The organism is Sulfidibacter corallicola (assembly GCF_017498545.1).
Classification (GTDB): Bacteria; Acidobacteriota; Holophagae; order Acanthopleuribacterales; family Acanthopleuribacteraceae; genus Sulfidibacter; species Sulfidibacter corallicola.
Window position 1 is genome coordinate 3852843 of the sequence record NZ_CP071793.1, and the last position, 57671, is coordinate 3910513.

41 protein-coding genes and 1 riboswitch (1 of these 42 only partly in view) are annotated in these 57671 nt (G+C 60.2%); of the genes, 19 read left to right on the forward strand and 22 right to left on the reverse strand.

Annotation, left to right across the window (positions count from 1 at the left end; genetic code table 11):
* Nucleotides 1-264 precede the first annotated feature (264 nt).
* The 4 genes from cyoE to typA all read left to right on the forward strand — a co-directional run bounded on the left by cyoE (nucleotide 265) and on the right by typA (nucleotide 4888).
* On the forward strand, nucleotides 265-1122 hold the full coding sequence (gene cyoE, locus J3U87_RS11255; RefSeq protein WP_237383134.1) for a heme o synthase: 858 nt from the start codon (nucleotides 265-267) through the stop codon (nucleotides 1120-1122).
* Between the two features lie 36 nt (nucleotides 1123-1158).
* Complete coding sequence (locus tag J3U87_RS11260) at nucleotides 1159-2112, forward strand: hypothetical protein (protein ID WP_237383135.1); 954 nt, start codon at nucleotides 1159-1161, stop codon at nucleotides 2110-2112.
* Nucleotides 2113-2206: 94 nt separating this feature from the next.
* Nucleotides 2207-2833 carry an elongation factor P hydroxylase gene (locus tag J3U87_RS11265; RefSeq protein WP_237383136.1) on the forward strand — a complete coding sequence of 209 codons (627 nt, stop codon included), beginning with the start codon at nucleotides 2207-2209 and terminating at the stop codon, nucleotides 2831-2833.
* Nucleotides 2834-3037: 204 nt separating this feature from the next.
* Entirely contained in the window at nucleotides 3038-4888 is a 1851-nt protein-coding gene (typA, locus tag J3U87_RS11270; protein WP_237383137.1) for a translational GTPase TypA, read from the forward strand.
* A gap of 119 nt (nucleotides 4889-5007) precedes the next feature.
* On the opposite strand, the gene J3U87_RS11275 is transcribed toward typA, so the two are convergent.
* The gene (locus J3U87_RS11275) at nucleotides 5008-5316 is read right to left on the reverse strand and encodes an MTH1187 family thiamine-binding protein (RefSeq protein ID WP_237383138.1); all 309 of its coding nucleotides are present in this window, start codon (nucleotides 5314-5316) and stop codon (nucleotides 5008-5010) included.
* Between the two features lie 155 nt (nucleotides 5317-5471).
* Here J3U87_RS11275 and nfi point away from each other — a divergent pair, with 155 nt between their 5' ends.
* Nucleotides 5472-6176 (forward strand): deoxyribonuclease V, encoded by a 705-nt coding sequence (gene nfi, locus J3U87_RS11280; RefSeq protein WP_237383139.1) that lies wholly within the window; start codon nucleotides 5472-5474, stop codon nucleotides 6174-6176.
* A gap of 16 nt (nucleotides 6177-6192) precedes the next feature.
* Nucleotides 6193-8106, forward strand: coding sequence for a beta-N-acetylhexosaminidase (locus J3U87_RS11285; RefSeq protein WP_237383140.1), 1914 nt, complete (start codon nucleotides 6193-6195; stop codon nucleotides 8104-8106).
* A 52-nt stretch (nucleotides 8107-8158) separates the two neighbouring features.
* Here the strand turns inward: J3U87_RS11285 and J3U87_RS11290 are convergent, their stop codons facing one another.
* Nucleotides 8159-8713, reverse strand: a complete 555-nt coding sequence (locus tag J3U87_RS11290; RefSeq protein WP_237383141.1) for a 2'-5' RNA ligase family protein — start codon at nucleotides 8711-8713, stop codon at nucleotides 8159-8161.
* Nucleotides 8714-9066: 353 nt separating this feature from the next.
* Between J3U87_RS11290 and J3U87_RS11295 the strand changes: the two genes are divergently transcribed.
* Nucleotides 9067-10317 carry a serine/threonine protein kinase gene (locus tag J3U87_RS11295; RefSeq protein WP_237383142.1) on the forward strand — a complete coding sequence of 417 codons (1251 nt, stop codon included), beginning with the start codon at nucleotides 9067-9069 and terminating at the stop codon, nucleotides 10315-10317.
* Between the two features lie 10 nt (nucleotides 10318-10327).
* Here the strand turns inward: J3U87_RS11295 and J3U87_RS11300 are convergent, their stop codons facing one another.
* From J3U87_RS11300 to J3U87_RS11335, 8 genes are all read right to left on the reverse strand, one after another.
* Complete coding sequence (locus J3U87_RS11300) at nucleotides 10328-12847, reverse strand: serine/threonine-protein kinase (protein ID WP_237383143.1); 2520 nt, start codon at nucleotides 12845-12847, stop codon at nucleotides 10328-10330.
* A 659-nt stretch (nucleotides 12848-13506) separates the two neighbouring features.
* On the reverse strand, nucleotides 13507-14064 hold the full coding sequence (gene frr / locus J3U87_RS11305) for a ribosome recycling factor (protein ID WP_237383144.1): 558 nt from the start codon (nucleotides 14062-14064) through the stop codon (nucleotides 13507-13509).
* The gene (pyrH, locus tag J3U87_RS11310) at nucleotides 14058-14786 is read right to left on the reverse strand and encodes a UMP kinase (protein WP_237383145.1); all 729 of its coding nucleotides are present in this window, start codon (nucleotides 14784-14786) and stop codon (nucleotides 14058-14060) included. The genes frr and pyrH overlap by 7 nt, the downstream gene beginning before the upstream one ends.
* Before the next feature lie 205 nt (nucleotides 14787-14991).
* The gene (gene ychF, locus J3U87_RS11315; RefSeq protein ID WP_237383146.1) at nucleotides 14992-16077 is read right to left on the reverse strand and encodes a redox-regulated ATPase YchF; all 1086 of its coding nucleotides are present in this window, start codon (nucleotides 16075-16077) and stop codon (nucleotides 14992-14994) included.
* Between the two features lie 131 nt (nucleotides 16078-16208).
* Nucleotides 16209-16673 (reverse strand): Crp/Fnr family transcriptional regulator, encoded by a 465-nt coding sequence (locus tag J3U87_RS11320; RefSeq protein WP_237383147.1) that lies wholly within the window; start codon nucleotides 16671-16673, stop codon nucleotides 16209-16211.
* Nucleotides 16674-16738: 65 nt separating this feature from the next.
* The gene (locus tag J3U87_RS11325) at nucleotides 16739-17011 is read right to left on the reverse strand and encodes a hypothetical protein (RefSeq protein ID WP_237383148.1); all 273 of its coding nucleotides are present in this window, start codon (nucleotides 17009-17011) and stop codon (nucleotides 16739-16741) included.
* A 186-nt stretch (nucleotides 17012-17197) separates the two neighbouring features.
* Complete coding sequence (locus J3U87_RS11330) at nucleotides 17198-17560, reverse strand: response regulator (RefSeq protein ID WP_237383149.1); 363 nt, start codon at nucleotides 17558-17560, stop codon at nucleotides 17198-17200.
* A gap of 174 nt (nucleotides 17561-17734) precedes the next feature.
* Complete coding sequence (locus J3U87_RS11335) at nucleotides 17735-18991, reverse strand: molybdopterin molybdotransferase MoeA (RefSeq protein ID WP_237383150.1); 1257 nt, start codon at nucleotides 18989-18991, stop codon at nucleotides 17735-17737.
* 633 nt (nucleotides 18992-19624) lie between these two features.
* Between J3U87_RS11335 and J3U87_RS11340 the strand changes: the two genes are divergently transcribed.
* Together J3U87_RS11340 and J3U87_RS11345 are read left to right on the forward strand one after the other, a co-directional pair.
* Nucleotides 19625-21451, forward strand: coding sequence for a zinc-ribbon domain-containing protein (locus tag J3U87_RS11340; RefSeq protein ID WP_237383151.1), 1827 nt, complete (start codon nucleotides 19625-19627; stop codon nucleotides 21449-21451).
* A gap of 109 nt (nucleotides 21452-21560) precedes the next feature.
* Nucleotides 21561-22151, forward strand: a complete 591-nt coding sequence (locus J3U87_RS11345; RefSeq protein WP_237383152.1) for a hypothetical protein — start codon at nucleotides 21561-21563, stop codon at nucleotides 22149-22151.
* Nucleotides 22152-22156: 5 nt separating this feature from the next.
* Here the strand turns inward: J3U87_RS11345 and J3U87_RS11350 are convergent, their stop codons facing one another.
* The 3 genes from J3U87_RS11350 to J3U87_RS11360 all read right to left on the reverse strand — a co-directional run bounded on the left by J3U87_RS11350 (nucleotide 22157) and on the right by J3U87_RS11360 (nucleotide 24825).
* Nucleotides 22157-22903 (reverse strand): helical backbone metal receptor, encoded by a 747-nt coding sequence (locus J3U87_RS11350; protein ID WP_237383153.1) that lies wholly within the window; start codon nucleotides 22901-22903, stop codon nucleotides 22157-22159.
* Nucleotides 22904-23038: 135 nt separating this feature from the next.
* A complete protein-coding gene (locus tag J3U87_RS11355; protein WP_237383154.1) occupies nucleotides 23039-23515 on the reverse strand; it encodes a c-type cytochrome in 477 nt (158 codons plus the stop codon).
* A 101-nt stretch (nucleotides 23516-23616) separates the two neighbouring features.
* Complete coding sequence (locus J3U87_RS11360; protein ID WP_237383155.1) at nucleotides 23617-24825, reverse strand: MFS transporter; 1209 nt, start codon at nucleotides 24823-24825, stop codon at nucleotides 23617-23619.
* 214 nt (nucleotides 24826-25039) lie between these two features.
* Here J3U87_RS11360 and ettA point away from each other — a divergent pair, with 214 nt between their 5' ends.
* Nucleotides 25040-26716 carry an energy-dependent translational throttle protein EttA gene (gene ettA / locus J3U87_RS11365; protein ID WP_237383156.1) on the forward strand — a complete coding sequence of 559 codons (1677 nt, stop codon included), beginning with the start codon at nucleotides 25040-25042 and terminating at the stop codon, nucleotides 26714-26716.
* A 148-nt stretch (nucleotides 26717-26864) separates the two neighbouring features.
* Here ettA and J3U87_RS11370 read toward each other — a convergent pair whose 3' ends face one another.
* Nucleotides 26865-27926, reverse strand: coding sequence for an IS110 family RNA-guided transposase (locus J3U87_RS11370; RefSeq protein WP_237377302.1), 1062 nt, complete (start codon nucleotides 27924-27926; stop codon nucleotides 26865-26867).
* 770 nt (nucleotides 27927-28696) lie between these two features.
* On the opposite strand from J3U87_RS11370, the gene J3U87_RS11375 reads away from it, so the two are divergent.
* A complete protein-coding gene (locus J3U87_RS11375) occupies nucleotides 28697-30115 on the forward strand; it encodes an IS1182 family transposase (protein ID WP_237377403.1) in 1419 nt (472 codons plus the stop codon).
* Nucleotides 30116-30834: 719 nt separating this feature from the next.
* Here the strand turns inward: J3U87_RS11375 and J3U87_RS11380 are convergent.
* The 3 genes from J3U87_RS11380 to J3U87_RS11390 form a co-directional block, all read right to left on the reverse strand.
* Entirely contained in the window at nucleotides 30835-32226 is a 1392-nt protein-coding gene (locus J3U87_RS11380) for an L-serine ammonia-lyase (RefSeq protein WP_237383157.1), read from the reverse strand.
* Nucleotides 32227-32472: 246 nt separating this feature from the next.
* Complete coding sequence (gene metE, locus J3U87_RS11385; RefSeq protein WP_237383158.1) at nucleotides 32473-34755, reverse strand: 5-methyltetrahydropteroyltriglutamate--homocysteine S-methyltransferase; 2283 nt, start codon at nucleotides 34753-34755, stop codon at nucleotides 32473-32475.
* A gap of 218 nt (nucleotides 34756-34973) precedes the next feature.
* Nucleotides 34974-35160, reverse strand: a riboswitch (cobalamin riboswitch).
* A gap of 84 nt (nucleotides 35161-35244) precedes the next feature.
* On the reverse strand, nucleotides 35245-36249 hold the full coding sequence (locus tag J3U87_RS11390) for an isocitrate/isopropylmalate dehydrogenase family protein (protein WP_237383159.1): 1005 nt from the start codon (nucleotides 36247-36249) through the stop codon (nucleotides 35245-35247).
* Nucleotides 36250-36423: 174 nt separating this feature from the next.
* Between J3U87_RS11390 and J3U87_RS11395 the strand changes: the two genes are divergently transcribed.
* Together J3U87_RS11395 and J3U87_RS11400 are read left to right on the forward strand one after the other, a co-directional pair.
* Nucleotides 36424-37560: a vWA domain-containing protein gene (locus tag J3U87_RS11395; RefSeq protein WP_237383160.1), complete on the forward strand. Its 1137-nt coding sequence runs from the start codon at nucleotides 36424-36426 to the stop codon at nucleotides 37558-37560.
* A 303-nt stretch (nucleotides 37561-37863) separates the two neighbouring features.
* Nucleotides 37864-40176 (forward strand): VIT domain-containing protein, encoded by a 2313-nt coding sequence (locus J3U87_RS11400; RefSeq protein WP_237383161.1) that lies wholly within the window; start codon nucleotides 37864-37866, stop codon nucleotides 40174-40176.
* Between the two features lie 159 nt (nucleotides 40177-40335).
* Here J3U87_RS11400 and J3U87_RS11405 read toward each other — a convergent pair whose 3' ends face one another.
* The 4 genes from J3U87_RS11405 to J3U87_RS11420 all read right to left on the reverse strand — a co-directional run bounded on the left by J3U87_RS11405 (nucleotide 40336) and on the right by J3U87_RS11420 (nucleotide 46564).
* Entirely contained in the window at nucleotides 40336-40593 is a 258-nt protein-coding gene (locus J3U87_RS11405; RefSeq protein ID WP_237383162.1) for a hypothetical protein, read from the reverse strand.
* A complete protein-coding gene (locus J3U87_RS11410; RefSeq protein ID WP_237383163.1) occupies nucleotides 40590-40856 on the reverse strand; it encodes a hypothetical protein in 267 nt (88 codons plus the stop codon). The genes J3U87_RS11405 and J3U87_RS11410 overlap by 4 nt, the downstream gene beginning before the upstream one ends.
* 33 nt (nucleotides 40857-40889) lie before the next feature.
* Complete coding sequence (locus tag J3U87_RS11415) at nucleotides 40890-41411, reverse strand: hypothetical protein (RefSeq protein WP_237383164.1); 522 nt, start codon at nucleotides 41409-41411, stop codon at nucleotides 40890-40892.
* Between the two features lie 1124 nt (nucleotides 41412-42535).
* Nucleotides 42536-46564, reverse strand: coding sequence for a protein kinase domain-containing protein (locus J3U87_RS11420; protein WP_237383165.1), 4029 nt, complete (start codon nucleotides 46562-46564; stop codon nucleotides 42536-42538).
* 251 nt (nucleotides 46565-46815) lie between these two features.
* Between J3U87_RS11420 and J3U87_RS11425 the strand changes: the two genes are divergently transcribed.
* The 6 genes from J3U87_RS11425 to J3U87_RS11450 all read left to right on the forward strand — a co-directional run bounded on the left by J3U87_RS11425 (nucleotide 46816) and on the right by J3U87_RS11450 (nucleotide 54543).
* Entirely contained in the window at nucleotides 46816-47250 is a 435-nt protein-coding gene (locus tag J3U87_RS11425) for a hypothetical protein (RefSeq protein WP_237383166.1), read from the forward strand.
* A 276-nt stretch (nucleotides 47251-47526) separates the two neighbouring features.
* On the forward strand, nucleotides 47527-48792 hold the full coding sequence (locus J3U87_RS11430) for an argininosuccinate synthase (protein ID WP_237383167.1): 1266 nt from the start codon (nucleotides 47527-47529) through the stop codon (nucleotides 48790-48792).
* A 130-nt stretch (nucleotides 48793-48922) separates the two neighbouring features.
* Complete coding sequence (argH, locus tag J3U87_RS11435; RefSeq protein ID WP_237383168.1) at nucleotides 48923-50305, forward strand: argininosuccinate lyase; 1383 nt, start codon at nucleotides 48923-48925, stop codon at nucleotides 50303-50305.
* A 158-nt stretch (nucleotides 50306-50463) separates the two neighbouring features.
* Entirely contained in the window at nucleotides 50464-50811 is a 348-nt protein-coding gene (locus tag J3U87_RS11440) for a PilZ domain-containing protein (RefSeq protein ID WP_237383169.1), read from the forward strand.
* Nucleotides 50812-50913: 102 nt separating this feature from the next.
* Nucleotides 50914-53562: a response regulator gene (locus J3U87_RS11445; protein ID WP_237383170.1), complete on the forward strand. Its 2649-nt coding sequence runs from the start codon at nucleotides 50914-50916 to the stop codon at nucleotides 53560-53562.
* A gap of 327 nt (nucleotides 53563-53889) precedes the next feature.
* Nucleotides 53890-54543, forward strand: coding sequence for a lipase family protein (locus J3U87_RS11450; protein ID WP_237383171.1), 654 nt, complete (start codon nucleotides 53890-53892; stop codon nucleotides 54541-54543).
* A 49-nt stretch (nucleotides 54544-54592) separates the two neighbouring features.
* Here the strand turns inward: J3U87_RS11450 and J3U87_RS11455 are convergent, their stop codons facing one another.
* Nucleotides 54593-57671, reverse strand: the 3' portion of a protein-coding gene (locus J3U87_RS11455; RefSeq protein ID WP_237383172.1) for a DUF6079 family protein. It continues 1235 nt past the right edge of the window; the window shows 3079 of its 4314 coding nt (coding positions 1236-4314); the start codon falls outside the window, past its right edge — the gene reads right to left on this strand; it ends in the stop codon at nucleotides 54593-54595.

Below are 57671 nucleotides of genomic sequence, written 5' to 3' on the forward strand. Positions count from 1 at the left end.
GTTTCGGGCGCCCCTTTGCCATGGGCGCCAACCAAACGGAACAGCATTTCATGATGGGGACGATCGCGGGACGGCCCCCCCACGATCTCGAAACACCCAGGCCATCGGTCCCGGTCGTCCGCGGAGGATGCTCGCATGCCGGAGCGCGCGATGCCCCATCGTCCGAAATCCAACCGAGTGACGCCCTCACCGGATCGTCACCCGCATCGCAATCGCCTGCCCCGATTTCCCTTCCCAACATTTCTGCGGCCCGGAACGACGCTTTTGCAACACAAATCACTGGTATACCTGGAACTCACCAAACCGCGCGCCCTGGCGATGATCGTCTTCACCACCGGTTTGAGCTACCTCATCGCCGCCACCCGCACCGTCGATACCTATCACCTGTTGCTGACCTGTTTCGGCGTGACCCTGTCGGCCGGCGGCTCCCTGGCCCTGAACCAATACATGGAGCGTGAGTTGGACAGCCGCATGGCGCGCACCCGCAGCCGACCGATCCCTTCGGGCCGTGTCGACCCTCGCGCCGCCGCCATCTTCGGCTGGAGCACCATGCTCGCCGGCTATGCGTTCCTCTGGCTGGTCATCAACCCCGCCTGCAGCATCGCCACCATGGTTTGCGGGATTTCGTACAACTTTCTGTACACCCCCCTCAAGCTTCGCTCCAGCTTCAGTAGCTGGGTCGGCGCCATTCCGGGCGGCATGCTGCCCATCATGGGCTGGGTCGCCGCACGCGGAAAATTGGAAATCGGTGCATGGATTTTGTTCTCCATACTGTTTCTCTGGCAAATACCGCATGCGCTCATCATCAGCATTCGCCATCAAAAGGACTACGAATCCGCCGGTATGAAACAACTGCCGATCATTTCCCACCACCTCACCAGTCGCCGCCAGATGGTCCTCAACGTCCTGGTGCTCGTGCCCGTCAGTGTCATGCCCTTCTACATGAACATGACCGAAATCCTCTATCCCATCACGGCCCTGATCCTCGGATTCTGGCTGTACGTGGCGGTGGTCCGTTACGCCCTCAACGTCACGGAGGGAACCGCTCGTTTCGTATTCATTTCGCTGACGGCCTACCTGCCGCTGCTGTTGCTCGCCATGTTCTTCGACAAACCCTCTTGACCCGAAATCGGGTACCCGCCTTCCAGGGAGGTATCGATGACGTTCCGTTTGCCCCCATTCCCCACGCTTTCCGCCGCGCGACGACCCGCCACCGCGCTTCTGACCCTGCTCTGGTTGACCGCCACGGTGGTCGCGGCAGAAGTTCCCGCCACCGACCACCAGACTTTCAGCGACTATTGGTACGGCGGTAAGGCCGAACTCAATCGCTACAAACTGGAGCAGGCACGCTACGGCCAGATCCACCAGGGCGACTCGGTCCTGATCTTCGTGACGGAGGACTTCCTCAAGAAGGAACAAGTCAAGCGGGACCGCGGCAAAGCGCCCGCCGACACGGTGCTCAAACTCAACGCCATGCACCACTTCAACACGGGGATCTACACCTATTCGCTGATGACCTCGAGCTTCACGACCGTCGATTACCGGAACCCCTTCACCCACAAGGTCGCCTTTACCGGCCAGGACTGGTGCGGCCACACCTTCATGCAGCTCAATCAACGCGACGAGAAATACCGGGTCCAGGTCCGCTCCTATTTCCAGGGCGAGGGCGACAAGGATTTCGCATTGCCAACCTCGGCCCTGCTGGAAGATCGCGTGTGGACCCAAATCCGCATCGCACCCGCATCGCTGCCCACGGGGCGCGCGAACATGGTGCCCAGCCTGCAGTTCTCGCGACTGCGCCACGTTCCCGCCAAAGCCCAACCGGTGGATCTGAGCTTGGAAAAGGTCCGCGAAGCGGCGTTCGGCACGAACGAGCTGTACCGCTACCGCATCGACTATCCCGAGCTGAAACGAACGGTGGAGATCTACTTCCAAACCAAGGCGCCCTACCGCATCGAGGGCTGGCGAGACACGCGCACCAGCGGTTTCGGCAGCGATGCCAAACCGCTGACCACCACCGCCATCCGCACCCACACGGTTCAAGAACCCTACTGGCGATTGAACCGGGTGTCGGATCTCCCGCGCCGCGAATCGCTAGGCCTGACCCCGTGACCCGACCGCCAACGCGCCGGTGGGTTCCGCCCCATCGGCCCGCCCCGTGAAAGCCTCGCGAACCATACACCAATGAGACGAGACCAGCACCACCATGACCGCCACCTCTCCCCTTTCCACGCATCATCCAGCCGAAATCGCCCCTCCCGCCCCCTCCACGAACCCCAACGAAGCCGCCGAACACCGCAACGAAGACCTGATCCGAATCTTCAACGACCTGTTCGTGGATAGGTTCGCCACCGAACTGGTGCGCGGCGACGAAGAGCCGATCTACCTGCCGGCCAACGAAAACCGCGCCCTGGCCCAGGTGGTGTTCGCCCACGGTTATTTCGCCAGCGCCCTCCACGAGATCGCGCACTGGTGCGTGGCCGGGCGCGCGCGGCGCCGGCTCGAGGATTTCGGCTATTGGTACCAGCCGGACGGACGTACCCTGGAACAGCAACGGGCCTTCGAGCGGGTGGAAGTCAAACCCCAGGCCCTGGAATGGATTTTTTCCGTGTCCTGCGGCTTTCGTTTCCGGTTCAGCGCCGACAATCTCAGCGGCGCAAACACCGACATGAAGGACTTCAAAAGGGCCGTGTGGCGCCAGGTCCACACCTATCTGGAACGGGGATTGCCGAAGCGGGCCCGCATCTTCAGCCGCGCCTGTCGCAGTTTCTACGGCACCGAATCCCAATTCGGCCCGGCCGCCTTTCCCGATCCCCTGACCGCGGTCCCGTGACGGATAAGGCTTGTGCCGTTCGAGTGTGCGTGGTAGAAAGCGAGGGTTTGTGCCGTAGCGACGGCTGACTCACCCTGGGCGGACGCGACCGACTCGAGCGATTCACACGGCATGGAGGTCCCTCGACCTCGCCACATGCCTGCCCTGCCATTACCACTTTCCTCGGGCCTTCGGGTTCGAGCGATCTTCTTCGGAGAACATCTTATGAGTGCGCGCCCCATGCAAACCAACGATCGTTTGCGCAACATTGCCATCATTGCCCACGTCGACCACGGCAAGACCACGCTGTTGGATTCCATGTTCCACCAAAGCGGCCTGTACCGCCGCGGCCAAGACGTGGAGGACCGCGTGATGGACAGCATGGACCTCGAACGGGAGCGCGGCATCACGATTGCCGCCAAAAACTGCTCGGTCCTGTACAACGACATTAAGATCAACATTTTGGATACGCCCGGCCACGCCGACTTCGGCGGCGAGGTGGAACGGGCCCTGATGATGGTGGACGGCGTCATTTTGCTGGTGGACTCCTCGGAAGGCCCCCTGCCCCAGACCCGCTTCGTCCTGAAAAAAGCGCTCGAATCCCACAAAAAGATCATCGTGGTCATCAACAAGATCGACCGCAAGGACGCGCGCATCGCCGAGGTGATGGACGAGATCTACGAACTGTTCTTCGACCTGGATGCCGCCGAAGACCAGATCGAGTTTCCGGTACTCTACGCCATCGGCCGCGACGGCATCGCCCAGACCGATCCCGAAAAACCGGGCAAGGACCTGCGCGTCCTGTTCGACGCCATCGTCGAGGAAGTGCCCGGTCCCAGCTACGACCCGGAAGCGCCCTTCCAGATGCTGGTCTCGGACCTGAGCTATTCGGACTACCTGGGCGGCCTGGCGATCGGCCGCATCGCCAATGGCGCGGTGCGCAGGAACAGCGAACTGGTGGCGCTTCAGGAAGGCAACAAGATTCTGAACCTGCGCTCCACCAAACTCCAAGTCTACGAAGGCCTGAAACTGGCGGAAGTGGACGAAGCCCAACCGGGTGAAATCGTGGTGCTGGCCGGGATCGAGAACGTCCACATCGGCGACACGATCTGCGCCAAGGACACGCCGCTGGCCATGCCGCGCATTTCCATCGACGAGCCCACGGTGGCCATGGCCTTCACCGTCAACTCGTCGCCCTTCTCCGGCACCGAAGGCGAGCACGTTCAGTCCAACAAGCTGCGCGAGCGACTGCACAAGGAAACCCTGCGCAACATCGCCATCCAGATCGAGGAAGGCGAGGGCGTCGACGAGCTGTTGGTCAAGGGCCGTGGCGAATTCCAGTTGGCGATCCTGATCGAGACCATGCGGCGCGAGGGCTTCGAGCTTTCGGTCGGCCGTCCGCGCGTCATCATGCGCCAGGAAAACGGTAAACTGATGGAGCCCATCGAGCACCTGTTCATCGACTGCGCCGAAGAGCACGTGGGTGTGATTTCGGAGAAGCTGAGCCAGCGTAAAGGCCGCATGGTGAACCTGGTCAACCACGGCACGGGTCGGGTCCGCCTGGAATTCTCCATCCCGGCGCGAGGCCTCATCGGGTACCGCAACGAGTTCCTGACCGACACCAAGGGTATGGGCATCATGAACGGTTACCTGGAAGGATACGAGCCCTATCGCGGCGATTTCCCCAGCCGACTGACCGGCTCTCTGGTGGCCGATCGCTCGGGCGAAGCGCTCTCCTACGCCTTGGGCAACCTGGAACCGCGCGGCGTGCTGCTGATCGAGCCGGGCGAAAAGGTCTACGAGGGCATGATCATCGGCATCCACAACCGTGCCAACGACCTCAACGTCAACGTGTGCAAGGGCAAGAAGCTCACCAACATGCGCGCCTCGGGCCGCGACGATGCGGTGGTCCTGAGCCCGGTCCAGCCGATGTCGCTGGAACGCGCCATCGAATTGATTCGCGACGATGAACTGGTGGAGGTCACGCCCAAGAACATCCGTTTGCGCAAGAACATCCTCAACATCACGGAGCGCGAAAAAGCGGAGAAAAAAGCGCGACTGGCGAAGGGCGAATAGAGCCCGCCCACCGCGAACCCATATCGAGCCGGCCCCCATGGCCGGCTTTTTTATTGCTCGAAATCAAACGAACCGCACGCCGTGGATGTACGGCGCACTGGTGGAATCCATCGATGGCGCTATTCCGCGGCCTGGAGTTTCTCGCGCACCGAATCGATCTTGTCCTCCATACTCTGGGACTTGTCGGTCCGGGTGAACGCCTTGATCGTGCTGCCGATGCGTACGGCACCCATCTCGTGCAGCTTCTCGTGGCAGACCTTGATGGCGCCGAACACCTGGTCCCACTCCCCTTCCAGGTTGGTTCCGTTGGCGTGCAACTGGGCCTTCAGGCCGTGTGCGGCAAAGATCCGCTCACACTCGGCGATGTAGGGCGAAAGCGACAATCCCACGCCCATGGGGATGATACACACGTCCACGATGACTTTCACGGTCCTACCTCCTCGGAAATGTCAAAGGGTCTCTTGGAATCGAACCACTCCATTGTAAACTGGGAACGCCGTCGTGGCGGCAGCCGATGCCGCATTCCGTCAATTGACGTGGTATCGGCCTCGCCAAACCGGGATTCTGCCCAGAAGGAGGCCCGATGCACATTCGCAAGTTGCACCCGTGGGACCTGGACACCAAGCAAGCCGCGGACGTTCAGAGGGAATTGGCCGCGGAAGTGATCCTGACCGACCGATTGGATCCGATCGAGTACGTCGCGGGCATCGACGTGGGCTACGAAGACGGCAACACCGTGACCCGAGCGGCTGTCGCGGTGCTCAATTTCCCCTCACTGACCCTGGCGGATTGGATCCTGGTCAAGCGACCCACCACCTTCCCCTACATCCCCGGATACCTTTCCTTTCGCGAAGTGCCGGCCATCATCGACGCGCTGGAGCAGTTGAAGGTCACGCCGAACATCCTGTTCTGCGACGGACACGGCACCATTCATCCGCGCCGCTTCGGGATCGCCTGCCATTTGGGCATTCTCACGGGGCTGCCGGCCGTGGGTGTGGGAAAAACCCCCTACGTGGGCAAACACGACCCCTTGGCCGACACCAAAGGGTCCTGGCAACCGATTCGCCACAAAGAGGAAGTCATCGGCGCCGCGGTACGCACGCGCGTCGGCGTCAAGCCGATCTACGTATCGCCCGGACACCGCATCTGCCTGGAAACGGCGATCTCGCTGGTCCTGAAATGCACCCTCGGCTACAAACAGCCCGAGACCACACGCTGGTCTCACCGCCTGGCCTCCGGTCCGCCGATTCCCGAGGAGAAGCTCGCCGGCGGGCTGACCTTGAGCTGACCGTGCGGGGGCCCTCATGACGTCACGCTCCTTCGCGCGCGCACTCGAGACGCGACTGTGGCCCAAACCCCTCCGGTTGCAGACGCTCGAATCGTCTTGGGTGTTACCTGCGGTGGCATTCCACCCCACGGCGGTTTCAAGTCGGCTCACCGCTACGCTCGCACGCTTGCACACCTGCCTGGAGAAACGGGGCGCGCGGGGCGCGCGGCGCGATGGGACCGATACCTGGCTGCGACTGGACCTCGTGCCCGATTGGCGGCCCGATGTGCGCGAACGCGCCGAGCTTGCGCAGGGCTATCGCCTCGTGCTCGACGCATCCGGCGCCCACATTCAGGCGCCATCCGAAACGGGTCTGCACCACGGGCTGAACACGCTGATTCGCATCATCGACCTTCTCGAACCGGTCCCGGAGGCCGATACGCGCATCCCCGGCCTGGTCGTGGACGATGCGCCCCACTTCGCCGTGCGCGGCGTTTGCCTGGACATCAGTCGCTGTAAAGTCCCCACGTTGACGACGCTGGAATCGCTGACCGATCTCCTCGCCTCCCTCGACATCAACCACCTCCAGCTCTATACCGAGCACACCTTCGCCTATCGCGGCCACGAAACCGTATGGCGCGACGCCTCGCCGCTGACACCAGCCGATGTCCGCCACCTGGCGACCCATTGCCAGGCGCGATTCATCGAGCTCGTGCCCAACCAAAATAGTCTCGGCCATTTTCACCGCTGGCTGGTGCACGAGCCCTATCGCAAGCTCGCCGAGGTTCCGGAAGGGTTCGAACATCCATTCAGCCCGACACCCGAGCCGTTCAGCCTCTGTCCCACCGATCCGGCGTCGCTCACCCTCTTGGAAGATCTCTACAGCCAGTTACTGCCCTTGTTTTCGAGTACCGGCTTCAACGCCGGCTTGGACGAGACCATGGATCTCGGCAAGGGCCGCTCGGCCGAAGCCTGTGCCGCACGGGGAACGACCGAGGTCTATCTCGAGTTCCTGAACCAGGTGGCCGATCGGGTCCGGCCCTACGGCAAACGCTTGATGTTCTGGTCCGACATCGTGATCGCCCGCCCGGACCTGTTGGAACGGCTTCCCGAGGACGCCATCGCGCTCGAGTGGGGGTACGAGGCGGACCACCCGTTCAACGAACACACCAAAACGCTCTTGGAAAGCGGACGGGAGCTGTATCTCTGCCCCGGCACCAGTTCGTGGAACAGCATCGGCGGCCGCTTCACCAACGCGCGGGAGAATCTGTCGCGCGCCGCGCGCCACGGATACGAGGCAGGCGTACCCGGCTACCTGATCACCGACTGGGGCGATCACGGACACTGGCAACCGCTGCCCGTCAGTTATCCCGGCCTCGTGATCGGCGCGGGTCTGGCCTGGAACAGCGGGGCCGACGTAACGAACGACCGAGGGCACTGGTCCCACGTTCTGGCCCGCCTGGTGCCGGACCTGGCCAGTCGGGAGCAGGCTCGCTACCTACTGGAACTGGGAGACATGTACCGCCTGACCGGGGCCCGGACGATCAACGGTTCGGCCCTGTTCTTCCTGCTGCACTTCGCCCATGGCGACCTTCGCCACGAGCGGCTGGGCGGAATCGATCGCCAGGGCCTCGAACGGGTTCGCGACGCCCTGGCCGATTTGGGACAACGCGACGACACCCACGTGACGAACGAAGACCAGACCCAGGCGGAACTGCGCTGGGTGCGCGAGTTGATGTGGTTCGCCGCCGACTTCGGCTTGGCCAGGTTCGATGCGGGCGAAACGCGTCTCGTCGGCGAGCTTCCGCCCGCGCGGCGCCGCGAGTTGCGACAGCGCGTGCGGCACGCGAGCGAGCGATTCGCCGAACTCTGGCCGGCACGATTCCGCGAAGGCGGCTTGGCCGAGAGCCGCAGGCGCTTCAAACGGCTGATCGACCTACTGGGAGATTGACGCCAGGCTTGGCGGCGGGGAACCTACCGGGTGTGCACTTCGAAAGGGAGGCTCAGACGCCGAATAGGTGCTCGACCACGGTTCGAAACTGACAAAACCGGCGATCCTCGGCCCAGGTGTACAGGGCCACGCGGTCGAGGCGCAGCGTCAACACCGGCGGCTGGGTGGAAGCGACCCAAGCCAGGGCGGCTTCCCGGCCGGCCTTTTTGTACTTGCGGATGGGGCGCGCCACCGTGACGTGCGGCAAAGGATCTCGGCTTTCGGGCGCCAGGCCGGCGGCCTCCCGCAGGGGATCGCGCCAGCGGGCCATGAGGTCGGCCACCTCGTCCCGACCCTCGTCCAGCTCGAAGGAAAGCGCCGAAATGCGCTTGGGGCTAGGCAACGCGCGTAACGGACCCAAGCTGGCGGTGTAGATCGGTTCGTTGATCTGACGCATGACCGAGGCCACCGCATCGACCTTCTCCTCGCCCATGGCACCGAGGAACGCGAGCGTTATGTGGGTGTCGGTGGCATCGAAGCCGCGACATTCTTCCGGAAGATCCACCAAAACCTGGGGTAACCAGATCGTCGATTCTACAGGAATGGCGACAAACCAATTTGGTCTCATGGTCCGCTCCCCTCTAGATGTAAGGAGCATACAAGGTACGGACCCTTTTGGCCAGATCCTTTGCCGGTCGATTCTCCCTGAATGGAGGCGCTCGTGACGAGCCATTCCCGGTGGGGTTTCTCAAAAAACGAACCACATCTTCGACGGGATCCAGCCGGGCCGATCGCGCTTTTGTCCAGGTCAACCCGAACCCCAGGCTCCTGGTAACTTGCCAGCAATGACACCCTGTGCCAAAATACCCACTCAGGAAGTGACAAGGACTGAAAAGGTGCCCACCGGGGCCGCCGAAAAGCCGAATGCCTCCCTTGGGTCGGAAGGCTCAAGTATCCCGGACAGGAGCCATGAGTAGCTCAATGACGAAGTCTCTTGGCAAATACGAGCTGCTCGAAGTTTTGGGCCGCGGCTCCATGGGCGTGGTCTACAAGGCACTCGACCCACGCATCGGCAAACTGGCCGCCATCAAGACCATGAACCAGAAGATCCTGGGGAATCCCGATCTCCAGGAACGCTTTTTCCGGGAAGGCGCCATCCTGGGCCAACTCCAACACCGCAACATCATCAACGTCTACAACGTGGGTGCGGACGGCGACAATTACTACATCGCCATGGAGTACCTGGAAGGAATCAGCCTCGACAAGCTGGTGAAGAAAGAGGGGCGCCTGAAACCGGTGCGTGCCCTGGAGCTGGTGAAGCAGGTCTGCGACGGGGTCTACGCCGCCCACAAACAATCCATCATTCACCGCGACATCAAACCCGCCAACATCTTCATCACCGGGGACGACTACGTCAAGGTCCTGGACTTCGGCGTCGCCAGCTTCCAAAACAGCCAGTTGACCAATTCCGGCGTGCTGCTGGGCACGATCAATTACATGGCCCCCGAACAGATCACCGGGGTCAAGGTGGATTACCGTTCGGATATCTTCAGTATCGGCGTGATCCTCTACGAATTACTGAGCGGGACCAATCCCTTTTTGGGCCGCAACATCAGCCAGACCATGGTGCGCCTGGTCAACGAAAACCCCAAACCCATCCCCGCCATTCCCCGGCGCCTGCAACACATTTTGGACCAGGCTCTGGAAAAGGAGCGGGAACGCCGATATCGGAGCTGCAAACTGATGGCCTCCGATATCGAAATGGTGCTGCGCTCCGAAGAATTGGACGAGATTCCCTACGAACTGGAAGACGAGGAATCACGGGAAAACCTGCTGCAGAAAATGATCGGCCTGCGCATCGATGTCATCAAGAGCGCGATCAAGAACGAGGACTTCGAACAGGCCGAAGAGCTGATCGGCCAATTGAAACGGGTCGATCGAGGCAAGGAAAACGCACGCGAGTTGACCCACATGCTGGAGCGTGCACGCCGCGCGCACCAGGAAAAGGCGCTCTTCGTGGAGCAACTGACCCAGGAAACCCTGGCCAAAGCCAACGAGCACATGTCTTCGCGTCATTACGTGGCCGCCATCGAATTGTGCGACAAGGTCCTGAAAATGAAACCGGGTCACCTGGACGCGCGGGTAATTCGCGCCACCTCCCTGACCAAGCTCGAGCGGTTCGTGGAGGAAGCGCGCAAACGCATGCCTCGCAACGAGAAACCGTCGGTCTGATCCGCCGCGATCAAATACCGGCGTTGTTCAGCCGCTCCTGGAGTCGTTCCTTCATCTGAACGCGACCGGTCGTTTCGAACAGGGACATCAGGAGTTGGGCCGCCTGGCGGGTGTAGGGATGCTTTGGACCCAATTCCTCGAGCAATGCATCGGCCGCGGAAATCAACAGGGGCTCGGCGGCGAGCGGCTGATCCTGATCGAGATAGACCTGTGCGCGCAGGTAGTTGAGTCGCGCCGGGAACCAGTGCCGCGGTCCGTAACGGCGGGCGGAGGCCTGAATGAGTTGTTCCAGCAAATTGGCGGACTCCTCGAAGCGTTGTTCGGCACGCAGCCATTCCGCCCAGCCCGCGTGCAAGTACAGCGAGCGTACCAGGTAAAAACCGCCGAATTGGTTGTGCCGGGTCAGGGCCTCGTGCAGAAAGCCATCCGCCTGGGTGGCGTTTCCGAGTTGCAGGGCACACTGGCCGCGTAGGAAAACCAGCCAATTGCGTTCGTAAGCCAGTGCCGAGCTCGGTTCCGCGAGATCCGCCAGCGTCGCCACGAGATGGGCGTCCGCTTCTTCCACCCTGCGAGTCTGCATCATGATGCGGGCTCGCTGACCGGCAGCCCGTACCTTCAGAATCTCGTCCAGGGGCGAAGCGGTGTTCGCGGCACGCTCGACCTCGGCCAGGCCGTTCAAGGCCACATCGAAACGGCCCAGTTGGGCCTGAACCTCGGCCCGCCACAGAAGAAGCGAAAGGTGTGTCGTCGAAGGCCCGTCGCCTCGATCGGTCCCGAGCAGATCGAAGTCCTTCGACACCTTTTCCAGGTTCCCGCTCAGCCCTTGAAACGCAATGCGATTGCAGAGGATCTCTCGAAAGAATTCGTCGTGAAGCGGGGGCTCGTCGGCGGACCCGCCATCCGCCAGGGCCTGGTATCGGTCGCGCGCGGCCACGAAGCGACCGGCCTCCATCTCACCGCAAACGAAGCCGGGGAAATCCGGTTTGGCCGCGCCCGCCAACACCTTTTTGGCGAGCCGGTCCCACTGGGGATGTGCGTCGCGAATCTGTTTGAACCTCAAAAAGATCCAGAGATCCCGTACCGCGATGGTCAAATGATCGGCCTCGCCCAAGACGACCCGGCATTCCTCCAGCAGCCCGCGGGAGACCTCGCCGGCGGGACCCATCTGAAAATCGCGAGCCAGTGCATGGGCAAGGTCGAAGCGCGCCTGGAGCACCCGGGGGTGCAGGGGACCGAAGGTGCGCGCCATCACTTCTGAGCCGCGTTCGAGATAGACGGCGGCATCGCGTGCGTGACCCGTCGCCAGCCGCTTGCGGCCCAGGATGACGTAGAGCATGGCCTGGATTTCCGGTTGGCGCTCGAACTCGCGGTCGATGCGCACACTGATCTGGCGGAAGGTCTGACCCCGAGAGGAAATGGCGTCCGCCAACAGCAGGTCGGCCTCCTTCCTACTCGAGGAATCAATTCCCGACTCACGCATCAAATCTTCGACGAAGTTCAGCAATGCCATGGCCTTATCCGATTCCTCCCGCACCTGGGCCGCCGAAAGTGCCGCCGCCTCGCGGGCCTGGTCGGCGCGCAACATCGCCATGGTGGTTCCCACGAGACCCGCCACCAAGGAGAGCAGGACCAGCACCGTCGCCATCACCGGATATTTGTGCTTCTGAATGAACTTGTAGACCAAATAGGCCGGCGTCGCGGGTGTCGCGCTGACCGGTTCGTCGGCGAGATAGCGACGCAGGTCGTTGGCCAGCGCCAGGGCACTCTGGTAGCGCAGCTCCGGCGAACGCTGAATGCACTTCATCGTGATGTTTTGAAGGTCCTGAGGCAGGTCCGGGGCGATCTTGCGAATCGGATCGGGTTCCTGCTCCATCACGTCCAACAGGATCTCGACCGTGTTTTCGCCGCTGTAGGGAGCCCGTCCCGCCAGTAAAAAATAAAGGGTGGCGCCCAGGTTGTAGATATCGGAACGGTGATCCAGGTCCACCCGGCCCTCGGCCTGCTCCGGCGACATATACGCCGGCGATCCCTTGACCTCGCCTTCCACCGTATTGCTGGGCGCGGTCTTCTGTTTGGCCACCCCGAAATCCATCAAATAGACCTGTGCGATCTTGCCGCGCTCGATCATCACGTTTTGCGGTTTGATGTCGCGGTGAATCAGGCCGCACTCGTGGGCCTTGTGAAGGCCCTCCGCGATTTTTTGAATGATCAGGACCTTTTCACGCAAAGGCGTGAAGCGGTGGGCCTTGTCGAGGGTCACACCGTCGATGTATTGCATGACGATGTAGGGCAGGCCGCGGAATTCGCCCGTTTCGTAGACCTTGCAGATGTTTTCGTGGTCGACGGTCGCCTGATTGCGTGCCTCGACCATCATCTTGTGGGTTCGTTCCGGATCTGCAGCGCTGCTCAGGATCTTGAGTGCGACCCAACGATTCAAGTTCTTGTCGAATGCCTGGTAAACCCGACCCATGGCCCCCTTGCCGAGGAACTTCCAAATCTGGTACTGGCCGACAAGTTCACCAGGCTGCAAAGGAAAATGATCCTCCATGCGACCCCCGCCAAAGCATTGCGGCTGCCCGCCGCCTTTCTCTCCCATTACTTCGCCATGCGCATCTTGGCGCGGCACCAATCCATCGGAATCCACTTCCACCGCCACGCCGTGGTACGCGCCTCATCGATACGCTCGTACCAAGGGAAACCACGCAATTCATGTATCGGAAGAAACGCCGTGAGCGCTTACCGTCCATCGGTGATTCCAAGGCGTCGACCCTCAATAGACGCCACCCCCGGTTTGCGGGTAGATTTGGAGACATCCACCTGAGTAAAAAGTCATGACCAATGGCGTCACATGTCGGGAAGCTATCCCGAAAAATCACGCAGGACAGCCTGCTCCCGGCTAGCACCGAGACGCCATAGGAAAAGAATTCAGGCGCAATCGAATAAATCGAAATGGGTCCGCCTCGCCGAACACGCGCGAACCACAAAATCAACCCTTTTTTTTCAAACAACTTGCATCAAGCACCATGAGTTCTTCAGATCTCATGGACAGGAGACCGCCCGTGCTGTCACCCACTCCCGTAGAAGCGGTCAGGCCCGGGCCGGTCGCAAAAAAGCTGAGAATCGGCGCCGCTCCCCGCACAGAAATTCACCAGAAGCGGGTGCCACGGCGCCAGGAAGACGGGGCCGAAGTCACACGGCCATGATTTCGTCTTCTTTCCCCTTGACCATTTTGTCGATCTCGCCGACACGGGCATCGGTGATCTTCTGCACCTCGTCGAGCCCGCGGTGCATGTCGTCCTGGGAGATTTCCTTTTCCTTCTCCAGGGCCTTGATCTGATCGTTGACGTCGCGGCGCACGTTGCGGACCGCGGTCTTGGCGGCCTCGCCCAGCTTGTGAACCTGCTTCACGTACTCCTTGCGGCGTTCTTCGGTCAACGGCGGCACCGAAATGCGGATGATGGAGCCGTCGTTGTTGGGAGTCAGGCCGATGTTGGCGGCCAGGATGGATTTCTCGACCGCGCCCAACATGCTGGGCTCCCAGGGCTGGATGGTGATCAGGTTGGGCTCCGGATTTGCCAAGGCGGCCACCTGGTTGATCGGCGTGGGGGCACCGTAGTAATCCACCTTGATACCGTCGAAGATCGCGAGCGAGGCGCGTCCGGTGCGAACCTTGGACAGCTCGCCACTGAATTTTTGAACCGCTTGGGCCATTCTAGATTTCGCATCTTTATACTGCTGGTCTAACATTGATCCTCCACTAGGGTCCCAATTTCTTCACCGAGCACGGCTTTGATGATGTTGCCGGGCTCGGTGAGGTTGAATACCAGAATCGGCATTTTGTTGTCCATGCACAGCGAAATCGCCGTGGCATCCATGACTTTCAACTGTTTCTCGAGCACGTTCATGTGAGTGGTGTGCCTGATTTGGCGAGCGGTCGAGTCCGTTACCGGGTCGGCGGTGTAGATCCCGTCCACCTTGGTGGCCTTCATGATGATGTCGGCCCCGATTTCCACCGAACGAAGTGCGGCGGCGGTATCGGTCGTGAAAAAGGGATTTCCGGTACCTGCACCGAAAATCACGATGCGACCCGACTTCAAGTGATGCATCGCCCGGGGGCGGGTATAGGTCTCGGCCACCTGGCGCATGTCGAACGCCGACATGACGCGCGCCGGCAGTTCCTGCTTCTCGAGCGCGTCCTGCAGCGAGAGGCTGTTCATGACCGTCGCCAACATGCCCATGTAGTCGGCAGTGGCGCGGACCATGCCGGCGGCCGCGACGGAGACGCCGCGAAAAATATTTCCGCCGCCAACCACAACCGCGACCTGAACACCCATTTCGTGAACTTGTTTGATCTGAACAGCGATACCGCGAACCGTATCCGGATCGACCCCGTAATCGCGGGGCCCCATCAAAGCTTCTCCGGAGAGCTTCAAGAGAATACGGTTGTACTTCGGCTTGGGGTCGTCCACGGAATATTCCTCCTCTGATAAGCTTTCACATTCTAACCCAAAACCCACCGTTCCAAAGGTGGAATTCCGCGGGCGAAAGCGCTGCGCGACAAGGCCGCGCTCGCGAGCTATCGCCCTGGCGAAAGGACGGGTTCGAAGCCGTCGAACAGACGTATGGAGGGCACCGCGGCGGGGTCCGCAACGACCGTGCGGCCCCTCACCGAAATCACACGTTGAACTTGAAGTGCATGATATCACCGTCTTTGACGACGTACTCCTTGCCTTCCTGCCGCATCAGTCCCTGGTTGCGGATTTCGGCCTCCGACTCGTGGGTTTCCAGCTCGTCGAGCGTGAAGACCTCGGCGCGAATGAAGCCGCGCTCAAAATCGGAGTGAATGACGCCGGCGGCTTCGGGCGCCTTGGCACCGACCCGCACCGTCCAGGCGCGAATTTCCTTTTTGCCGGCGGTGAAATAACTATGGAGCCCCAACAGCCGGTAGGTCTCCCGCGTCAACGCATCCAGGCCCGGCTCCTCCATGCCCAAATCGTGCAGGAACTCGCGCGCTTCCTCGGCGTCCATGTCGGCCAGTTCCGACTCGATCTTGCCGGAGATCAGGACCACCCCGGCCTGGGCCTCGCTCGCATGGGCGCGCAGCTTCGCCACCTGCTCGTTTTCGCCACCCAGATCGTCCTCGTGGACGTTGGCGATGTAGAGAATTTCTTTCATCGACAGCAGGAACAGCGGCATCAGTGCTTCCCGTTCGCGCTCGGTGAAATCGGCGTGGGCCAACCACTGGCTTTCGTTCAACATGCCCATGGCCTTGTTCATGGCCGCCATCTGCGTTTTGGACTCGGCATCGGTCATCTTTCCGATGCGTTTCATGCGCTTTTCGAGGGTATCCATGTCGGCCAGCATCAGCTCGGTCTCGATCGTTTCCACATCGCGCATGGCATCGACGCCGCCGTCCACGTGCACCACGTCCTCGTCCTGAAAACAACGAACGACGTGCAGGATCGCATCCACCTGACGGATGTTGGCGAGAAACTGGTTGCCGAGACCCTCGCCCTTGCTGGCGCCCCGCACCAGTCCCGCGATGTCGACGATTTCCAGCGCGGCCGGAATGACCTTTTCGGTCGGAATGAAACGCTGAATGCGTCCGAGTCGTGGGTCCGGTACCGGCACCACGCCCACGTTGGGATCGATGGTGCAGAAAGGGTAGTTGGCGCTCTGCGCCTTACCGGATGTCAACGCATTGAAAATGGTTGATTTGCCTACATTGGGCAGTCCCACGATGCCCGCGGATAGTCCCATGGTTCGCCTCCAAAACTAATGGTCCGCTGACGGGCGTGGGCACCAGGGGCGTCCTCACGAGGGATCCGCGCGGCGCGGGCATTGTAGCACGACCGGCAAACAAAAAAACCGCGAGTTGGCGGCGGGTGAAATCAGAACCCGCTGTTGGCCAAACTCATGATCACCTGGAACTTCTCGTTGGTGGTGCGCAGTCGCTCGGTCAGCGTTCGGCAGAAGGCCCAAAGGAATTTGTAGGCGATGTTCTGGTTCTTGTTGAACAGCTTGACGAGATCCGACACGCTGATCGCGAACAGGGAGGTCGGCTGGTGGGCGATCGCGTAGGCCGAACGCGACTGGTTGTCGAACAGGGTCATTTCCCCGAAAAAGGAGCGTCGCTCCAACACCGCCAACGCCTCCTCGGCGCCGCCGTGCATCTTGGAGATCCGCACCGCACCCGAGACCACCAGGTAAAGGGTGTCGCCGGGATCGCCCTCCTTGAAAATCACCGTGTCGGTCGCGTAATTCTTGACCCTGCCGATCAACACGACCTCGAGGAGTTCGTCCTCGGTCAAGTCGCTGAACAAAATGGTCTGTTTGAGGAACTCTTGACTCAGCAAAGCGGAAAATCCTGTAGCGGGAGGGAACGGCAGGACGGCACTCTGGGGCCGACATCATTTTGGGGTCAAAGGTTGTCGTGAATGGTCTTGAGTTGACGACCCACGTCTTGGTTGACGCGCTCGATTTTGGCCAGATTTTCGTTTTTCGAATCGTTGATCAGGCTCTCGACCTTCTTCTCGAAATTCACCAGGTGTTTGGTCAACTCGGTGATGCGTTCCTGCAATTCGTGCATCTCCGCCATTTGGCGGCCCCGCCCGGGATCGGGCTGCTTGAGGATGAAGATCACAACGGCAATCAGAATGGCGTTGAGAATCCCCATGATGAGACCTAAAAACACGAATGTCTGCATAAACGAAGGCCTTTATCCGGGATTGGCGGATAGGTGACGCGTCGCGGTAGGGACGCTCGTCGGCAATGGGCGCCAGAGAAGAGAATGTCGCCTGGCGAATCGGGATGGTCGCGAGTCTCGCGTGATTCCCAACCTGTGAAACAACGAGACTCCGCAAACGACAAGGACAGGGTTTCAGGAATTGATGAGCAACTCGATCTTCTCTTTCAGGGTTTCCGGCGTAAACGGCTTGACGACGTAATTGTTTACACCGGCTTGCAGTGCTTCGACGATATCCTCTTTGGCCGCGTTGGTGGTGACCATCAGGATGGGAACTTCTTTATAGGGACCGGACCGCACGCGCTTCACAAATTCCAAGCCGTCCATCTCGGGCATGTTCCAGTCGGTGATAATGACGTCGACGCCACCTTCATCCAACTTTTGCAACCCGGTCTTCCCGTTGTCGGCCTGGACCACGTCCTTATAACCGATGCGGGAGAGCGTGTTGATAATGATGCGACGCATGGTGGTTGAATCATCAATCGTCAGGATTTTCAAAATCAACCTCCTAAGGTTAGCTCAAGGATAAATGGTAACTTATTGAAGACGCTTTATCCTATCGGTCAAATCGCGAGAAGATCAATACCGGACGCTTCTTTTTGCGCAGAATTCCCGGTTCCCCCTAGGCGATTGGCATGTGAACAGGTTAAAGCAGGCCCATTCTAACCGAATTCATTTGGGGAACGGAAGCAAAACTTGGACGGGGGTATCCGATTCGAATTCAGCGGAGGGCGGCAACCTGATCAGGGTTTCCCAGTGCGAGAAACGGATGACATCGCCGGAACCGGAGGTGGGCAATGGCGTGACGCACAGGCCGGTCGGCGTGGGTGTAAAGGAGCCACCGGCGAAAAAGGGAAAGCGGGCGCGGTTGGCACATGCGGTGGCGAGGGGCATCGTCGTCCAGAGGGGTTCTCGAAAGGAACCGGTGGCGAGCGCGCGCACCAGCGGCGTCACGTACAACAGGGTGCCCACCATGGCGGACACGGGATTGCCCGGCAACCCGAACAGAAAGGTGCCCTCCGGATGGCGCCCGAACCAGACGGGCTTGCCCGGTTTCATGCGCACCTTGTGGAACTGGGGCACGAAACCGGCGCGCTCGGCGGCCTCGGGCACGAAATCGAAACGTCCCATGGAGACGCCGCCGGTCAGGACCAACACATCGAGATCGGTATTGACTTCGAGGCAGGCCCGAGTCTGGGCCAGGTCGTCGGGAAACACCCCCAGTTGGACGATCTCGACGCTGGGCGCTTCCAGTAGCCCGGCCAGCGCCAAGGCGTTCGTGTTGTAGATCTGGCCGGGCGCGAGGGGACGATGGTAGGGCACCACTTCGTCCCCGGTCGTGGCGATCCCGATGCGGATCTTGCGCCGCACCCGCACCCGCCGAACCCCCTGCGACAGGAGACCGCCCAGCTCGCCGGCCCGCACGAGCGTGCCCTCCGGGTACAGCGGCTCCCCGGCACGCGCGTTTTCGCCCTGGCGCCGGATGTGACGGCCACCGTGAATCTCGCCCTCCAGCACCGCGATCTCGTATGGGTTTCCGGCTTCGTCGGTTTCGGTTTCGAAGCGCACCTGCTCGACCATCTCCACCGTATCGGTCGAGCTGGGCACCGGGGCGCCGGTCATGATGCGCACGCATTCGCCCGGGCCCGGCATCAATTGGTCCGGCGGATCACCGGCGGCCACGGTGCCGACCACGCGCAATCGGCCGCCCGAGGCGCCGAGGAACGCGATACCGTCCATCGCGGACTGGTCGAATCCGGGATGATCCAGGCGACAATCGACCGGTGCGCCCAAGACTCTGCCTAGGGCCGCTTCCAGCGCCATGTCTTCGCTGCCGACGAGCGCGCCTGAATGCTCGAAGGCTTGACCGATCAACCGCAACGCTTCTTCCACTTCGATCATGTACCGCTCCTGTCCCGAAGACTCCATGGCGACCTCCTCAGTGGACCCTGATTCCCGTCCTGTCATTATGAACTCCAGGTTTTAGCAGAGCCTCGAAGCCTTCCGCAAGCCCGATGCGCCGTTCGTCGCGCGACAGGCACCCTCCGGCATGACGAGGAAAGGGTGTCGGGCACCCCCAGGCTCTCCGTTTTCCAAACGAAAGTGGGTCGAAGCCGCGATCGGTCCGGGCGGACCTCTGCAGTTCCACCCGCGAAAAACAGCGCTTCCCAGAAAAAGCAACCGTATAACACAAGCCAAAATGCAGCGCAAAGCCACCCCGTCACGAGCACGGAAGATAGTATCAGGGTCGACCACATACAGCGATGACGCCACACTGGGACCGGCTCGCGCGACGGGTTCCAGCCGCCCGAAATCGGCCGTGCGTGATCCAGGTCATCCGGGTCGGGGATCGGGTGAACACGGCCGTCACGGTCGGGTCCCGACCGAACGGCGGGGCGGCACCGAGCCCGGTTTTTCGAGGGTTTGCCACAACCCCAATCGCGAGTTTGGGTTGCGAAGGAGTTCGTGGTAAAGTTGATTGTTTAATCATGTGCTCTGATTACAGAATCAAGCTTACTCAATTGTGCTATGTTTTGGCCATGAAACAATCAAGGAGCCTGTATGATTATCACCTGTCCTTCATGTGGTGCGCGCTACAAAGTCAAAGACGAGTTGATCACCGAAAAAGGCAAAAAGGTCAAATGCAAGAAGTGCACATCCATCTTCAAAGCATTTCCCGGTGATAAATCCGTCTTGGTCTCGTCCCCAAAGACGCCTGTCGCCAAACCACAAGCCGCGCCTTCGACCGCCGCCCCGGCCAGCGCCGGTGCCGGTATCAAGGTCAAGGTCGGCGGACAACAACCCGCTACTCAACCCGCGGCCCCGCCCCCTACGGAGACGGACGCGCCGGCGACCGTGAGCGCACAAGCCACGGTTCGGGTCGATCGCAGCATGTTGCAGGATTACCTCAAGCAGGCCCAGAACCAATCACTGTCCGACAAGGACGCCGCGACACCGGCCCCCTCGATCAGCGCCTTCGCCCAGGAAGAAGACGATTTCACGCCGCCCGAGCCGCCGAAAGACGAGTCGGCCACCGTCCAGATCGATCCCAACCAGATCGCCCCGTCACACGGCCTCGACGCCGGCTCAACCGTCGCGGTCGATCGCGACAAGCTCAACAGCCTGCTGCAACAGTCGGACCTGGACACCGGTCGCGATACGGGCATTGACGCCGGCTCCACCGTCGCCGTCGACCGCTCCCAACTGGACCACATGCTTCAGAAGAACGAACCGCCCGCCGCACCGGAACCTCCGGCGGAGAACCAGGACGCCGGGGCCACCCTGGCCGTCGACCGTTCGCAACTGGATGCCTTCCTCAAGGAAAAAGGTCCGGAAGACCTGGTGCAACCACCCACCGACGATGCCGGTTCGACGGTCGCCGTCGACCGCTCGCAGTTGGACGCCTTCCTCAGCGAAAGCGGTTCGGATCCCGACTTCGGCGAAGTGGGTTTCGACGAGAGTGAAGACGAGGAACCCTTCGGCGCGCCGGCCCAAGACAACGGCGATGCCGGTGCCACCGTCGCCGTCGATCGTTCGCAACTGGACCAATTCCTGAAAAAAGCCGCGGCCGAAGAAGCGGACACGCCGGCCCCGCCGTCGTTCGACGATTTCAAGGAAGAAGAAGACCCGCTGGGCGATTCGTTCGGCGGCTTCGGCGACGTAAAAAACCCGGTACAGCCGTCACCCGCGGACACGCTCCTGCCCAGCGACGACTCCCAGGATCGGCACGAGGACGGGGAAATCCCCGAGGACGATACCGCGACCCTGGCGATGGAACCCACCAAACGACCTCACGAACAGACCCAGGACCCCCTCGATCAAGCGGTCAATTTCTCGCTCGACGAAGAGAACGAAGGCGAAGAGGCCTGGAAGCAGCCGACACCGAGCCCCGATTTCCCCACCGACGAAGAACTCGGCATTCAGGAAGACGACCCGTTCAAGACGGTGCACGCCGACGAACCGCCCAACTTCAAGGATGTGGACGCCTCGGATTTCGGTTTGGATCAGCCGGAACCGGAACTGTCACCCACCGAGCGGGCCGCTCATCTGGACGAAGCCCCGCCACCGCCGCCGGCCGATCAGCCCAGCATTCCGCTGGACGACGCGGGTGCCGGCGCCTCCCAGGGCCCGACCTTCCAAGCCTGGATCGACGACCAAGTCTATCCGGACCTGACGCTGGAATCGCTGGAGCGCTGGGTCATCGAAGACCGCCTCCTGGAAACCGACCTCCTGGCCCCCAACGGCTCCGAAGACTACACCCGTGCGGACGAAGTGCCCGAGGTGGCCGCCTTCTTCCAGAAGCACGGCAAATCCGGCACGCCGCCAGAACCCGCGCCCCCTGAGAAGAAAGGCTTCTTTGGGTGGCTCAAGTCACTGTTCAAAAAGTAGTCCTTTGCCCACCTCGTTCACCCGCTTATGCTGAAGCTCGGCGGGTGAACGGTCACGGTCCTCACGACCGAAGCCGTCGGAAACGACACTCCTCTCAGGCAGGTAAACCATGTCGGTTGGAATGGACTTGATCCTCAAAATCGAGCGGGATTTCATGGTGCTCCGCAAGGAGTACACCCTCTTTTTCAACGACGTCAACAAAATCGAACCCTACGAGCTACGCGATTCGCTGTCCGCCGACATCAAACGCCTGCGCAACATGAGCAACCTGCGCACGGAAGAACAGTTCCGCGCCACCAACTTAATCGCCAAGTGCCAGTCCCACCTGCAGTTGTGGGCACGCCAGACGGACCGCAAATTCAACGGGGACCCGTTGCTGGCCGCACGCAAGAAGCGCCTGCTCAGCCAGGACAAGCTCGCCAAAAAAGAAAAACAGGCCACCAAGAAGAAATCGAACGTCAAGAAGGTGGTCCTCGACGATCCCAACAATCAACGCGAGCGCGTGGTGGAGCTCTACGACGAGTACATGCGCCTCAACCTGATGCTGGGCTCGCGCAAAATGGCGAACTTCGCCAAGTTCCAATCGTTCATCAGCAACCAGACCACCAAGATCAAGCAAACGAAGCGCGTCGAGAAGGTGGCCTACGAGGTGCTGGTTCAGGACGACAAGGTCGTCATCCGCTCGCGTTCGTCCAAATAACGGCGTCAGTCCGCGAACACCTCGACCAAATAATCCAATCCAGCGGCCGTCAAAGCCCCGTGCCAGCTCAACAGCTCACCGTCGACCAGGCGAAAGCGTTCGCGCGTCATTCCCGTGGCCTGGGCCAGCTCGTCGATGTGCTTGGCCTTGAACGGGAAAGGTTCGGAACTCAACAGGACGAGATCCGGATCGACCGAAGCCAACTCTTCGGCACTGACGGCCGGGTAGATGGTCGGGTGGTCGCCAAACACATTCCTGGCCCCGGCCTCCGCGATCAGGCTACTGATATAGGTGCTGCCGTTGATGGTCATCCAGGGTTTTCGCCAGATCAGGTAGGCGAACGAGCGCTCGCCGGCTCCGGTTCGGGCGACCCGCAATCGCGTCCGGGCCCGTTTCATCTCCTCGATCAGTGCCGCCGCGGCGGCGGCCCGGCCCAGCCGGTGACCCAGGTCGGCGACAAACGCCATGGAGGCGTCGACGGAGCAGGGATGCGAGATATGGCAGTCCAGTCCGGCCTCGGTCAAGGCCTCCCAATCCTCGCGCCGATTCTCCTCGCGGTTCATCAATATCAAGTCCGGTTTCAGCTCGCGAATGCGATCGAGCTTGGGATCCTTGGTCCCACCCACCTTTTCCAACGAGGCGACTTCCGCGGCGGGATGAATGCAGAATTTGGTCACGGCCAACAGCCGATCGCCGGCACCGAGATCGAAAACCAGCTTGGTGATACTGGGGCAAAGGGAAACGAGCTTCAAGACATCCTCCAAAGGGTCACCGACAGGCAGACCGGAATCGGGTGAAAACCAGGCCTCTCACCCGAACGCCGACGATCTCATCCCTGCCCGGAAGCAGCGCGCGGTTTCGAGAATCGAACCACCGCGCCCACCACTTCACTTCTCGGCGGCACCCGGATCGGCGGGTGTCTCGCTCCCGGGGGCGGGTTCGGTCCCGGGGGTGGGTTCGGTCCCGGCGGCAGGCTCGGTCCCATAAGTCTTGCGAATATATGCCAGTACCGCCCGAATCTCGTTTGGATCGAGAATCGGTTTGAAGGCCGGCATACGACCGGTCGGGCCCGATTTGCCGTTCCAAACCGAGTCGTACAGGACTTCGTCGGATTGCCGGAGTGGACCGCCCGGCTGGGTGAGATCGGCGGCGAGCACGCCACCGCGCACAACGCCCGTCCCATCGCGTTGGTGACAACTGAGACAGTAACGGATGTAGATCTTTCTGCCCTCCACCATCGGGTCGAGGGGTTTCGCCTCCGTTTTCTCGGCCGAAGAAAAACAACCCATTAATAATGGTAACAGGCACATCGTCACCGCGAATCGAAACGATCGTTCGAGCTTCGTAAGTACCGCCTTGCCCACGTGGCCTCCCGCGCGTCGGCTGACGCCGACGGAATCATCGGCTCGGGATCCTGCCGATCGACGCCCCTACCCTAACCCATCGTTCGGGAATCCGCCAACCCTCATTCGCCGGCGACGGGTCCGTCGGTCGCCAGGCCGCGAGAGACGCGGTAGCGGAACCCGACCATGGCCACGGCGGCCAGAAGCCCTCCCAGCGCAAATGCCCAAGATCGGCCCAGGTAGTGCCAAACCACACCGAACCACAAACTGGCGGGAAGCGCCGTCATGCCCACGACGAAGTGATAGTACCCAAAGGCCGTACCCCGCGATTCGGCACCGGCGAAATCGGCCACCAGGGCCTTTTCCACCGGTTCGGTCAGTCCGAAGACCACGCCGTAGGCCACGAACAGCACGACCGACAACCAGAGGTCGCCGCTCCACCCGAACCCCAGGTAGATGATCGCGTATAAAAACCACCCCAGCATCACGAACCGCGCACGACCGAAGCGATCGGACCAGCCGCCGGCCAGCCAGGTCACCAGCATCTTCAATCCGTTGTGGGCGGCCCACAGAAGGGCGATCCAATGGGCGGGCACACCGGCATCGGACAGGGCCAACAGGAGAAAGGCATCGCTGGCATTGCCCAAGGAGAAGATCGCCAGCACGATCAGGAACCAGTGGAAGCGGCGATCGAAGCGCGACCATTCGCGGCGAAGCTCCGGCGGTCGTTTTCCGCCGACGCGGCCGCCCTGGTCCTTGACACCGAACGCGATCAGGAACATCACCGCGATGCCGGGCAACAGCGCGAACAGGAACACCTGGCGCAGCGACCACTCGGCACCGTAGAGCAGGGCGGCGGCACAAAGGGGGCCCGCGACCGCACCGGCGTGGTCCATGGCACGATGCACCCCGTAGGCCGCACCCCGGCGCTCCGGCGGAGTGACATCGGCGATCAACGCATCGCGCGGCGAGGAGCGAAATCCCTTGCCGATGCGATCGGCGAAACGAAGAAAGAGCACCACCGTCCAGGAACCCGCCAACCCGATCAAGGGCCGCACGGCACCGGCGAGGCCGTACCCGAAAAAAATGAATGGCTTGCGCTTGCCGGTGCGATCGGTCAGATAGCCGGAATACAGTTTCAACAGGGCCGCCGTCGATTCGGCCACGCCCTCCACGACCCCCAAGGCGACCGCACCCGTGCCCAGGACCGTGGTGAGGAACAGCGGCAGCAAGGGGTAGATCATTTCACTGGATAGATCGGTAAAAAAACTGACCAGTCCCAGAGCGATCACGGTTCCCGGCAGCCCGCGCCAGGACGCCGATCCTTTCACGGCGGTACCTCTCGATGATTCGTCGTTGGGAGACGCCACATCTTACCGCGCGAAGGGGTCCCACGTGAAACCGGAAGTGGGTGAGGCGAACGAAGGATGGCGGTTCGGGCTGTCGATCGAACCCGCCATTTGCACGAGGCTCAGACTTTACGGAGAGGCTCCGTCGATGTAGGATGAGCCATTATTTCGCACTTCACATCACGAGGAACCACCCATGTCATATCAATACATCTACACGATGAAAGCCCTGGGCAAGCTTTACCCGCCAAACTCCCAAGTTCTGAAAAATATCTGGCTGAGTTTCTTTCCGGGCGCCAAGATCGGGGTGCTCGGCCTCAACGGCTCCGGTAAATCGACCCTGCTGAAAATCATGGCCGGCATCGACGGCGAATTCCAGGGCGAGGCCTGGCCCGCGGAAGGCATCAAAATCGGCTACCTGCCTCAAGAACCGGAACTCGACCCCAACAAGACGATTCAAGAGAACGTGGAAGAAGGCGTCGCCGAGATCATGGACCTTCTGACCCGCTACGACGAAATCAACATGAAGTTCGGCGAAGAGATGAGCCCCGAGGAGATGGACGAACTCTTGGCCGAACAGGGCCGCCTCCAGGACAAAATCGATTCCACCGACGCCTGGGACATTCAATCCAAACTGGATATGGCCATGGATGCCTTGCGTTGCCCGCCCGGCGACTGGCCGGTCACCAACCTCTCCGGTGGTGAGAAACGTCGTGTCGCCCTGTGCCGCCTGTTGTTGCAATCACCCGACCTGCTGTTGCTGGACGAGCCCACCAACCATCTCGACGCCGAGACGGTCGGCTGGTTGGAGCGCTATCTCCACGATTATCCCGGCACGATCGTGGCCATCACCCACGATCGCTATTTCCTGGACAACGTCGCCGGTTGGATCCTCGAGCTGGATCGCGGCGAGGGCATCCCCTTCGAGGGCAATTACTCTTCCTGGTTGGAACAGAAGCAGAAACGCCTGATGCAGGAGGCCAAACAAGAGGAAAGCCGGCGCAAGGTCCTGGAACAGGAACTCGAATGGATCCGCATGTCGCCCAAGGCCCGGCAGAAAAAGAGCAAGGCTCGCATCAGCGCATACGAGGAGATGGCAGCCCAGTCCGGCAAGGAGCAACAGAAAATCGGCTCAATCTACATTCCTTCCGGGCCCCGTCTGGGCGATGTGGTGCTGGAAGCGGACAACATCACCAAGAGCTTCGGCGAGAAGCTGCTGTTCGAAAACCTGAGCTTCAAGCTGCCCCCGGGCGGCATCGTGGGCGTCATCGGCCCCAACGGCGCCGGTAAGACCACCCTGTTCCGCATGATCACGGGCCACGAGACTCCGGATGCAGGCACTTTCAAGATCGGCTCTACCGTCAAAACCGCCTACGTGGACCAAAACCGCGCCGGATTGGACGGAGACAGCAGCGTGTGGCAGGCCATCTCGGGCGGCAACGACCTGATCGAGCTGGGCAACCGTTCCATGAATTCGCGAGCCTACGTGGGCAGCTTCAACATTCGCGGCGGGGACCAACAGAAAAAAGTAGGCAGCCTGTCGGGCGGTGAGCGCAACCGAGTGAACCTGGCCATGACCGTCAAGGAATGCGGCAACCTGTTGCTGCTGGACGAGCCCACCAACGACCTCGACGTGGAAACGCTGCGCGCCTTGGAAGAGGCACTGCTGCAATTCGCCGGCTGCGCCGTGGTGATCAGCCACGATCGCTGGTTCCTGGACCGCATCGCGACCCACATCCTGGCCTTCGAGGGCAACAGTGAGGTGGTCTGGTTCGAGGGCAACTACCAGGATTACGAGAAGGATCGACGTCGCCGACTGGGCCCGGAGGCGGATCAGCCCCACCGCATCAAGTACCGCAAGTTCACGAGGTGAGAAAAAGGCGACCCCCGGGTCGCCTTTTTTATGCGCCCTTCGAAGCGATCCAACACAGGAGTTCCCGCATGCCGAGAGAGACGTCGTCGCTGTAGGATAGTCTGTTGTGTGTCAACCCTAAAATTGGGGGAGGAATGCGGAAATCTTGTCAGGTTTTGCACATCTTTTCCGCAGACGCACACTTTTGAAAATCCTCCTGGTACGGAACTCCTGTTTTTAGAATTGCCCGCATGAGCACCAACAATTTGCGCATGACCGCCACGACAGCGGCCTTTTTCGACTTTCCTTTGCGTATCAACCGCTCGTAGAATGTTTTCATTTGTTCGTTAAAACGGCAGGCTGTCAGCGCAGGCATGTAAAGCCCCGCTCGCAGTACCGCTGAGCCTTTGCGACTTATAATCGTCGTTTTTTTCACCGAGGTCCCCGATTCGAACTTTGACGGGTTTAACCCTGCAAATGCACCGACTTGGCGGCTTCGCGCAAATCTTCGGAGATCTCCCATTTCAGCGATGACCATTACAGCAGTGAGGAAACCGATCCCTTTTATCGTGCATAACAAGTCCACATCCTTCTTGAGTTTTGGGGTCCGGTTGAGAAGCTTTTTGATTTCCTTCTCGACCCGATCGATATGGTCTTGTAGCTCCTTGAGATGTTTTTTTCGAATCTTCTGAACCGCTTCGATTTGCAGCGGCTGACCTGCCCGATTCCCCTCGGCTACCTGGAGTTCGACATACTCCTGCCTGCATCGCCACAAGTCCTTGAGAATCTGATAGGTCCGACTCGGAATCGTTTGAATTTTAGGTTTGCGTTCTTGACCGAAAAGGGCAAGCAATCGAGCATCCACCCGATCGGTTTTATTTCGAAGACCTCGGCTTTTTGCGTAAGCGGCCGTGAGCGAGGGGGTGATCATACAGATGGATGGCCCCTTGTTCATCGACAGCCACAAACGTAATTCCTCGGCGTATCTTCCACAGTCCTCCATCACGACCCAGACATGCTCTTTGAAAGGTTCGGGAAACCCAAGAGCCTCATCAAGCCAGGTCAAGGCATCTTCTGCCCCTGTGAGAGTCCTTGGGAATTTACGAGCGGGAATGCGGTGAAATGGGATGTCTTTCTCGAATGGGACGCCTTTCTCGGTGGAAACATAAGCGATATCGAAGGTGTTTTTGCTAACGTCAATGCCGGTCCAGGCGGTTAGGGTCTTGGTCATGAAGAGCCTCCACAATGCCGAAGAGGTGAAGGACGGTACACACCGCAAAAGCCAAACCTGCAAAAACACGGACTTGAAGAATCCCAGATAGTCTGCGGTTTTCAACGGTGTGGAAAGGGTGAGATGAGCAAAATCCTACAGACGAGCTACCCACCAGGGCGCTCAGGTTGGTCGAAGGCTTCATCTCACCCGGCGACTCTGGTCGGCCGGCCGGAGTCGCCTAACCGTCTACCTAAAAAGTTTTCCACAAGATTCACAGTTTCCACAAAAAGAAAAAAAGAAGCAAAAAAAGAAAAAGGCTACGGCTGTGACGAACTGAATATTAACCATAGAGCTTGAACTCTATGGTACAGGTTGGCCCGCTGGGCCGACTTTTCGAAGTTACCCAAGCGCGATACCAGCGAATATTTGAATGGCGAAACACAAATGCTCACTTTGCAGACCTTTGCCGGAGGGAGCACCGTTGTAGTGCCCGCATTTCCAGAGAGGTGTCGTGCCTGTAGGTGGAGCAGCTTGCTCCACCAATCGAAGCAACCCAAGCAACCTCAATCAATTACACCAAAGAGCGAAGCGGGAAATCTCCCTCACCGTACCTCACCGAAGTCGCAAAGTCCACAGCCCCTCATGGTGAGAGGGACGTAAGGCCTGTAGGTCGAGCAGCCTGAGGCTGTGTGAAAACTCATAACATGTATATTTATCAGTATTTTACGTTTATTTTTGCGCAATTTTGTGCTATAAGTCTTTTAAAACAAGTGAGGTATCCGTGTTTTATGAGATACATTTCAGGCACTCCTCGTGATCAAACCCAGATGTTTCCTCCCCTCATGGACGACTTTGTTGCTGAGGAGAATCCGGTTCGGTTTATTGATGCTTTTGTCGACTCGCTCGACATGGAAGAACTTAAATTCGTACGTTCCGAACCTAAAAAAACCGGGCGCCCTGGCTACGATCCCAAGGACCTGATCAAGCTCTATATCTACGGATATCTCAACAAGATACGTTCCAGTCGAGGCCTCGAAAAGGAAACCCATCGGAACGTAGAGCTGATGTGGCTGATGCGTGGTCTGAAACCCGACTTCAAAACGATTGCCGATTTTCGCAAGAACAACAAAAAGGGGATCGCTGGGGTATTTCGCCAGTTCACCCTACTCTGCAAAAAGAACCAATTGTTCGGCTGTGAATTGCTCGGTATTGACGGCAGCAAGTTCAAAGCAGTCAACAGCCAGGCACGGAACTTCAATGCCTCGCGTTTGGCGAAGGTGATAAGCCAGATCGAAGAACGCATCGAAGACTACCTGGAAAAGCTGACCAAGCAGGACGAGAAAGAGGCAAAGGTTCAAAAGGCGACCAAGAAAGAGCTGAGAGAAAAAATCCGCAAGTTGACGGAGCAAAAGGAGGAATTGAAGGAGGCCGAAACTCGGTTGAAGGAGAGCCAAGATAGTCAGGTATCTCTTACAGATGAGGACGCCCGTGCAATGAGGGGAAGGCATGGGAAGACAGTGGGTTACAACGTGCAAATCGGAGTGGATCACAAGCACAAGCTGGTGGCGGCGGTGGATGTCAACCAAGCGCGAAACGATAAAGACCAGTTGAGTGGGATCAGCCTAAAATCAAAGGAAAATCTGGGGATCGAAAAGTGCGAGGTTGTAGCGGACAAAGGATATTACAGCCATCAGGAAATGGCGAAGTGTTTGGATGAAGGGATTACACCGAGGGTGCCTCCCTGTAGAACCCGGCAGCAGACATCGGGTCGATTCACGAAAGAGGCATTCGTTTACGACAGGGACGCGAACACCTACACGTGCCCGAACGGAGAGGTGTTGGAGCCCTTGAAAAAGAAGAGCTCAGAACAAGCGAAAACCATCTATAAAACGAAGGCTTGCAAAGGATGCCCGCTCAGAGATCAATGCACCACCGCAAAAAGCGGTCGACAGATCGAGAGAAGCGCATATGAAGATCAAATCGAGGAGTTAGAGCGGGAGAGCAAGAAAAAGGGCTTCCTGCAAAAGGCCCGAAAAGGGCTGGTGGAACATCCGTTTGGGGTGCTAAAGGCGAGCTTCCAGTATGGGAGTTTCTTAACGAAAGGAATGGAGAACGTGAGGACAGAAATGAACTTGGCGGCCCTGGCCTACAACATGAAGAGGTTCTTCAACATCATGGGACAAGAAAGACTGATGGAAGCTCTGTAAGAATAATACCGCGACTGAGTTGTAAGTTGTTTTAACCAAGCTAATTAAAAGATCAGGTGCTACCTCACCAGAAAAAGGAGACAGAAACCATCACCCCAAAGCCAACAAGATAAGGATTAAGTTGCGGAACGGCCGGAACGGCCGGTGAAGAAAAAGAACCGGTGCAGGCCGAAACGAGGGAATTCAGGGTTTTCACACAGCCTCAGCCTGCCTTACCGACCCTGCTCAACCCGCCGAAGTGATTGGCCTGCGATGTGGCAATACAATGGAGGGCGCCGGAATCTCGGCATGTACCGACTCGGGAGAAGGAGTCGCTCCGCTCTTTGGCCTCATACCACGTCGAAGCGGGCGTCGCTTCGATTGGTGGAGCAAGCTGCTCCACCTACAGGCCTGGACTCTCTCTCGGTAAGCGGGAAGAGCGAGGATGGGTACTTCGACTGAGGATCTTTCGCGAAAGAATCGGCTTCGCTCTTAGGCTTCCTGAAAAACCGTAGGTTGGGTGACTTCGACAAGTCCATCGGGCCGATGGACCTACCTGGCACGACGACCCTCTGAGCATGCGACCACTGCGCGATTGGATCACTTCGAAAAGTGGGCCCAGCGGGCATACCGCCCGTGACCAACCTACCGCCATGACGTTTGCGGGAACTCCGTTGGAGAGGCGCTTCGGCGCCGACGAGGGACGCACCCCGGCCCGCGGCAAAGCCCCTCGAAGTCGATCACACCGGAAAATCCAGATCGGGCGTCAGGGTGCCGAACCCGGCTCGACTGGTTTCCTTGAAGTCGGGGTGCATGCGCTTGCCGTTCTCGTACATCTTCTCGATCACGAGATCCAAACTGATGCGGTGATCCTTGAGCGTGATCGCGTGCTGGGCGGCCGCGAGCGCTTTTTGGGCGAAAATGCCGTTGCGCTCGATGCAGGGGATCTGGACGTAGCCCTTCATCGGCGTGCATTCCAAACCCAAGGAATGCTCCATCGCCACCTCGGCGGCGTACTCCACCTCGCGCGACGTTCCGCTGAAGAGCTGGCACACCGCGCCGGCGGCCATCGAGCAAGCCGCCCCCACTTCGCCCTGACAGCCCACTTCGGAACCCGAGATCGAGGCGTTGGCCTGGATCAGGCCCCCGATCCCCGCCGCCGTGAACAGGGCCTCGACAATTTGGTCCTCGCTGAAATCGTCGAGAAACATGGCGGCATACATCACGCCCGGAACGACCCCGGCTCCGCCGTTGGTCGGCGCGGTCACGACCCGGCCCGAAGCCGCGTTCTCCTCCGAGACCGCATAGGCGAAGGCCGTCGCGTAACGGCAGATGTCGTTGCTGGCAAAAATGCCGCGGCGCTTGGGCTTCTTTGCCGCGTCAAAGAGCTGGGGCGCGCGCCGCTTGACCCGCAGGATCCCCGGCAACACGGGCTCCTTGGGTTCCAGCCCGCGCTCCACACATTCCTTCATCACGTGCCAGATGTTGCGCATCCGTTCGAAGGTTTCGTCGAGCGTGGTGCGGTCGATCGCCGCCGTGTTGCGCTTGACGATCTCCGAGAGGGGCACGCCTTCCTGATGGGCGAACTGCAGCCATTCGGAGGCCAGCTTGTAGGGAAAAGGTTCTTGGTGGGCTTCGTCGCCCTCTTCCTCGTCGGCTTCCTCGCGTACCATGCCGCCGCCGATCGAGTAGTAGTTGCGGGAAAAAAGCTCGCGGCCCTCGCCGTCGTAGATCGCGATGGTCAAACCGTTCTCGTGGCCCGGTAGGCGTTTGTAGGGTGACCAGATCAAATCCTTGGCAGAATCGAACGGTACCTCTTTGACACCCATGTCGAGTGTCTTGGTCTTGCGAACATGTTCCAGTGCGCCGTTGATCCGTTCCAGGTCGTCCGTTACCGGATCGTACCCCATCAAGCCGGCCACGATCGCGTTGTCCGTCAAGTGTCCCTTGCCCGTGCGAGCCAGACTCCAACACAAGGTCACGCGCACCCGTGCCAGATGGTGTAACTCCTCCCGGCGCGCCAGCAAGCGGCGGAACAGGTTGCCGATGAGAATGGGCCCGTGGGTGTGCGATGAGCTGGGACCGACGGACCGCTTGAACGTTTGGAATGCACTGATACTGGAAGCCAGCATGAAACCCCCCTGATGCGCATCACGCGCGATGATGACCCAAGCTTCGATGCCTTGGGCATTCCCCTGTTCGCGTTCCTTCCACGATCGCAAACACTCCCCAAAAGCATTGTAAGTGAAGTGGTCCCAGATTGTCAGTGAAGGCATGTCGCGAAGATGCGCAAAAAGGCTCGAGCGGGACGGGACCCGTTGGCGCGGCAAGCTTCCAACAGGTCCCGCCTCCCTGATTTCAAACGAGTTCCATCGGAATCAAGCGGGATCGGCGATCATTTCTTCCCTGAGCAGTGCGGTCGCTTCGACCATATTGCGCAGAGAGGCCACGGCCTCCGGCCAGCCTCGAGTCTTGAGCCCACAATCGGGATTGACCCAGAGCCGATCGGCGGGAATCACTTCCAGCGCTTTTTTGAGAAGCGCCACGATTTCGTCCACGGTCGGGATACGCGGACTGTGGATGTCGTAAACCCCGGGCCCCACGTCGTTGGGATAGGCGAATCGCCGAAAGGCCTCCAGCAATTCCATCTTGCTTCGGCTGGATTCGATACTGATCACATCCGCATCCAGCTTGGCGATCCATTCGACGATCTCGTTGAACTCGCTGTAACACATGTGGGTGTGGATCTGGGTGCTGTCCTCGACACCCGCGGAAGTCAACCGAAAGGCATCGACGGCCCAGGCCAGATAGGATTCCTGATCGCGGTGGCGCAAGGGCATGCCCTCGCGCAGAGCCGCTTCATCGATTTGGATGATTTTGATCCCGGCCTTCTCCAGGTCACAGACCTCGTCGCGGATCGCCAGGGCGAGTTGGCGACACACTTCGGACCGAGACAGGTCCTCGCGCACGAAGCTCCAACACAGCATCGTCACCGGCCCGGTCAGCATGGCCTTGACGGGTTTGTCGGTGCGCGACTGGGCATAGCTGATCCAGGGCACCGTCATCGCCTGGGGCCGGGCCACGTCTCCGAAAATCACCGGTGGTTTGACGCAACGACTGCCGTAACTCTGAACCCAGCCGTTCTGGGTGAAGCAGAACCCGTCCAGGCGTTCGCCGAAATACTCGACCATGTCGTTTCGTTCGGCCTCGCCGTGGACCAGTACATCGAGTCGCAGCGCTTCCTGGCGCGCGATCGTCTCGCCGATCTCCTCGCGGAGAAAGGCCTCGTAGGCCTCGTGATCCAACAAGCCCTTCTTCCATTTTTTGCGTTGGGCGCGGATGGACTTGGTTTGGGGAAAGGAACCGATGGTCGTCGTCGGCAAGGGCGGCAGCTTCAGCCAGGCCTGTTGGACGGGTTTCCGGAGCGCGTAGGTCTGCTTGCGGTGCAGCATGGTGTCGTCGATGGCGGCCGTGCGTTCCCGAACCGTCGCGCGACACACGAGCGGATCGCTGCGCAACGAAGCCAGGTCGGCACGGTTGGCCTTCAGCTCCTCCGACGCCTCGATATCCAGTCCGCTCCGTCCCAGTACGGCCACCTCGTGGCACTTCTGAACCGCGAACGACATGCCGGCCCGAAGCGTGGCGGGCAGGTCCGACTCGCTTCGGAGATCGACGGGCGCGTGCAACAGCGAGCAGCTCGAGGCCATCAACACCCGCGCGGGGCCGAGACGATCGCGAACCCGACGACCCAGGACCGCGGCCTCGGTCAAATCGGTTTTCCAGATGTTGCGACCATTCACCAGACCGAGCGACAGGCTCATGGACTCGGGCAAGCGCTCGAGCACCGGGTCGAGGTCTTCGCCGCCGCGAACCAGGTCGAGATGCAGGCCGCCAAAACAGGATTCGAGGGCCAGGTCCAGGTTTTCCGCGAGCGGCCCGAAATAGGTGGTCAGCAGCAACCGGCTACCGGAAACCGCACCGGCGAGACGGGCCCAGGCGGAAAGGGCCCGCGCCCGGGCTTCGGGAGATAGATCCGTGCAAAGCACCGGCTCGTCGATTTGAATCCAGTCACAGAGCGGATCCAGCTTGGCGATGACACGCGCGTACATCTCCAGCAGGGGGGCCATCCAAGCCCAGCGGGCACCTGGGCGATCTTGCTTGCCCAGGCACAGCAGCGTGAGTGGTCCCAACAGCACCGGCTTGGGTCGCAAACCGAGCGCAAGCACGGCTTTGGTGTCGTTGAGCAACCGCGAGGAGCCAAGCCGAACGGACGGCTCGCCCGCGAACTCGGGCACGATGTAGTGGTAATTGGTATCGAACCACTTGGTCATTTCCATGGCGGGAACATTTCGCTCGATATCGCCCCGCGCCATGTGAAAGTAGGTGGTGAGATCGATCTTCCCTTGCTCGCCATGAAATCGGTCGGGCACGAGCCCCAGCATGCACAGCGTGTCCAAGACGTGATCGTAAAGGGAGAAATCACCCGTGGTAATCCAGTTCAGGCCGGCTTCCGCCTGAATCAGCCAGTTGTTTTTTTTGATCGACCGAGCGAGTTCCAACAACGCGGTTTCGTCGCTCCTCCCTTTCCAGAAGTGCTCCAAGGCGCGCTTCAGTTCCCGGTTCCGGCCAATGCGGGGGAACCCTAAAATGTGTGTGTTCATGACCGTTACTCCTCAATATCGCGATGGGGAATCGGATCGGGGAGCAATGGCCGGTCGCGACCTGTGAACGCGCAAGTGATGCATCCAACCGTTTCTCGTGGATGTCGAGACAGACCAGACCGCATTCGAAACGCGTCCGAGCGGAAGCGCAGCGAAGTTGCACGATTGGGGTGTGGGAAACGGGGATGTCAATCGCGGTCCTGTCTTGATCGCGAGACAGCCCTGCTCTCGAGCAGGACGTCTTCTGGCTCCCGGCCCTGGTTCCTGGTTGCCTTCCCATTCCTCGCGGAACAGTGACTCCAGAGGGATGATCCGGATACAGCGGCGCGTCCGCGACGGGTTCTCACCGTCTTCCGTTTCCTGCTCTGACTACCGATGTTCTGAGCCAACAGTATAGGGCGCAACCGGGAGTGTCAACCCAAACCGGAAACGAAAAAGGGCTCTCGTTGGAGAGCCCAAATCGGCGTATTCGGTTTGATGTGATGGTGATCAGGACATGGCCGCAATCACCGCATCGCCGTATGCCCCGGTGGAGGATTTGCCGCCCAAATCGGCGGTGCAGGCATCTTTGTCGGCCAGGACCTTCATGATGGCGTCGTTGATACGCGCACCCACGTCGTTCTGCCCGATGTGCTCCAACATCAAGATCGCCGAGAAGAGCAACGCCGTGGGATTGGCTTTGCCCTGACCCGCGATATCGGGTGCCGAACCGTGTACGGCCTCGAACATCGCGTGTTCGCGACCGATGTTGGCGGAACCGGTCAAGCCCAAGCCACCGACCAGGCCCGAGGCCAGGTCGGAGAGGATGTCGCCGAACAGGTTGGTGGTCACCACCACGTCGAAACGCGAGGGATTCATGACCATCTGCATGGCCATGTTGTCGACGATCAGGTCCTCGTACTCGATGTCGGGATACTGCTGGGCGATCTCGTTTCCGACTTTGAGGAACAAACCGGTACTCAGCTTGAGGATGTTGGCCTTGTGGACCAGGGTCACCTTTTTGCGCTTGTGTTTCGTCGCGTAATCGAATGCCGCGCCGATGATGTTCTCACTCGCTTCCCGGGTAATCAGGGCGATGCTTTCAGCCCTGGTGTGATCTTCGTTGGCCCAACGCTCGATGCCGCTGTAGAGCCCCTGGGTGTTCTCGCGAAACAGCACCAGGTCGACATCCTTGAACGGTGTGTCGATACCGGGCAGACTGCGAGCCGGGCGAATGTTGCTGAACAGGTTGAATTCCTGTCGCAGTGAGACGTTGATGGAGCGAAAACCACTGCCGACCGGCGTGGTCAAAGGTCCCTTCAAGACGATCCGGTGCTCGCGTATCTTCGCCAAAGTCTCCTCCGGCAAAGGATTCCCCGAATTCTCGAATGCGGTCATCCCCGCTTCCGCCTTTACCCAGTCGACCTGGGCCCCCGCGGCGTCGAGAATTTTGAGGACTGCGGCCGTTATCTCGGGGCCGATGCCGTCCCCGGGGATCAATACAACTTGATTCATTTCGTACCTCCGAAACTTCTATTTTACCCCAAACAGCCGGATAGCTGAACGTCGCAAGTCCTGAACGACGAGGGGCCTCACGGGAATCTCAAAAAAAAATTTCGAAGCCGAACGAAACCCTCCCGGGATCGAGGCATCTAAGGCCGCACAACCCGACCCCCAAGGAGATGCGCCATGAGAATCACTCCCGCCATGAAGACCCTGTCCCTCTCGATCCTGATGTGGGGCGCCGCCGCCCTCGCCACGAGCCCCAAGGTAGCCCATACGGAAAACGCTCCCAACGCGGCCCACATCCAAATCGCCCTGTTGCTGGACACCAGCGGCAGCATGAACGGGCTGATCGACCAGGCCCGATCCCACCTGTGGAAAATCGTCAACACCATGGCCCGCGCCAAACGTCACGGCCAGGCCCCCTATCTCGAAGTCGCGCTGTTCGAATACGGCAACAGCGGGCTGTCCGCCAACGACGGCTACATCAGGCGGATTCAACCGCTGACCGTCGATCTGGACGCGATCTCCGAATCGCTCTTCGCCCTGAGCACCAACGGGGGTGACGAGTACTGCGGCCAGGTGATCCAGCAGGCCCTGCAACTGAAATGGTCCCCGCGTACGGATATCTACAAAGCGATCTTCATCGCCGGCAACGAGCCGTTCAACCAGGGCAGCGTCGATTTCCGCCAAGTGTGTAAGTCGTCCATTTCCAAAAGCATCGTGGTCAACACCATCTTCTGTGGCAACGAGGGCGAAGGCATTCAGACCTTCTGGAAAGAGGGGGCCGACCTTGCCGACGGCAGTTACACCACGATCAACCAGAATCAGCGCGTGGCCCAGATCAGTGCACCCCAAGACAAGAAAATCCTCGAGTTGGGACGCAAATTGAACGAGACCTACGTGGCCTACGGCCGTACGGGGGCCGCGGCCCGCACTCGTCAGAAGCGCGAGGACAGCAACGCGGCCAGGATTTCGGAAGAGGTCGCGGTCGAGCGCACCGTGACCAAGGCGTCCGCGGTTTACAAGCCCAGCAAGTGGGACCTCGTGGATGCCGATTCCGCCGGCGAGGTGAGCGCCGCCGAACTGGATGCCGAAGAATTGCCGGAACCCATGCGCGACATGTCGGCCGACGAGCGCAAGACCTACTTGAAGGACAAGGCCGAGGAGCGCAAGAAACTCCAGGCCCAAATCAACGAGCTGCAGCAGGAACGCGGGGAATACCTGCAGAAACAGCGGAAGAGCCAGACCAACACGCTCGATGCGGCGATGCTCGAAGCCATCCGCACACAAATGCAACGCAAAGGTTTTCGGTTCCAATAACCCCGAACAGGCACCAGGGTCGCAGGATTCTCATTCCTCCTCCACCACTCCGCGAGGATGCCGCGCGGGTTGCCCACTCCCGACCCGCGCGGCTTTTTTTCCGCGACTCGCCTGATGCCCAATCGCCATCTCACCCACCCAGTTGCGTTAGGATGATCGCGCCATCTCCCTCATCGACCCACGCCGAACGCGGCTTACCTCCACCCAATGCGGACCTGCCCTCGAATGAAGGCGGCTCCTGCCGAGCCGACCCTTTTCCTCACCACCCGAACCCGGTCACCACACCGCGCTTAGGAGTTCCCCATGTTTTCAAAAGATCGCATCTCTCTCGAGGGCCGACGCCCGCCGATTTCCCAAAATGCGTTTCGGGGCTGGACCTCGCTCGCCGTGCTGATCATGGCCGCACTGCTGCTCGCCGGCACGCCTTCGTTCGCCCAAACCATCCTACCCATCGACGGGGAACGCGACGACATGCGGATCTGGCCGCCCCAACCTCCTCCCAAGCGACGGCTCCCGCAACCGCTGATCATCCGCAAGCTGGACATTTCGGTCGCGCTCGACAAAGGCATCGCCACCACCAGCGTCGATGAAGTGCTCTACAACCCCGGCGACACCTGGAAAGAAGGCACCTTCCTGTTTCCCTTGCCCAAAGGTGCGCAGGTCACCTCGTTCTCCATGTACATCAACGGCCGCGAAACACCGGCCGAGCTGCTGGATGCCAAGAAGGCAGCCAAGATCTACACCGATATCGTGCGCTCCATGAAGGACCCGGCCCTGTTGGAATATCTTGGACAAGGGCTGCTGAAGGCGCGCATCTTCCCGATCGAGGCGCGTTCGGAGAAACGCATCAAGCTTACCTGGCGCCAGCCCTTGATTCCGGAGGGCAGCTTTCTGACCTATCGGTATCCCCTCCCCCGTGTGGACGGCACCACCGCCTTGGCCCAAAACGTCGAGCAATTCCAGTTCAATGCGGAAATGCGCACCCGACAGCCGCTGAAAACCGTGTACTCCCCCAGCCACGACATGGAGGTCACACGCCTGGACGCCCACGCAGCCCGCTTGAGCTTTTCGGCTCGCAACTACCGGCCCCGGCATGATCTGCAACTGTTCCTCTCGACCAGTGCCAAACCGGTGGGCCTCGATTTGATGACCCACGTGGATGCCGGCGGGCGTTTCTTCATGATGAGCGTCAGCCCCGGGCATGCCAAAGAAGTCGCCAGGCTGGCCGCCAAGGATTTGGTGCTGGTGGTCGATACCTCCGGCAGCATGGCCGGTGACAAATTGGCCCAGACCAAGCGGGCACTTGGTTTCTGCCTCGACAACTTGGGATCGGAGGACCGATTCGCCATCATCCGCTTTTCCACCGAAGCGGAAGCCTTCGCGGAAACCTGGCAGGCAGCCGATCGGGCGAACCTGAGTCGGGCCCGGGCTTTCGTCGACGGATTTCAGGCGATGGGCGGCACCAACGTGGAAGACGCACTGCGCCTGGCGATGGATCTCGAGGAAACACCGGGACGCCCCGCGATCGTCATGTTCCTTTCCGATGGGAAACCGACGATCGGCGAACGGGACGAGCAGGCGCTCTTGACCAAAATCGGCATCGACCGCACCAAAACCCGGCGCGTCTTCCCCTTGGGGATCGGCACCACGGTGAACACCCACCTGCTCGATCGCATCGCGGAAAAAACACGTGGCTGGAGTGCCTACGTCCTGCCCGACGAGGACCTGGAACTCAAGATCTCCAGCCTCTATCGCAAGATCCAATATCCGGTCTTCAGCGATCTGGCGCTCTCCATTTCGGGAGTCAAGACCACGGGGCTCCATCCCAAACCGCTGCCGGACCTTTTCAACGACGGCACCTTGTTGGTGTTCGGTCGCTACGAGGGTTCGGGCTCCGCGACGGTACGCCTGAAGGGCACGCTTCAAGGCAAACCCCACCAGATCCAACTTCGCACGGACTTTCCGGATGGCGGCGCGGACAACGACTTCCTGCCTCAGCTCTGGGCACAGCGACGGGTCGGCTACCTGCTGACACAAATCCGCCTGCACGGGGAAAGTGGCGAACTGAAAGAAGAGATCGTTCGTCTGGCCAAAAAATACGGGCTGGTCACGCCCTATACCAGTCACCTGATTCTCGAGGACACGGATGGCCGTACCCGCACCGCGGGCCGATCTCGCAACGGCAACTTCGAAGCCGCGCCCCAATCCGGAGAGGCTCGTTCGGCCTGGCGTCGTCAAGATGGTGCCGGCGGCGTGGCGGCGAGCAAGGCCCTGCGCGACATGTCCTCGGCGGATTCCCTGGTGGCCCAGGAAACGACGGAATATTTCGCATTGGGCCCCACCGAGGAAGAGGTGGACCGACTGGCTTCACCCAAGCCCAAACGAAAAATCGCCCACAAGCGCTTCGTCGCCGGTCGGAACTTCACGCTGAGCGGTGACACCTGGACGGATGCCGAATGGCGTGACGAGCACGATGACCGAGTGACCGAGATCCGCTTCGGAGAAGCCGAGTATTTCGCACTGCTCGAGCGGGCCCCGGAACTGGCCGAAATCTTCGCCCTGGGGCCGCGCATCCGCTTCATGCACCAGGGCCGGGCCTACCGAATCGTCGATTGAGAGGTCCCAGGAATGAGTCATGGAGCCAGGTCGATCCACCGGCCTGGCTCCCTTTCCGAAGCGATCCCCGCGAGAAGTTCCCGCAAGCTTTGAAGGCCGGGGTTGCAGTCTAACTTCGGCAAAGGATATCCGCCCGAGGCTCCGGGCGGACCATACGCATCAACCCCCGGCGTCGAGGTTGATGCGGGTCGCCAAGCGGATGTTCAAATTGTTCTGGTTGCTGTTGTTGTTGGTGAACAACAGTTTCCAGCCGGTTTTTTTGAGGGAGACCGCGTTGAAGGTGACCTCGAGATCCACCGTCGTCACCATCTTGCTGTCGATATGGTTGGCATCGAATGCGTTCTTGACGTCCATGATGGTCTTGGCGAAAAGCTGGCCCACCTCGCCTCCGGTCGTCGTCGCGACTTGGTCCGTCATGCGCCGTCCTCCTCCTCTTTTACCCGAACATCGGTTTGAATGGTCCCGGAAATGGTCAAATCCAAGGTGCCCGTCGGCTTGATGAACAGGTGATGGCCCTCGCCGTACTCGGCCTTGAGCCCAAGCTGGAACGCGACGTTCCCGGTGAGAAAGCACTTGGCCTGGGCCTCGTCGACGGTTCCCGTATCGCGACTGACACGGCTGAAGGTTTTTTGCAGGGCGGTGATCACCTGATCCAAGGTGGGCGGTGTCGTATTTTCCATGTTGCCTCTATCGCGTGGCGTGTTGTGGGTCGATCAGGAGTTTTCCGGGAGCTTGGGTGCCGGCGTCTCAGGCGTCGGCGTCTTCAGGAAATCGATGGCGCTCGACAATTGGGTGGGATCGGCCAGGTCGATCGACCAGTTGGCCGCAAAATCCTTGAGCGTCACCTCCGTCTCGTTGGAAAGCGCGTAGGCTGCACGGGCCTGCATGACGCTCTCGGAAGTGTTTTGAGACATGAACCCAAAGGAGCCGGATGCTTGAAAAGCGCCGACCCCGAGGCTCACTCCCAAGGAACCCTCGCGCCTGGTCACCGAACCCACGCGCAAGGTGATGCCCACCTCGATCTGGGCCCCCAGCTTCATGACCGGCGCCAACTCCAGGTGTTTGGCGAGAATCGCCGATCGATCGGTGCCCTGAGGCACCTTCGCCAGCAGCGCCATCGTGTTCTCGAGCCATTGGGCCCAAATCGCACGGTACTCGGCCTCGGCCTGAACGACCGCATTGGCCGGCGCGGTGAACAAAGTTGTGAAGACACCCTCGACGTCTGGTCCGGACATGTGTCACCTCTCGACATTCAATTGTGGCTTTTCGCCTAAGATACCACTGTTCCATTCCTCTCCACACCCATTAATTCCCAACGCGCCATCTTTTCGAAACCCACAAAGAACCCAACTTCCGCGGAGCTTCAAAAAAATCACGATACGAGCACAGCCCGTTTTTCTCCGGGATCACGGGTCGCACATCGAAAGGATGGGTCGACTCGATTCGGGTCGGCGATTCGTTACCCTAAGATCGGCTGCTCGTCGGAGCCATCGGGCACGAGGTTCCCGCAAGCCCCCAAGATTCGTAAAGCCTGTAGGTTGAGCAGCTTGCTCAACCAGCCGAAGCCCCTCCGACGCGATGTACCGATACGATCGAGAGGGCTTCTATCTCGGCTTTGACCTGCTCGGGAGAACGAATCGCTCCGCTCTTTCGCTCATTACCTGGCCGAAGCCCCTCCGACGCGATGTACCGATACGATCGAGAGGTTTTCTATCTCGGCTTTGACCTGCTCGGGAGAACGGATCGCTCCGCTCTTTGGCTCAATACCTGACCGAAGCGGACGTCACTTCGATTGGTGGAACAAGCTGTTCCACCTACAGGCCTTGCCGTCCTCTCGAAAGACGGGAACTCCCGGATCACGCTCTACGATGTGTCGATGCGATTCGGGTCGGCGATTCGTTACCCTAAGGTCGGCTGCTCGTCGGAGTCATCGGGCACGAGGTTCCCGCAAGTCCCCAAGCTTCGTAAAGCCTGTAGGTTGAGCAGCTTGCTCAACCAGCCGAAGCCCCTCCGACGCGAGGTACCAATACGATCGAGAGGGCTTCTATCTCGGCTTTGACCTGCTCGGGAGAACGAATCGCTCCGCTCTTTCGCTCAATACCTGACCGAAGCCCCTCCGACGCGAGGTACCAACCCGATCGAGAGGTTTTCTATCTCGGCTTTGACCTGCTCGGGAGAACGGATCGCTCCGCTCTTTGGCTCAATACCTGACCGAAGCGGACGTCGCTTCGATTGGTGGAACAAGCTGTTCCACCTACAGGCCTTGCCGCCCTCTCGAAAGACGGGAACTCCCGGATCACGCTCTACGATAGGTCGACCCGATTCGGGCCCGGCCGACGAACGATCTTCGAGAAGGGCTTCAGCGCTCGCGGCGAATGTCCAGGTTCAGGACCCATCCGTCCGCGTGTTTCAGTTGCAGGCCCTTTTGACTGGGCGGCAATCGATCCAGCGAAACCTGTCCGATCAACTCGCGACCGCGCCCCTCTTTGTCGTAGACGTTGAAGGTAAGGGCCTCACCCGGTTTCGCGATGAAGTTGCAGGTGAAATCCCACTTCGGATTGCGGTTGTTGTTGATCGCCGGAGTGGTGAATTTCTGGTCGCGACCGACCGTCAATTCCACAAAACCCTCGGGATCCTTGTTCAATCCGCTCTTCTCGCGCGGCAGGTTCGTCGCCGACCGAATGACGATGGTCACGCCGCCGCTGTAATTGCGCTCCAATTCCCTGTACCGATTGGTCAATTCCGAAATGCGGCTCTTGGCGTAGTTGAGTTGGTATGTGTCCTTGGTCAGGCGCTCGATGATTTGGCGGTAGGTGATCCCGCTGTTGCTGCGCGCCTCCCTTTCCCAACCCAGAAGCGTGTCAAAGGCCTTCGATTCCCGCTCGTAGCGCGTCTTGGCGTCGGACAGCCATTTGTAATTGCGGTCCTTTCGAAAATCGGGATACTCGCCCATGATCCGATCGATCGCGGGAATGACTTTGTCGTAGCTGAGGCTGGATCGCTTGATGCCTGCGACCCGGCCGTCGAAGGCATTGACTCGCTTCTGCAATTCCTTCTGCAGATTGCGGTAACTGCGCCAATTGAGCACCTTTAAAATGTCTTCGTAGATGTCGAGGCCGGCGCGGGCGTTGTCCTTCTTGGACTCATCGAGCATTCTGTCCATTTCGCGCCGGTATTGGACCAACGCCTGGCGGGCGACTTCATTGGAGGAATCCAGTTTGCGCAGCCGTTGCGCCACCAGGGTCGCCTGACCCAATTTGCCTTTCTCGATCGAATCCTGAATGCTCTGTTCCAAACCGCGAATCCGATCCTGGTTCAAGGTTCGGCTCAGCTCGTTGCGCCGCTCGGCGAGTGCCTCGTCATCGGGACGAATGGTCACCAACACGTCCAGATAGCGCAACATCTGCGACTTCTGGTCTTTCTCCTCGGCCTCCCTGAGGCGCGCCGCGTATTCGGCGACCACCACGTCCCAGCGCTCCTGCACGGATCGCGAATTGGGAACCACTTCGCGCATGTCGCCGGTAATCTCCATCGCCCGTTCCCAGTTCTTGGCGGCAATGGCGCGATCCAGCTTGATCAGCCCCGGAGCCAGCAGATCCTTTTCGACCCATTCCTGGATGCGACCCTCGATGTCCGGATCCTGAAAACCGGGAATCATGACTTTCAAATCGTCGTAGCGTTCCTTGGCCTCGGGAACCTTGCCAGCATCCAACAAAGCCAAGACCTTGCTCGACTCGGTCTGGTTGAGCAGATCGTAGACGGCCTTGATCTGAGGATCGTTGGGGGGTGCGATGTCCTCCGCCTTTTTGAGGAGGGCCATGGCGTTGTCGCCCATGTTGCCGGTGAGCACCCCCTCTTCGATGTAGGCCGTGGCGCGCTGGAGGTATTTTTTGAGCTGATCGTCACGCGCACTGATATCGGCTTCGATGCCCTGTAGTCGCTGCGGTGTGTCCTTGTAGTCGGGGAACTCGGTGGCGGCAGCCTGCCAAGCGGCCAATGCCGCTTCCCAATTCCCGTCGCGCTGGAGGCCGTCGGCTTTGGTGTAGGCCGCCTCGGCCGCTTTGCGATGCGCCGAAGCATTGTTCATGACGATGCCGCCCACAACCAGGACCACGAGAAAGACGGCAGCCACGGCCGCCAGCAGCTTGACGGGCAGCGGTTTTTTGACTTTGGGCGCCGGGGCCGGCGCGGGCTCCGCAGGCGGCTCCTCGACGGGTGCTTCGGCATCGGGCGAGCCCAACAGATCATCGAAACTGGAGGCCGCCGGCCGGGCGAAATCTCCCTGGCTGCCGGAATCCTGGGCCTGGGCCGCACCAGGTACGGGCAGAGAGGTCGGCAGCTCCGGAACATCGTCTTCCAGCGAGGGAATTTCCAGATCGTCGTCCTCGTCCTCCAAGGCCGCGGCGGGCGATGGGCTGAAGGCGGCCGGCTCCTCGAAGGCATCGTCGTCGATGTCGCCGATCGCATCGTCCAGCGAATCGTCCAACGAGTCGCCCAAATCATCGGCATTGATATCGTCCAACCCGTCGAGGCTGTCGGCGGGACTCGGCTCACTGGGGGGCGGTGCGGGTTTGGGCGGAGGCGGAACCGCAGCCACCATGTCGTCTTCGTCGTAACCGAGGTAATTGGGCTCTTCCTCCGCAGGCGTGGGCGGCAGCGGCGAGGGCGCGGAAACGAGGTTCGTTTCGTAGTCTTCATCGTCATAACCCAGATAGTTGTCCGCTGGGGGATCCGGCGCCGGTTCGGGCGCGGGTGCTTGCGCCACCGGTTCGGGTGCGGGTGCTTGCGCCACCGGTTCGGATTCGGGCACGGCGCGTTCCACGGGAGCCGTGGGTTCCTCGACGGCAGGTGCGTGCGCCGGCTCGTCTTCGCGCGGGAAACGCTCGTCGAAACGGGTCGGTCCCCCGGTATCGCGCAAACGGGCTTCGAGCTGCTGATCCAGGGCCTGATCGAAGAGGTCGTCATCGTCGGCATCGAAAATCGCCTCGCCAGGCTTGAGGACCTGTTCCTCGTCGACGGGGGCGGCCACCGGACCCAGGTTGGCGCGCAGTTGTTCCAATCGGCTCTGGGCCAGACCCTGCAGGGTGTCGAGCTGATCGCCATCGGTGCCGGCATCGGCCGGCTCGGTCAGCAACAATTTGGTGTAACAGTGGTCGGCCAGGCCGGCGTTGTCGGTTCGCTCGGCGCACAGCCCCAACAGCGCCGCATCGGTCGGCTCGCTCATGGGCGGCAGCTCGGCGGCCAACCAAAGAAAGATGTTGCCCTGCATCTCGTGGGCCTTTTCTTCCCGCGGGTTCACGCTGAGGATCTTGTTCAGCGTTCGCAACGCCTCTTCCGGTTGGCGTGCACTCAATTGACGTTGAGCGGTATTCAGCAGCTCGCGCATCAGCACCGCATGTCGCTGACGCCAAATGGTCTGGTACACCTCGTAGGTATTTTCCTGGAAACCGGCCATGCGGAAGGCGGAATCCACCACTTGCAGGGCGCCGTCGAAATCGCCCTCTTCCATTTGGGTCAACGCCTGGTCGAGCACGCTCTCGATGCGCTCGGCATCCTTGTCCGACAATTTGCGCAAGGGGCCGCCGGCCTCTTTCATCATGGCCAGGCCTTCGCCCATCGGCAGCAACGAAATCAAGCCGCGCTGCACTTCCGAAAGGGTGGTGAAACGATCCTCGGCGCGCTTGGCGAGCATGCGGCTCATGACACGCACCAATCCCTCGCTCAGCTTGTTGTTGAAGGCGCGAGGATCGGCCGGCGGGGAATTGAGGTGGCCCTGACGAATCTGATCGAGCGTGCCCTTGAAGGGCAACGCCCCCGTGACCGCCTGAAAGAAAATCAGGCCGAGCTGGTAGATACTGGTCCCGGGTCGAAGCACCCTGCCGCCGATTTGTTCCGGCGCCAGATAGGTCGGTGACTCCAATGCGGACAGGCCCAGCTCCTGACTGACGCATTGATCGAAATCGTAAAGTCCGTAATTTTTGAGGACCACTTCGCCATTGGACCGCAGCAGGATGTCGCGCGGATGCAGTTGGGCGTGAATCAGGCCCTGGGTCTCGAGGGCCACCAACGCCTTGGAGATTTGGAGCACGAGGCGAATGGCGTACTCTTCCTCGACCATGCCCTGATGGGCCAGAAACCGACCGAGATCCACCTTGGGCCCGTGATCGGACACGATGCCGACGAGTTGGCCCAACCGGCGTGGCCCCTGCAATTTCAACAGTGTCGGATGATTGACCTGGGCATTTTCGAGTGGCGCACATTTTTCGCGCCAAATGGCTTCCAACTGCTCGACACCGCCGGCCGGCGTGGGATAGAGCCGCGCGCTGATATGATTTCCGGTAAGCTCGTCCAGGAGCCGAGCCTCGGTCATGAGATGGGAGTGGGCCAAGATGGTCTCTACCCTAAAGCCGTTGCCGATTTTAACCTGGAGACCGGTTATGAGAGCATCTAAGATAGAGTCCAGATCTTGAGTGTGCTGCATGCCGACTTAAACCACCCTTCAACAGGTAACTGACTATGATCTCGGGATATCAACGCCTTCTGGTTCTAGCTATATTAGCATTCTTTCCGATTTCCTCAACCAGCCAGGATTCAAATAGTAAGGAGTTCGAGGCAGGTAATCGAACTCCGAGAGTTTCAATGCTGCTCGCTCCCGACGACAGCGAAGAACTTTTTTACCAGATCATGCGCTATTGGAGCCGACACGGAGACCCGAATTCCTTTCCGACCTTGATCACGCCCCAGCCAGGACCCATCCGCATGCGCTCCGGTTTGCGCCTGTTGGCCTCCGAATTTCCGCCGAATTGGAGCCTCCCGGACATCCTGGTGATTTCCACTTTGGGCGATTGGGCGCTGGACCTGAAAGTCGAGGCCCTGATCCGCCGCTGCTTGGCCCGCAATCGTGCGGTCCTCGTCGTCGGCGAGCGTTTTCCCGAGGATTTTCAGAACATGTCGTTGGAACCGGGCCATCGCCTGGCGCTGGTCGATCCGGGCGAGCTTTTTTCGGAGCTGAAAAAGGCCGATGCGGCGTGGCGTAGCGAGACCGCCGGAGGGGACGCGAAGTCCGGCGAATGATCGAACGCGGGCACGGGTCGGTCATCCCGGCTCGACCCGAGCCAAAAAGGTAGGGGTCGCTCCCGATCAACGGCAGATGCCCCGGGCCGAAGTCACCCTCCATCCCCGCGGGGAACACATCCGGCCGAACAGGGCAGGATCCGCTTCAGATTTGCCGCACGTGGACGTCTTTTTGCGCTAATCTGGAGCCGCTCCTACTCCCCAACACCAGGCGAAACGCGGGCGCGCCACTTCCGACGCGCGGCCTTCGCCCCGTTCACCCGGAGGTGATCTGACATGACGGAAAAAATCGAAAAAGTGGTCTTGGCATATTCGGGCGGCCTCGATACCTCGGTCATCATTCCCTGGCTCCGTGAGCGCTACGGCTGCCGCGTGATCGCCTATACCGCCGACGTGGGTCAAAACCCCAAAGAGTTCGAGGGTTTGGAAGAAAAGGCGCTGAAATCGGGTGCCGAAAAATTGATCATCGATGATTTGCGCGCGGAACTCTGCACGGACTACCTGTTTCCGATGATCCAGGCCGGTGCCGTCTACGAGGGCAAATACCTGCTGGGTACCAGCATCGCCCGTCCGCTGATCGCCAAGAAAATGATGGAAGCCGTCGCACGCGAGGGCGCCGACGCGGTGTCTCACGGCTGTACGGGCAAGGGCAACGATCAGGTTCGCTTCGAGCTGACCTTCAAGGCCTTCAACCCGAAGGTGCGCGTGTTGGCCCCGTGGCGCGAGTGGAACCTTCGCAGCCGCGAAGACTGCATCGCCTATGCGGAAGAACGCGGCATCGAATTGGACGTGAAGGAAAAAGGCATCTACAGCCACGACGAAAACATTTGGCACCTGAGCAGCGAGGGCGGCGAGCTGGAAGATCCCTGGACCAATGCACCGCGCGGCGTTTTCGGCCGGATCCTGCCTCCCTGGGAAGCGCCGGATGAGGGCGCGGAGATTCGCATCGGCTTCAAGAAAGGGGTGCCGGTCTCGATCGACGACGAGCCGATGGACCCGGTGGCGCTGCTGACGCACCTCAATGAATTGGGCCGCACCCACGGTATCGGCCAGGTGGACATCGTCGAGAATCGCCTGGTCGGCATGAAATCACGCGGCGTGTACGAGACGCCCGGAGGGACCATTCTCTATCGCGCCCACCGCGAGGTGGAAAGCATGGTGCTCGATGCCGAAACCATGCACTTCAAGGACTCCCTGGCGCCCAAATACGCCGAACTGATCTACAACGGCCGCTATTTCGTGCCGCTGCGCGAGGCGCTGGACGCCTTCGTGCGCAAGACCCAGGAGAACGTCACCGGCGAGACGCGGCTGCGACTGTACAAGGGCAACGTGGTGGTGCTGGGGCGCCGTTCGCCCTACTCCCTGTACCGCGAGGATTTCGCGACCTTCGGTGCGGACGATGTCTACGATCAGAGCGACGCCCAGGGCTTCATCAATCTGTTCGGGTTGGATATCAAGGTGCGCTCCCTGATGGAAACGGAGGGCTCGGAGCGCCTGGAAGGCTATCGTGCCCCGGATTATTCTCAATTCAAACGCGATTAGGCCACCCCGGGGAGAGGCGCGGTCCGCAGCCGCACGGAACGTGTTAGCATGAGCGCTGCCGATTCCGCGCCCTCGTCCCCGGCACCGGTTCCGGCGGGGCGCATCCCAGCAAAACAGGTGAGGCCATCGCATGACCAAGCTTTACAAAGGAAGAATCCCGCAAGACCCCAATCCGTTGATGGACGAGATCAACCGTTCGCTGCCCTTCGACATCCGCCTGCTGCCCTTCGATGTGGCCACCAACCTGGCCTGGACCGCCGAGCTGCACCGCCTGGGCGTGTTCAGCGACGATGAACTCGAAGCCGTCCACCGCGCCTTGGGCGAGGTCGCGGACATGGCCGAATCCGGTGCTTTCGCGACGCTTCCCGCGGACGAAGACGTGCACACCCTGGTGGAACGCCTGGTCACGGAACGCCTGGGCGAGACCGGCGCCAAGATCCACACGGGCCGCAGCCGCAACGATCAGGTCGTGTGCGACTTGCGCCTGTATTGTGTGGATCGCCTCGACACCCTCGCCGGTGAAGCGCTCGACCTGATCGACACCCTTGCCGATCGCGCGGCGGAACACGCCGAAACCCTGCTGGCGGGCACCACCCACCTGCAGCCGGCGCTTCCGGTCACGCTCGGTCATTTTCTGCTCTCCTTGGCGGCGGCCACGGAACGCGATGTGGCGCGCGTCGTCAACGCTCGGGATTTGACCAACCGCTGCCCTCTGGGCGCCGGAGCCATGGCCGGATCGGGGTTCCCGGTGGATCGCGAACGCCTGGCTCGCGATTTGGGCTTCGACGGCGTGTTGCCCAACAGCATCGACGCCGTCAGCGATCGCGATTTCTGCGTCGAGATCGCTTCGACCTGTTCCCTCGTCGCCGTTCATCTTTCGCGATACGCGGAACAGATGATTTTTTGGGCCAACCCGGCATTCGGATACGTGCGTTTTTCGGACCAGTGGTCGACCGGCTCCTCGATGATGCCGCAAAAGCGCAATCCGGATGCGATGGAGTTGATTCGCGGCAAGGCGGCCCGGGTCCAAGGCTCGGTCACCACCCTGCTGACGATGCTCAAGGGGGTGCCGCTCAGCTACGCCAAGGACCTACAGGAGGACAAGGAAGCGCTGTTCGACGCACTGGACACCACCCTCCTGATGGTGCGCGTCTTCAAGGAAGCCATCGCCAGTGCCACCTTTTTCCCGGAACGGCTGGCGACACTCCTGACCAGCGACATGCTGGCCACCGACCTCGCCGACGCCCTGGCCCGCCAAGGCATGCCCTTTCGCCAGGCCCACGAACGGGTGGCCGGCTGGGTTTCGCAACTGGAAGCGGAAGGCCGCGGCATCGCGGATGCCGATACAGCCGAACTGAGCCGGGTCTTTCCCGAGTTCGGCAACCAGCCGCCTCGCCTCGATTTCGCGGCCTCGGTCGCGGCGAGATCGGTCCAGGGTGGCACCGCGCCCTCCTCGGTCCGTGCACAAATCACGTATTTCAAGCAGCTCGTGAAAGATCGACGGGCGGAGTAGCCGCGACACGCGATGATGTTCACCCATTCCGAATCGTGTGGGCCTCGTGGAATCTCCCCGCGGGGCGCTGCCCGTCAACCGCGAAGACCCGTTAACGCGCTCATCTAAATGTGGTTGTAGTCCGATATAGGTGGCAAACCGACAGCTTGGAGTTCCCCATGAACGATACAGAGGAGAACCGTCGGAATTTCGAACGGTTCCATTCGGAAATGAGCATCTGCTGGATTCGACCCGCCGGTGGAGACGGAGACTTCCTGCTCGCGGAAATCACGAATATCAGCGCCGGTGGCATGCTGTTCCAGTTGGACTACCCCATGGAGTCCGGCCAAGACCTGGAAGTTCGTTTCGAATTGCCCCAAAACGACGAATTGGTCGAAGCACGCGCCGTGGTTCGCCATTGCAAGAAGGAAGAAAACGAAGTCTACTATTTGGGAGTTCAATTCACGGACGTCAAAAATTACACGATTCCCGTTCTGATGGCCTATCTGGAGGCGCTCTACAAGTAGCCTCGCTCCCCATCACGCCATTGGCATGATTCCCCACCAACCCCGCGTGTTCCAGATTCAGGTGGACGGCACCAACTCAAAAGGGTAGACGACCGAACCCAAATGTTAAAAGACTCACTCAAAACAAAACTCTTGGATCTGTACGCCCAGGGTGACCACAAGAAGATCGGAGAGCTCATCAAAACCTCACTGGGCCAGCTTCGCGAGAAGACCCTGTCCAGTTTGGAGTCCCTTCTGCCGGAAATCGACGGCAAGTTTCGCCTCAAGCTGCTCGAGATCCTGATGACCGACGGCGAATCGGATTTGATTCCGCTGTTCATCGAGGCGATTCGCGCCGAAAAGAACATGCTCTACGCCAAGTCGCAAATCCTGCTCTTTCGCGAATTTCAACACCAGGAAGCCCTACCCGCGCTGCTCAGCCTGGAAAACGAAATCGACGTGGATCTCAAATCGACCTTTCAGCGAACGCTGGGTCGCTTGCTGTCGCGCTTCAGCGAACAGTTCTACATGAGTGAGTTTCGCTCGGGCTACGGTAATCCACGCCGCGTCAAGTTCGCGGCGGACATGATGCTGCGCTCGCCCCATCCGGACTATATCCCGTTCCTCAACGAGCAGATCCTGCTCAACGATCCGGGATTTCGCGGCGAGGGCTTGCGCGCGCTTCGCGAGTTGGGCGACAGCAGTTCCATTCAGCCCATGTTCTCCCTGCTCTCGAAAATGCGTTCCCAACGGGACAAGGGCGTGATGTTGGGCGGTCTCGTCAAAGGCGAGTACAAGGGCGGCATGCGCATGTTCGAAGCGCTGGTCAAGCACGCGGGCGTCTCTTGGTCCAAGGAACAGGAAACCCAGTTCCTGGAAAACCTGGAGCGCGGTGAAGTCAGCGATCTCCTGGAGCAGGTGCTGGACGGCTATCACCTGTTCGAGGACGTGCGCCGAAAAATCCGTCCCTATCTTCGCGACATCCTTCTGGATCGCGATCCGGGAGCCTTCGAGGAAGCACGCACCAAACAAGCGCTGGACACCTATCTTGGCGCGCTCAGGGCCCTGATGCACGACAACGTCTCGAGTATGGGCTCCATCTCGCAACGCGAAGAAGACGACTTGTTCATTCGCCGCATCGAGCAGTATCTGCCGCTCGGAGATCCGGATCGCGACGCCCTACTGATTTCGGGCCTGTCGGGATTCCACAGCGACGAATCCATGAATCTCCTGGTGGAATACGTCAACACCTGCGAGGAACCGGAGCTGCTGAGCCTGTCCATGGACGCGCTGGCCCATTTTCCGGCGACCGAAATCCCGAAAGGGGTCGAGAAGTATTGCGATCAGGAGAACGACGCCATTCTGCGTCGCAAGGCGATGAACCTGTTGGGTCAATGGGGTTTGGGCGAAAACCTCATCGCCAAGTCCATCAGCAGTTCCAGTATCGCCGTGCGGGTCGATGCGATCCAAACCGCGGCCCGGTTCAAACTGAAGAATTGTTACAGCGACATCAAAAAGCTGCTCAAACCCAACTTGCCGGACAGCGTGCTTCACGCGGCATTGGAAGCGCTACGGATGTTCGACAGCGATCAAACGGGTCGCGCGGTCAGACCGTTCATCAATCCACCTCATGCCCAGAAGATTCGCTTGGCGGCCCTGGAAACGGCCTACAAGGCCGGTGGCGCCGAGGGCATCGATGCGGTGCTGAAGCTGTTCCAACAGGACAACGGCAACAAACTCGCCGACTTGGTGGACCCGCTGATGATGCTGATCCTCGCCGGCAACATCACCGAGAACCAGGACATTTACCTCAAATACAAGGACTTGTTCCTGGCCCTCTTCGAGCGGGAAACCAACCCGGCCACACGCGGACGCATTCTGCAGATGTTCGAGAACATGGAGATCCTGGAGGAGTACCACATCCGTACGCTGATCTCCGGGCTGCAAAAGCTCATGGCCACCTTCAAGGGCCAGTCCGAATCGGAAGAAGAGTACCGGTTGCGCAAACTGGCCGAGCGCCTGGAAAACGTCACCAAGGACCGGAACGTGCGCACGCAGCGGGATCAACTTCTACAGACCCTGCTCGACAACGTGCAGAAACAGCAGGGATTCCCCAAGGTTCAGGCCCTCCGAAAACTGGGGCAGAACTACCGATCCGATCTGGTGATCGGCAACCCGGTCGGCCTGCAGCGGTTGATTCAAGTGGTCAGCGACTGCCTCGACGAAGGTGAACAAACCGAGATCCGACTGCAGGCCATCGGCGTGGCCGGCAAGATTCGCCACCCGCGATTGCACCAGCAACTACAAAAGCTGAGCGCCACCATGACCGGCTCGGCATTGAACGCGGTTCGCAATGCGCTGAACAACCCGGTGGACCCCGTTTTCATCAAACCGATTCACTCGATTTTTGTCATGGACGATTCGCGCTACATCACCAAACAGCTTTCCAAGGTGCTGGCCGCCGACGGTTTCAAGGTCGATTTCGAGAACGATACGGCAGCCGGTTTGGAACGGCTCGGCGACGGTGCGTTCGACCTATTGGTCCTGGATTACATTATGCCGGACATGGACGGCATCGCCTTCCTGGAGGAGGCACGCAGGCGCGAAGTGGCGCCGGAACGCACGCTGATCATCACATCCACGCGCAATCAGGACGAGTTGCGGCTGTTCGTGCAGGTAGGTATCGACGGCCTGATTCTCAAACCCTTCCGAATGGAAGACTTTCTCCAGAGAATCAAGGATTTGAGTTCGCCCTCGCTCAAAAGCGTCTAAGTAACCGAACGCCGGGAGGCGAACCCGATCCAGTGGAACCATTCGAGGACCACGGTTTCTGGACGGACACGAGATCGTGTACCGCCGCTCACCCCGCCCCCCTGCACGAAACACAGATGAGCGACAACATTTCTCTCACGTTCTATACGATAAACTAGGGCCAGACACAAAGCACAAAGTTCCAAGCACTTATAGTAACACTCACACGCTAAGCACAGCTCTACCCGAGCTCCGATCATTGATTAATTGTTAGAAATGTGTGAGAATTCTCGTTCTATCGTCTCATCTTATTCGAGGAAGTTCGGTTTCGACGGGAGACTCCGGGGCATGACAGGTGCGGTCAAAGACCCAAACAAGGTGAAAAACGACGTCGTGCTGCTGCACGGCATTCACACGACCGGCCAATACAATACCGGCAAGTTCGCCCGCCCCCTGAAACGCGCGGGATTCCGGATTCAGGACTTCAAACAGCCAGTGACGCTGCTACACCACACCTGGCTGAACTCCGAACGCGACCAGGCCCAGACGGATGCCCTCACCAAAGCGACCGAACACACAAGGCCCAACCTGATCGCCCACAGTAACGGTGCACGACTGGCTGCCATGGCCATGGACCGGGGCGCCAAGTTCGACACGATTCTGTTCCTCGCACCGGCCTGGTGCTCCAAGAAGGGCTATCCCGAACAGGCTTTCAACAGGATGTATGTGGTTCACTCCTCCGCGGACATCGCGTTGTGGTTGGGCGGCATGATTCCGCGCCACGATTTCGGCTGGTTGGGCATCAAGGGCTACCGCGGCAAGCCCGATCGGCGGATCACCAACATCCACGCCTCACCGACTTCGCACATGGGTTATTTTGCGCCGGGCCACTTCCAGCGCTGGTCGCGCTTCGCGATCAAGGCATTCGAGCACCGGCTGCCCTCGCCGGAACCGGCTTCCAGCCACGTCCTGCTGGGTGAGTTCATGGCCTCGACCCGCTGAGTCGGACTAACCGGCTCGCATTTTTTCCGGTGGAAAGGCACCGTGTCCATCACTTTCGCGGCGTGTAGCGCAACAGCGGCACGAGTCGTTCGAGCGTACTGTCGCCGCCGTGCTCCAGCCGGCTATCGTCCTCGTCGAATCGGAATCCGTGGTCGGCGAACACCAAAACGGGCCGGGTCCGATCCAGTTTTTCCCGCAATCCGGTCCAGGCGATCTTGAGCTCGGCGACGACGCGAGCCTCCAAATCGCGAAAATCACCGGAGAACTCGTGTACCAGGTGATCGACGAAATCGCGCTTGATGAACCCCCGGCCAGGATCGAGGTCGGCCAGAAGTTGATAGAAGGCGTCGGTCGTCGTCGACGGCGAAACGGTGGCGAACAGCGTCTTATCGTATTGCCAATGAGACAAACCGTCATCCAGACTCGCTTTCACACCCGGCAACAGCGCCACCCCCAAGCAGTCCAGCACCAGCCATTGATCCTCGGCATGGGTCGGCAACACCTCGGCCAGCTCCGGCGGTTGCGGCTCGAGTCGGATTTCGGCGAACCTGGCCATCAGGGTGCGCCAGCGCGAGCCGGCAATTCGCGAGAAGCGACGATTGGCCCGGAACAGGGCGGCCGACCAATGGGCATAGTCTTCCGGGTCTTCCACTTCCGGAAACGCGGAACAGGCCGCGAGCGCGGCGAGCAGGGCCGGCTCGCCGTCGGCTTGCACGCCGTCGAAAGCGGGGGCGGGAACCAATCCATCCAACACCAGCGCCAACACCCGGTTTTCCGCCTTCTCGCCCAAATCCAACGACGTCAGCTTTTTGAGCGTTTTGGCGCGAATCCATTCGGGCCGAATCCACTCGGAAAACCCGTCCCGCTCTTCTGGGGAAAAGCCGGGAGGCAGGGGGCGTCCGTTGGTCAGGGCCATTTCCAGGCACCAGCGCACCATTTCATCGCGCCCCCGTTCCGTGGACGGCGCTTCGAACGTCACGCGCGGGCCGAAGTGGGCCAGGGCTGCATCCAGGGCTTTCAAAAGCTTGTGACGTTCCCAGACCCGTTCCTGGAGTATCGCGGTCACTTCTTGTAACGGAACCTCGCGACTGAGTTGCAATCCGCCGAGGAACTGGTCGAACAGGGAAAGATCGCCAATTTCGGGGAAGGCCGAATCGTGGTCGAGGTAGGCGCGCGTCGTCGGATGGTCTTCGATCCCGCGATCCAACCAGGCCGCCACCTGACGGCGCACCTCTTCTTGGGCGAAGAAGTCGGCCAGCCGGTTTTCGATGCGCTCCTTCAGGGTTTGAAACATCGCGAACGATTCTTCGGCGGGCACGGAGACGCCATCGAAACCGCAAGCGCACACCGCCTGGAAGTCCAAATTGCTCAGGGACCGGCATACCTGCGTGGGAATTCGGGCCCGCAGCCGCTCCAACTCCTGGACATCGGCCTCGAGATCCAAATGGCGGCTATGGGCCAACTCCGGTGCCTTCCAATCCAGGGTGAGCTTCGCGTTCACATCGCGCCAATAGCGATCGTGTGCCTCGCGATAAACGGTTTTGTATTGCTCGTGAAGGGTTCCCGCGGATCGAATCCATTCTTCCAGGGCATCCGGCTCGTCCAGACCGGGCGGGTCGCCGATCGCGCTCCGCGCCTGCACCAGTTCCGCCTTTTCCAGAATCGCCTCGCTCGAATTGCGGACCAGGTGCCGAAACCGGTCGGCCTCCGTCATCAGCCGTTCCAATTTCTGGGGAAGGCCCACCAATTCGTGAAACTCTTCCAAAAAGCGCCTGGGCGAGCTGATTTCAAACAGGAAGTGCTGCACACCCTGAAGCTCGTTTTCCCCTTTCTCCAGGGAAAGCCAGACGCGGGCGTGCTTTTCGAGACGTTCCACCAAGGCTTCGGCGTGTGCTGCATCGCGAAGACGGTTCAGGAATTGGCCGAAAAAATCGCGTTTCTTCTGCCCGAACTTCTGGAGGGCGCGAGCACAACGTCGTTGCGCCAACACATTGGCCTGCTTGGGAGGTGCGATGCCCAGCCCCTCGCAGAGAATTTCCAGGTCGCGAAGTTGGTTGAGATTCAGCGCTTTTCCCGCGACGATGCGCTCGTATTGGCGCGGTGTCGGTAGGGTTTCGAACAGATCGCGATAGGAGGAGCGGCCCCGCAGGATGTCGATCTCACCCTGGATCAGGAACACGATGAGGATCAGGTGAATCTGATCGGGCACCAGCCCGTAGACCGGTGCGGCGAGCGTTTCGTAGACCTGCTTGGTACTGGGCTGGTGCGGCAACAGCGGACGAAGCATCGTCACCAGTTCGTGGCTGTCCAGTTTGGGGGAAACCACGTAACCGCGACCGCGGCGCTCCATCAGTTTCATCGGCACGAGATAGGCCTCGCGCACCAGGCGCAGGTACTCGGGTGCATCGTCGGCTTCCAAATCTCCCTCGCGCAGAAACGCCATCATCTGACGGTAGGCTTCGTGGGAAAGCGGGCCGTGTCCCGGAGCGAATTGCTCGAATCGAGGGAAGCGATGACGAAACACGGCAATGCCCAAACGCGCCAACCATTCGCGAACGGCGTCGCGCGGCGCTTCCTGGGGAACGCCCAGTCGGTGTCCTTTGGGATCCCACAACACCGCCTCGGCGTAGGCGTTTTTGATGAGCGCGGCAAACAGCGAGCGCCGCGAAGCCAGGCGTTCTTCCACCTTCTGGGCCACGGCCTTCGGCAACGGGCGATCGCGTAACTGCAGCAGCGCGGCCAACTCGCGCAGTTCATCGGTGACCTCGAAAGGCTTGGGATCGAGGCGGTGATGGCCGAATCCCTCGGTAGGCGGCCCCCAGGGAATACCGATCTGCAGCGCCATCCCGGGTGCTTTCGCAGCGTTGCCACCCCCCAGATAGACGTGCAGCTCGCGATCGTGGAAACACCAGGGAATGGTGTGCTTCTGCCAACGTTCCCGATCCAGCTTGAACGGGTTGAATCCGTCACTCAGCAGCCCACAAAGAGATTCGAGCAAGGTCCGATCACCCTGGGTCTGGGTGGCCAGGGCTCGACTCACGAGCTGGTCCAGGGTTTCGCGGGCATTTTCGCCCAAGTCGAGGGCGTAGGCCTGATCGATCTTGCGCACGTAGGCACCCTGATCCACC

What these genes read in the sequence shown, in the direction of transcription:
- J3U87_RS11290 (WP_237383141.1), bottom strand. Translation starts at nt 8,713, where the DNA reads ATGAGACCAAATTGGTTTGTCGCCATTCCTGTAGAATCGACGATCTGG.
- ychF (WP_237383146.1), bottom strand. Translation starts at nt 16,077, where the DNA reads ATGGGACTATCCGCGGGCATCGTGGGACTGCCCAATGTAGGCAAATCA.
- J3U87_RS11445 (WP_237383170.1), top strand. Translation starts at nt 50,914, where the DNA reads ATGTTAAAAGACTCACTCAAAACAAAACTCTTGGATCTGTACGCCCAG.
- J3U87_RS11335 (WP_237383150.1), bottom strand. Translation starts at nt 18,991, where the DNA reads ATGGAGTCTTCGGGACAGGAGCGGTACATGATCGAAGTGGAAGAAGCG.
- J3U87_RS11415 (WP_237383164.1), bottom strand. Translation starts at nt 41,411, where the DNA reads ATGTCCGGACCAGACGTCGAGGGTGTCTTCACAACTTTGTTCACCGCG.
- J3U87_RS11425 (WP_237383166.1), top strand. Translation starts at nt 46,816, where the DNA reads ATGCTGCTCGCTCCCGACGACAGCGAAGAACTTTTTTACCAGATCATG.
- J3U87_RS11400 (WP_237383161.1), top strand. Translation starts at nt 37,864, where the DNA reads ATGTTTTCAAAAGATCGCATCTCTCTCGAGGGCCGACGCCCGCCGATT.
- J3U87_RS11345 (WP_237383152.1), top strand. Translation starts at nt 21,561, where the DNA reads ATGTCGGTTGGAATGGACTTGATCCTCAAAATCGAGCGGGATTTCATG.
- J3U87_RS11285 (WP_237383140.1), top strand. Translation starts at nt 6,193, where the DNA reads ATGACGTCACGCTCCTTCGCGCGCGCACTCGAGACGCGACTGTGGCCC.
- J3U87_RS11390 (WP_237383159.1), bottom strand. Translation starts at nt 36,249, where the DNA reads ATGAATCAAGTTGTATTGATCCCCGGGGACGGCATCGGCCCCGAGATA.
- frr (WP_237383144.1), bottom strand. Translation starts at nt 14,064, where the DNA reads ATGTTAGACCAGCAGTATAAAGATGCGAAATCTAGAATGGCCCAAGCG.
- J3U87_RS11450 (WP_237383171.1), top strand. Translation starts at nt 53,890, where the DNA reads ATGACAGGTGCGGTCAAAGACCCAAACAAGGTGAAAAACGACGTCGTG.
- nfi (WP_237383139.1), top strand. Translation starts at nt 5,472, where the DNA reads ATGCACATTCGCAAGTTGCACCCGTGGGACCTGGACACCAAGCAAGCC.
- J3U87_RS11430 (WP_237383167.1), top strand. Translation starts at nt 47,527, where the DNA reads ATGACGGAAAAAATCGAAAAAGTGGTCTTGGCATATTCGGGCGGCCTC.
- J3U87_RS11340 (WP_237383151.1), top strand. Translation starts at nt 19,625, where the DNA reads ATGATTATCACCTGTCCTTCATGTGGTGCGCGCTACAAAGTCAAAGAC.
- J3U87_RS11265 (WP_237383136.1), top strand. Translation starts at nt 2,207, where the DNA reads ATGACCGCCACCTCTCCCCTTTCCACGCATCATCCAGCCGAAATCGCC.
- J3U87_RS11405 (WP_237383162.1), bottom strand. Translation starts at nt 40,593, where the DNA reads ATGACGGACCAAGTCGCGACGACGACCGGAGGCGAGGTGGGCCAGCTT.
- argH (WP_237383168.1), top strand. Translation starts at nt 48,923, where the DNA reads ATGACCAAGCTTTACAAAGGAAGAATCCCGCAAGACCCCAATCCGTTG.
- J3U87_RS11375 (WP_237377403.1), top strand. Translation starts at nt 28,697, where the DNA reads ATGAGATACATTTCAGGCACTCCTCGTGATCAAACCCAGATGTTTCCT.
- J3U87_RS11295 (WP_237383142.1), top strand. Translation starts at nt 9,067, where the DNA reads ATGACGAAGTCTCTTGGCAAATACGAGCTGCTCGAAGTTTTGGGCCGC.
- typA (WP_237383137.1), top strand. Translation starts at nt 3,038, where the DNA reads ATGAGTGCGCGCCCCATGCAAACCAACGATCGTTTGCGCAACATTGCC.
- J3U87_RS11395 (WP_237383160.1), top strand. Translation starts at nt 36,424, where the DNA reads ATGAGAATCACTCCCGCCATGAAGACCCTGTCCCTCTCGATCCTGATG.
- J3U87_RS11370 (WP_237377302.1), bottom strand. Translation starts at nt 27,926, where the DNA reads ATGACCAAGACCCTAACCGCCTGGACCGGCATTGACGTTAGCAAAAAC.
- J3U87_RS11260 (WP_237383135.1), top strand. Translation starts at nt 1,159, where the DNA reads ATGACGTTCCGTTTGCCCCCATTCCCCACGCTTTCCGCCGCGCGACGA.
- J3U87_RS11410 (WP_237383163.1), bottom strand. Translation starts at nt 40,856, where the DNA reads ATGGAAAATACGACACCGCCCACCTTGGATCAGGTGATCACCGCCCTG.
- ettA (WP_237383156.1), top strand. Translation starts at nt 25,040, where the DNA reads ATGTCATATCAATACATCTACACGATGAAAGCCCTGGGCAAGCTTTAC.
- metE (WP_237383158.1), bottom strand. Translation starts at nt 34,755, where the DNA reads ATGAACACACACATTTTAGGGTTCCCCCGCATTGGCCGGAACCGGGAA.
- J3U87_RS11380 (WP_237383157.1), bottom strand. Translation starts at nt 32,226, where the DNA reads ATGCTGGCTTCCAGTATCAGTGCATTCCAAACGTTCAAGCGGTCCGTC.
- J3U87_RS11440 (WP_237383169.1), top strand. Translation starts at nt 50,464, where the DNA reads ATGAACGATACAGAGGAGAACCGTCGGAATTTCGAACGGTTCCATTCG.